The 57,671-nt window shown below is 60.6% G+C and carries 48 protein-coding genes (2 of these 48 cut by a window edge); 20 read left to right on the forward strand and 28 right to left on the reverse strand.

The window, feature by feature from the left end; translation table 11 throughout:
* The 8 genes from ftsW to lpxC form a co-directional block, all read left to right on the forward strand.
* Positions 1-668, forward strand: the 3' portion of a protein-coding gene (gene ftsW / locus KW841_RS15095) for a putative lipid II flippase FtsW (RefSeq protein WP_007972603.1). 550 nt of this gene lie to the left of the window's left edge; the window shows 668 of its 1,218 coding nt (coding positions 551-1,218); its start codon lies off the left edge, out of view; it ends in the stop codon at positions 666-668.
* The gene (gene murG / locus KW841_RS15100) at positions 658-1,728 is read left to right on the forward strand and encodes an undecaprenyldiphospho-muramoylpentapeptide beta-N-acetylglucosaminyltransferase (protein ID WP_046041926.1); all 1,071 of its coding nucleotides are present in this window, start codon (positions 658-660) and stop codon (positions 1,726-1,728) included. The genes ftsW and murG overlap by 11 nt, the downstream gene beginning before the upstream one ends.
* Positions 1,721-3,181, forward strand: a complete 1,461-nt coding sequence (murC, locus tag KW841_RS15105) for a UDP-N-acetylmuramate--L-alanine ligase (RefSeq protein ID WP_057713364.1) — start codon at positions 1,721-1,723, stop codon at positions 3,179-3,181. Before murG ends, murC begins: the two co-directional genes overlap by 8 nt.
* Positions 3,178-4,161, forward strand: a complete 984-nt coding sequence (locus KW841_RS15110) for a D-alanine--D-alanine ligase (RefSeq protein ID WP_218477475.1) — start codon at positions 3,178-3,180, stop codon at positions 4,159-4,161. The genes murC and KW841_RS15110 overlap by 4 nt, the downstream gene beginning before the upstream one ends.
* Before the next feature lie 4 nt (positions 4,162-4,165).
* Positions 4,166-5,032 carry a cell division protein FtsQ/DivIB gene (locus KW841_RS15115; protein ID WP_218477477.1) on the forward strand — a complete coding sequence of 289 codons (867 nt, stop codon included), beginning with the start codon at positions 4,166-4,168 and terminating at the stop codon, positions 5,030-5,032.
* A 15-nt stretch (positions 5,033-5,047) separates the two neighbouring features.
* A complete protein-coding gene (gene ftsA / locus KW841_RS15120) occupies positions 5,048-6,307 on the forward strand; it encodes a cell division protein FtsA (RefSeq protein ID WP_007972611.1) in 1,260 nt (419 codons plus the stop codon).
* Between the two features lie 73 nt (positions 6,308-6,380).
* Positions 6,381-7,574: a cell division protein FtsZ gene (ftsZ, locus tag KW841_RS15125; RefSeq protein ID WP_007972612.1), complete on the forward strand. Its 1,194-nt coding sequence runs from the start codon at positions 6,381-6,383 to the stop codon at positions 7,572-7,574.
* A gap of 112 nt (positions 7,575-7,686) precedes the next feature.
* The gene (lpxC, locus tag KW841_RS15130) at positions 7,687-8,598 is read left to right on the forward strand and encodes a UDP-3-O-acyl-N-acetylglucosamine deacetylase (RefSeq protein WP_007939852.1); all 912 of its coding nucleotides are present in this window, start codon (positions 7,687-7,689) and stop codon (positions 8,596-8,598) included.
* A gap of 174 nt (positions 8,599-8,772) precedes the next feature.
* Here lpxC and KW841_RS15135 read toward each other — a convergent pair whose 3' ends face one another.
* From KW841_RS15135 to KW841_RS15165, 7 genes are all read right to left on the reverse strand, one after another.
* Entirely contained in the window at positions 8,773-10,275 is a 1,503-nt protein-coding gene (locus KW841_RS15135; protein WP_218477480.1) for a sensor domain-containing diguanylate cyclase, read from the reverse strand.
* Positions 10,276-10,522: 247 nt separating this feature from the next.
* Positions 10,523-10,747: a hypothetical protein gene (locus tag KW841_RS15140; RefSeq protein WP_218478242.1), complete on the reverse strand. Its 225-nt coding sequence runs from the start codon at positions 10,745-10,747 to the stop codon at positions 10,523-10,525.
* Positions 10,748-10,996: 249 nt separating this feature from the next.
* A complete protein-coding gene (locus KW841_RS15145; protein WP_218477482.1) occupies positions 10,997-12,361 on the reverse strand; it encodes a heavy metal sensor histidine kinase in 1,365 nt (454 codons plus the stop codon).
* Positions 12,351-13,028 (reverse strand): heavy metal response regulator transcription factor, encoded by a 678-nt coding sequence (locus tag KW841_RS15150; protein ID WP_102698516.1) that lies wholly within the window; start codon positions 13,026-13,028, stop codon positions 12,351-12,353. The genes KW841_RS15145 and KW841_RS15150 overlap by 11 nt, the downstream gene beginning before the upstream one ends.
* A gap of 9 nt (positions 13,029-13,037) precedes the next feature.
* A complete protein-coding gene (locus KW841_RS15155) occupies positions 13,038-16,139 on the reverse strand; it encodes a multidrug efflux RND transporter permease subunit (protein WP_218477484.1) in 3,102 nt (1,033 codons plus the stop codon).
* Positions 16,136-17,296, reverse strand: coding sequence for an efflux RND transporter periplasmic adaptor subunit (locus KW841_RS15160; RefSeq protein ID WP_218477486.1), 1,161 nt, complete (start codon positions 17,294-17,296; stop codon positions 16,136-16,138). Before KW841_RS15160 ends, KW841_RS15155 begins: the two co-directional genes overlap by 4 nt.
* Positions 17,297-17,570: 274 nt before the next feature.
* Complete coding sequence (locus KW841_RS15165; RefSeq protein ID WP_007972623.1) at positions 17,571-18,539, reverse strand: LysR family transcriptional regulator; 969 nt, start codon at positions 18,537-18,539, stop codon at positions 17,571-17,573.
* Between the two features lie 290 nt (positions 18,540-18,829).
* Here KW841_RS15165 and KW841_RS15170 point away from each other — a divergent pair, with 290 nt between their 5' ends.
* The 4 genes from KW841_RS15170 to KW841_RS15185 all read left to right on the forward strand — a co-directional run bounded on the left by KW841_RS15170 (position 18,830) and on the right by KW841_RS15185 (position 23,740).
* Positions 18,830-20,329, forward strand: coding sequence for an efflux transporter outer membrane subunit (locus tag KW841_RS15170; protein WP_218477488.1), 1,500 nt, complete (start codon positions 18,830-18,832; stop codon positions 20,327-20,329).
* A 140-nt stretch (positions 20,330-20,469) separates the two neighbouring features.
* On the forward strand, positions 20,470-22,662 hold the full coding sequence (locus KW841_RS15175) for an FUSC family protein (protein WP_218477489.1): 2,193 nt from the start codon (positions 20,470-20,472) through the stop codon (positions 22,660-22,662).
* The gene (locus tag KW841_RS15180) at positions 22,652-22,852 is read left to right on the forward strand and encodes a DUF1656 domain-containing protein (RefSeq protein ID WP_015096751.1); all 201 of its coding nucleotides are present in this window, start codon (positions 22,652-22,654) and stop codon (positions 22,850-22,852) included. Before KW841_RS15175 ends, KW841_RS15180 begins: the two co-directional genes overlap by 11 nt.
* 24 nt (positions 22,853-22,876) lie before the next feature.
* Positions 22,877-23,740 (forward strand): HlyD family secretion protein, encoded by an 864-nt coding sequence (locus KW841_RS15185; RefSeq protein ID WP_218477491.1) that lies wholly within the window; start codon positions 22,877-22,879, stop codon positions 23,738-23,740.
* A 195-nt stretch (positions 23,741-23,935) separates the two neighbouring features.
* Here the strand turns inward: KW841_RS15185 and KW841_RS15190 are convergent, their stop codons facing one another.
* From KW841_RS15190 to yaaA, 16 genes are all read right to left on the reverse strand, one after another.
* The gene (locus tag KW841_RS15190; protein ID WP_218477492.1) at positions 23,936-24,325 is read right to left on the reverse strand and encodes a DUF4440 domain-containing protein; all 390 of its coding nucleotides are present in this window, start codon (positions 24,323-24,325) and stop codon (positions 23,936-23,938) included.
* Between the two features lie 74 nt (positions 24,326-24,399).
* Positions 24,400-25,224 (reverse strand): SDR family oxidoreductase, encoded by an 825-nt coding sequence (locus KW841_RS15195; protein ID WP_116581173.1) that lies wholly within the window; start codon positions 25,222-25,224, stop codon positions 24,400-24,402.
* A 33-nt stretch (positions 25,225-25,257) separates the two neighbouring features.
* A complete protein-coding gene (locus KW841_RS15200) occupies positions 25,258-25,722 on the reverse strand; it encodes a multidrug transporter (RefSeq protein ID WP_218477494.1) in 465 nt (154 codons plus the stop codon).
* Between the two features lie 293 nt (positions 25,723-26,015).
* On the reverse strand, positions 26,016-27,467 hold the full coding sequence (locus KW841_RS15205; protein ID WP_007972633.1) for a mannose-1-phosphate guanylyltransferase/mannose-6-phosphate isomerase: 1,452 nt from the start codon (positions 27,465-27,467) through the stop codon (positions 26,016-26,018).
* A gap of 213 nt (positions 27,468-27,680) precedes the next feature.
* On the reverse strand, positions 27,681-28,337 hold the full coding sequence (locus KW841_RS15210) for an alginate O-acetyltransferase AlgF (RefSeq protein WP_218477496.1): 657 nt from the start codon (positions 28,335-28,337) through the stop codon (positions 27,681-27,683).
* 14 nt (positions 28,338-28,351) lie between these two features.
* A complete protein-coding gene (locus KW841_RS15215) occupies positions 28,352-29,527 on the reverse strand; it encodes an alginate O-acetyltransferase (protein WP_218477502.1) in 1,176 nt (391 codons plus the stop codon).
* A gap of 11 nt (positions 29,528-29,538) precedes the next feature.
* A complete protein-coding gene (locus KW841_RS15220) occupies positions 29,539-31,104 on the reverse strand; it encodes an MBOAT family protein (RefSeq protein WP_218477504.1) in 1,566 nt (521 codons plus the stop codon).
* 213 nt (positions 31,105-31,317) lie between these two features.
* A complete protein-coding gene (locus tag KW841_RS15225) occupies positions 31,318-32,442 on the reverse strand; it encodes a mannuronate-specific alginate lyase (RefSeq protein WP_218477506.1) in 1,125 nt (374 codons plus the stop codon).
* 8 nt (positions 32,443-32,450) lie between these two features.
* Positions 32,451-33,899 (reverse strand): alginate O-acetyltransferase, encoded by a 1,449-nt coding sequence (locus KW841_RS15230; protein WP_218477513.1) that lies wholly within the window; start codon positions 33,897-33,899, stop codon positions 32,451-32,453.
* Between the two features lie 10 nt (positions 33,900-33,909).
* Positions 33,910-35,487: a mannuronan 5-epimerase AlgG gene (gene algG, locus KW841_RS15235; protein ID WP_218477520.1), complete on the reverse strand. Its 1,578-nt coding sequence runs from the start codon at positions 35,485-35,487 to the stop codon at positions 33,910-33,912.
* Between the two features lie 26 nt (positions 35,488-35,513).
* A complete protein-coding gene (locus tag KW841_RS15240) occupies positions 35,514-36,998 on the reverse strand; it encodes an alginate export family protein (RefSeq protein WP_218477528.1) in 1,485 nt (494 codons plus the stop codon).
* Entirely contained in the window at positions 36,995-38,497 is a 1,503-nt protein-coding gene (gene algK, locus KW841_RS15245; RefSeq protein ID WP_218477537.1) for an alginate biosynthesis TPR repeat lipoprotein AlgK, read from the reverse strand. Before algK ends, KW841_RS15240 begins: the two co-directional genes overlap by 4 nt.
* Positions 38,498-38,512: 15 nt before the next feature.
* Complete coding sequence (locus KW841_RS15250) at positions 38,513-39,682, reverse strand: alginate biosynthesis protein Alg44 (RefSeq protein ID WP_218477539.1); 1,170 nt, start codon at positions 39,680-39,682, stop codon at positions 38,513-38,515.
* A 36-nt stretch (positions 39,683-39,718) separates the two neighbouring features.
* A complete protein-coding gene (gene alg8, locus KW841_RS15255) occupies positions 39,719-41,200 on the reverse strand; it encodes a mannuronan synthase (RefSeq protein WP_371319511.1) in 1,482 nt (493 codons plus the stop codon).
* A gap of 151 nt (positions 41,201-41,351) precedes the next feature.
* Positions 41,352-42,668, reverse strand: coding sequence for a nucleotide sugar dehydrogenase (locus KW841_RS15260; RefSeq protein WP_007972653.1), 1,317 nt, complete (start codon positions 42,666-42,668; stop codon positions 41,352-41,354).
* A gap of 808 nt (positions 42,669-43,476) precedes the next feature.
* Positions 43,477-44,256 (reverse strand): peroxide stress protein YaaA, encoded by a 780-nt coding sequence (yaaA, locus tag KW841_RS15265; RefSeq protein WP_007972655.1) that lies wholly within the window; start codon positions 44,254-44,256, stop codon positions 43,477-43,479.
* Positions 44,257-44,525: 269 nt separating this feature from the next.
* Between yaaA and KW841_RS15270 the strand changes: the two genes are divergently transcribed.
* From KW841_RS15270 to KW841_RS15295, 6 genes are all read left to right on the forward strand, one after another.
* On the forward strand, positions 44,526-45,650 hold the full coding sequence (locus KW841_RS15270; protein ID WP_218477541.1) for a polysaccharide deacetylase family protein: 1,125 nt from the start codon (positions 44,526-44,528) through the stop codon (positions 45,648-45,650).
* Positions 45,651-45,985: 335 nt separating this feature from the next.
* Positions 45,986-47,380 (forward strand): PhoH family protein, encoded by a 1,395-nt coding sequence (locus tag KW841_RS15275; protein WP_007972659.1) that lies wholly within the window; start codon positions 45,986-45,988, stop codon positions 47,378-47,380.
* A gap of 228 nt (positions 47,381-47,608) precedes the next feature.
* Positions 47,609-48,082, forward strand: a complete 474-nt coding sequence (gene moaC / locus KW841_RS15280; RefSeq protein ID WP_007972660.1) for a cyclic pyranopterin monophosphate synthase MoaC — start codon at positions 47,609-47,611, stop codon at positions 48,080-48,082.
* A complete protein-coding gene (gene moaD, locus KW841_RS15285; RefSeq protein WP_075945584.1) occupies positions 48,079-48,321 on the forward strand; it encodes a molybdopterin converting factor subunit 1 in 243 nt (80 codons plus the stop codon). The genes moaC and moaD overlap by 4 nt, the downstream gene beginning before the upstream one ends.
* A gap of 3 nt (positions 48,322-48,324) precedes the next feature.
* Positions 48,325-48,777 carry a molybdopterin synthase catalytic subunit MoaE gene (moaE, locus tag KW841_RS15290; RefSeq protein WP_218477550.1) on the forward strand — a complete coding sequence of 151 codons (453 nt, stop codon included), beginning with the start codon at positions 48,325-48,327 and terminating at the stop codon, positions 48,775-48,777.
* A gap of 306 nt (positions 48,778-49,083) precedes the next feature.
* Positions 49,084-49,860, forward strand: coding sequence for an ABC transporter substrate-binding protein (locus tag KW841_RS15295; RefSeq protein WP_218477552.1), 777 nt, complete (start codon positions 49,084-49,086; stop codon positions 49,858-49,860).
* 123 nt (positions 49,861-49,983) lie between these two features.
* Here KW841_RS15295 and KW841_RS15300 read toward each other — a convergent pair whose 3' ends face one another.
* The 5 genes from KW841_RS15300 to KW841_RS15320 all read right to left on the reverse strand — a co-directional run bounded on the left by KW841_RS15300 (position 49,984) and on the right by KW841_RS15320 (position 55,317).
* Complete coding sequence (locus tag KW841_RS15300; RefSeq protein WP_007972668.1) at positions 49,984-50,625, reverse strand: transcriptional regulator; 642 nt, start codon at positions 50,623-50,625, stop codon at positions 49,984-49,986.
* A gap of 90 nt (positions 50,626-50,715) precedes the next feature.
* Positions 50,716-51,843: an FAD-binding oxidoreductase gene (locus KW841_RS15305; protein ID WP_218477555.1), complete on the reverse strand. Its 1,128-nt coding sequence runs from the start codon at positions 51,841-51,843 to the stop codon at positions 50,716-50,718.
* A gap of 148 nt (positions 51,844-51,991) precedes the next feature.
* The gene (locus KW841_RS15310; protein ID WP_218477557.1) at positions 51,992-52,936 is read right to left on the reverse strand and encodes an ornithine cyclodeaminase family protein; all 945 of its coding nucleotides are present in this window, start codon (positions 52,934-52,936) and stop codon (positions 51,992-51,994) included.
* Positions 52,937-53,059: 123 nt separating this feature from the next.
* Positions 53,060-54,550, reverse strand: a complete 1,491-nt coding sequence (rhlB, locus tag KW841_RS15315) for an ATP-dependent RNA helicase RhlB (RefSeq protein WP_218477559.1) — start codon at positions 54,548-54,550, stop codon at positions 53,060-53,062.
* Between the two features lie 110 nt (positions 54,551-54,660).
* On the reverse strand, positions 54,661-55,317 hold the full coding sequence (locus tag KW841_RS15320; RefSeq protein WP_218477563.1) for an alpha/beta hydrolase: 657 nt from the start codon (positions 55,315-55,317) through the stop codon (positions 54,661-54,663).
* 468 nt (positions 55,318-55,785) lie between these two features.
* On the opposite strand from KW841_RS15320, the gene KW841_RS15325 reads away from it, so the two are divergent.
* Positions 55,786-56,817 (forward strand): amino acid ABC transporter substrate-binding protein, encoded by a 1,032-nt coding sequence (locus tag KW841_RS15325; protein ID WP_217836301.1) that lies wholly within the window; start codon positions 55,786-55,788, stop codon positions 56,815-56,817.
* Positions 56,818-56,882: 65 nt separating this feature from the next.
* Positions 56,883-57,671, forward strand: partial view of an amino acid ABC transporter permease gene (locus tag KW841_RS15330; RefSeq protein WP_218477565.1) — the 5' portion only. The gene runs 393 nt beyond the window's last position; the window shows 789 of its 1,182 coding nt (coding positions 1-789); its start codon is at positions 56,883-56,885; its stop codon lies off the right edge, out of view.

Raw genomic sequence — 57,671 nt, forward strand, 5'->3', positions numbered from 1 at the left:
TGATGGGGGCCGCGGCGGCAATGCTGTTCCTTGGCGGCGTCGGGCTGTTCCGCTTTTCCCTGATGGTGGTCCTGGCCGTCGGCGCGGTGGTGCTGTTGATTCAAATGCAGCCATATCGAATGGCGCGTCTGACCAACTTCGCGGATCCGTGGGCCGACCAGTTCGGTGCCGGTTATCAGTTGTCCCAGGCATTGATCGCTTTCGGTCGCGGCGAATGGCTGGGCGTTGGCCTGGGCAACAGCGTGCAGAAACAGTTCTACCTGCCGGAAGCCCACACTGACTTCGTGTTCTCGGTCCTGGCCGAAGAGCTGGGGGCGGTGGGTTCGTTGTGCACCGTGGCACTGTTCGTCTTCGTGTGTATTCGCGGTATGTACATCGGATTGTGGGCCGAGAAGGCCAAGCAGTTCTTCGCCGCCTATGTTGCCTACGGTCTGTCGTTCCTGTGGATCGGCCAGTTCCTGATCAACATCGGCGTGAACGTCGGCCTGCTGCCGACCAAGGGCCTGACCCTGCCGTTCCTCAGTTACGGCGGCAGTTCGTTGGTGATCTGCTGCGCCTGTCTCGGCTTGTTGCTGCGCATCGAGTGGGAGAGTCGTACCCACCTGGGCAGCGAGGAGATGGAGTTCCATGAGAGCGACTTCGCCGAGGAGCCGCATCATGGGCGCTAACGTGATGATCATGGCTGGCGGCACCGGGGGCCACGTGTTCCCGGCGCTGGCCTGTGCCCGCGAATTCCAGGCGCGCGGCTATACCGTGCACTGGCTTGGCACCCCGCGTGGCATCGAGAACGATCTGGTGCCGGCAGCCGGCATCGAACTGCATCGGATCAACGCCAGCGGTCTGCGGGGCAAGGGCAAACTGTCGTTGCTCAAGGCACCGTTCATGTTGTTCAAGTCGGTCTGGCAGGCACGCGCGATCATTCGCCGTCTGCAACCGGTCTGCGTCGTGGGCTTTGGTGGCTTTGTGACCGGCCCTGGTGGTGTCGCAGCCAAACTGGCCGGCGTGCCGGTGATCGTTCATGAACAGAACGCGGTGGCCGGTACCGCCAATCGGTTGCTGGTGCCGTTGGCCGCCCGAGTCTGTGAAGCGTTCCCCGACACCTTTACCCTGTCGGACAGCCGCCGGACCACCGGTAACCCGGTGCGCACCGAGCTGTTCCTCGAGACATCGCGACCTGCCCTGGCCGGTCGCAAGGCGCGTTTGCTGATCCTGGGCGGAAGCCTGGGCGCAGAGCCGTTGAACAAGTTGCTGCCTGAAGCCCTGTCGCAAGTCGCTGCCGACTTGCGCCCGGAAGTGTTCCATCAGGCCGGCAAAAACCACGATGAAGTGACTGCAGAGCGCTATCGCGCGGCTGGCGTCGAGGCGCAGGTGCAGCCCTTCATCAAAGACATGGCCCAAGCCTACAGCTGGGCCGACCTGGTGGTCTGTCGCGCAGGCGCGCTGACCATCAGTGAACTGGCCGCCGCCGGTCTGCCCTCGATGCTGGTGCCTTTGCCCCATGCCATCGACGATCACCAGACCCGCAACGCCGAATATTTGGCCCGTGAAGGCGCAGCCTTCCTGATGCCACAAAGAACGACTGGCGCAGCGGATCTTGCCGCTCGCCTGACAGAGGTCCTGATGCAACCACAACGACTCAACGAAATGGCTACCGCGGCACGCCGCCTCGCCAAACCCGATGCCACCCGTAACGTCGTCGATAGCTGCCTGGAGGTGGCCCATGGTTGAGAGTCAGAAAGCCATGCCTCAACCGGAAATGCGCCGTATCCGTCGCATCCACTTCGTCGGTATCGGCGGTGTGGGCATGTGCGGGATCGCCGAAGTGTTGCTGAACCTGGGGTATGCCGTATCCGGTTCCGACCTGAAGGCTTCGCCGGTAACCGAACGCCTGGAGTCCTTCGGCGCGCAGATCTTCATCGGCCACCGCGCCGAGAACGCTGCCGCCGCTGACGTACTGGTGGTGTCGAGTGCCGTGAACACCTCCAACCCGGAAGTCGCCACCGCCCTGGAACGCCGTATTCCGGTGGTGCCGCGTGCCGAGATGCTGGCTGAGCTGATGCGTTATCGCCACGGCATCGCCGTTGCCGGTACCCACGGCAAAACCACCACCACCAGCCTGATCGCCTCGGTGTTCGCGGCCGGTGGCCTGGACCCGACGTTCGTGATCGGTGGCCGCCTGAATGCCGCGGGCACCAATGCCCAGCTTGGCACCAGCCGCTACCTGATCGCCGAGGCCGACGAAAGCGACGCCAGCTTCCTGCACTTGCAGCCGCTGGTGGCCGTGGTCACCAATATCGACGCCGATCACATGGCGACCTACGACGGTGACTTCAACAAGCTGAAGAAAACCTTCGTCGAGTTCCTGCACAACCTGCCGTTCTACGGTCTGGCGGTGGTGTGTCTGGACGATCCGGTGGTGCGTGAAATCCTCCCGCAGGTCAAGCGTCCGACCGTGACCTACGGCTTCGGCGAAGACTGCGACGTGCGCGCCATCAACGTGCGCCAGCAAGGCATGCAGACTTTCTTCACCGTGCTGCGCCCTGACCGCGAGCCGCTGGATGTGTCGGTGAACATGCCGGGCAACCACAACGTATTGAACTCGCTGGCAACCATCTGCATCGCCACCGACGAAGGCGTCAGCGATGAAGCCATCGTCCAGGGCCTGTCCGGCTTCCAGGGTGTCGGCCGACGCTTCCAGGTCTATGGCGAACTGCCGGTGGACGGCGGCAATGTGATGCTGGTCGACGACTACGGTCACCACCCGACCGAAGTCGCGGCCGTGATCAAGGCCGTACGTGGTGGCTGGCCGGAGCGCCGCCTGGTGATGGTCTACCAGCCGCACCGCTACAGCCGCACCCGTGACCTGTACGACGATTTCGTCAATGTACTGGCTGACGCCAACGTGCTGCTGCTGATGGAAGTCTATCCGGCCGGCGAAGAGCCGATTCCGGGAGCCGACAGCCGCAAACTGTGCAACAGCATCCGTCAGCGTGGCCAGCTCGACCCGATCTACATCGAGCGTGGTGTCGACCTCGCGCCAGTGGTCAAGCCGCTGCTGCGTGCCGGCGACATCCTGCTGTGCCAGGGCGCCGGTGATATCGGCGGTCTTGCACCGAAACTGTTGAAAAGCGAGTTGTTCGCCGGTGCCGTTGCCGCACCGGAGAAGGGGAAGTTGAAATGACTGCTGCCTACGCCAACCTGTTCTCCACGATCGCGCCGAAAGACTTCGGCCGCGTCGCCGTGCTGTTCGGCGGCAAGAGTGCCGAGCGCGAGGTGTCCCTGAAGTCGGGCAACGCGGTTCTCGACGCGTTGCTAAGCGCCGGTGTCGACGCGTTCGGTCTCGACGTGGGCGATGACCTGCTGCAGCGTCTGCAGAGCGAAAAGATCGACCGCGCCTTCATCATCCTTCACGGTCGTGGCGGTGAGGACGGCAGCATGCAGGGCCTGCTCGAATGCCTGGGCATTCCGTACACCGGCAGCGGCATCCTGGCGTCGGCCCTGGCGATGGACAAACTGCGCACCAAGCAGGTCTGGCACAGCCTGGGCATTCCGACGCCACGTCACGCAGTCCTTTGCAGCGAGGCCGATTGTATTTCGGCAGCGACGGAACTGGGCTTCCCTTTGATCGTCAAACCGGCCCATGAAGGTTCAAGTATCGGTATGGCCAAAGTGAGTTCCGCGTCCGAATTGATCGACGCATGGAGAGCGGCCAGTACCTACGATTCGCAAGTGTTGGTCGAGCAATGGATTCACGGTCCGGAGTTCACCATCGCCACCCTGCGTGACCAGGTGTTGCCTCCGATTGCCCTGGGCACGACGCACAGCTTCTACGACTACGACGCCAAGTACATCGCCAACGATACCCAGTACCGCATTCCGTGCGGTCTGGACAGCGTCAAGGAACAGGAACTCATGGAACTCACGGCGAAAGCCTGTGAAGCGCTGGGTATCGCCGGTTGGGGCAGGGCAGACGTGATGCAGGACGCCGAAGGGCAGTTCTGGTTCCTGGAAGTCAACACCGCACCGGGCATGACCGATCACAGCCTGGTGCCGATGGCGGCCCGTGCCGCCGGTCTGGATTTCCAGCAACTGGTCCTGGCCATTCTGGCCGAGAGCGTTGCCGGCAATGCTGCCGGTCACCAAGAGTCGACGAGAGGTTAAGGCCATGCAAGGCGCTCAGCTCAGACATCAGCCTCCCGCACCCGGCCGCAAGCCGGTGCCGCGGGGTGCCAGCCGAATGGTGGCCAAAGAGCCGATGTCCGCGCGCCTGCCGAAAGCCAACTTCGGTTTTCTCAAAGCGTTGTTCTGGCCGGTGCTGCTGGTGGCCTTGGGGTTCGGTACTTACGAAGGCGCGACACGCTTGTTGCCGTATGCCGACCGGCCGATCACCAAAATCAACGTGCAGGGCGACCTGAGTTACATCAGCCAGCAAGCGGTGCAGCAGCGGATCGCCCCTTACGTGGCGTCGAGCTTCTTCACCATCGACCTGGAGAGCATGCGCACCGAGCTTGAAACGATGCCATGGATTGCCCACGCCGAAGTGCGCAGGGTGTGGCCGGATCAAGTGGTGATCCGCCTGGAAGAACAACTGCCGGTGGCCCGTTGGGGTGACGAATCGCTGTTGAACAACCAGGGCCAGGCCTTCACCCCGCGCGAGCTGGCGAACTACGAACACTTGCCTCAACTGTTCGGCCCTCAGCGGGCCCAGCAGCAGGTGATGCAGCAGTACCAGGTGTTGAGTCAGATGCTCCGGCCTCTGGGCTTCTCGATTGCGCGCCTGGAGTTGCGTGAACGCGGCAGCTGGTTCCTGACCACCGGACCCGGCAGTGCCGGCCCGGGGATCGAACTGCTGCTCGGACGCGGCAACCAGGTGGAAAAGATGCGCCGCTTCATCGCCATCTATGACAAGACGCTCAAAGAACAGATTACGAACATTGCGCGCATCGATCTGCGCTACGCCAACGGCCTCGCTGTTGGCTGGCGGGAACCTGTAGCGCCCACGGCAGCCCAACCCGCTGTCGCGAAGAATTAAGAAGAGGCAGGACCCATGGCAAACGTGCAAAGCGGCAAAATGATCGTCGGTCTCGATATCGGCACCTCCAAGGTGGTGGCGCTGGTAGGCGAGGTCGCGGACGACGGCACGCTGGAAATCGTCGGGATCGGTACCCATCCGTCCCGTGGCCTGAAAAAAGGCGTGGTGGTGAATATCGAATCCACCGTGCAATCGATCCAGCGCGCCATCGAAGAAGCGCAGTTGATGGCCGGTTGCCGCATTCACTCGGCATTCGTCGGCGTGGCCGGCAATCACATCCGCAGCCTGAACTCCCACGGCATCGTGGCGATTCGTGATCGCGAAGTCAGCTCGGCCGACCTCGAGCGCGTGCTCGACGCTGCCCAGGCCGTGGCGATCCCGGCTGACCAGCGCGTGCTGCACACCTTGCCGCAAGACTACGTGATCGATAACCAGGAAGGCGTCCGCGAGCCGCTGGGCATGTCCGGCGTGCGTCTGGAAGCCAAGGTCCACGTGGTCACCTGCGCCGTCAATGCCGCACAGAACATTGAAAAATGCGTGCGTCGCTGCGGCCTGGAAATCGACGACATCATTCTCGAGCAACTGGCTTCCGCGTATTCGGTACTGACCGACGACGAGAAAGAGCTGGGCGTGTGCCTGGTGGACATCGGTGGCGGTACCACCGACATCGCGATCTTCACCGAGGGTGCGATCCGTCACACCGCGGTCATCCCGATTGCCGGCGACCAGGTGACCAACGATATCGCCATGGCGTTGCGCACTCCGACCCAGTACGCCGAAGAAATCAAGATTCGCTACGCCTGCGCCCTGGCCAAACTGGCCGGTGCCGGTGAAACCATCAAGGTGCCAAGCGTTGGCGACCGTCCGCCACGCGAACTGTCCCGCCAGGCCCTGGCCGAAGTGGTCGAGCCGCGCTACGACGAACTGTTCACGCTGATCCAGGCCGAACTGCGCCGCAGCGGCTACGAAGACCTGATCCCGGCCGGCATCGTGCTGACCGGCGGTACCGCGAAGATGGAAGGTGCCACCGAACTGGCCGAGGAAATCTTCCACATGCCGGTGCGCCTGGGCGTGCCGCATGGCGTGAAAGGTCTGGATGACGTGGTCCGCAACCCGATCTATTCCACCGGCGTCGGCCTGTTGATGTACGGCCTGCAGAAGCAGTCCGACGGCATCTCGTTCTCGGGCATCGGCAGCCGCGACAGCTACAGCAACGAAGAGCCACAGGCTCCGCTGCTGGACCGCCTGAAGAAGTGGGTCCAGGGCAATTTCTGAAGATTTACCGCAACACCGTTACACCGAAGCACGCAGTAGGCGAAAAAACTAGAGAATGTAAAGGAGAGGGAAAATGTTCGAACTCGTAGACAACATCCCCGCAAGCCCGGTAATCAAAGTTATCGGTGTCGGCGGTGGCGGCGGCAACGCTGTCAACCACATGGTCAAGAGCAACATCGAAGGCGTCGAGTTCATCTGCGCCAACACCGATGCTCAAGCGCTGAAAAACATCGGCGCGCGTACCATCCTGCAACTGGGCACCGGTGTGACCAAGGGCCTGGGCGCTGGCGCCAACCCTGAAGTCGGCCGTCAAGCCGCTCTGGAAGACCGTGAGCGCATTGCCGAAGTCCTGCAGGGCACCAACATGGTGTTCATCACCACTGGCATGGGCGGCGGTACCGGTACCGGTGCTGCGCCGATCATCGCCGAAGTGGCCAAGGAAATGGGCATCCTCACCGTTGCGGTGGTGACCCGTCCGTTCCCGTTCGAAGGCCGCAAGCGTATGCAGATCGCCGACGAAGGCATCCGCATGCTCTCCGAAAGCGTCGACTCGTTGATCACCATTCCCAACGAGAAGCTGCTGACCATACTCGGTAAAGACGCCAGCCTGCTGTCGGCTTTCGCCAAGGCTGACGATGTATTGGCCGGTGCCGTTCGCGGTATCTCCGACATCATCAAGCGTCCGGGCATGATCAACGTCGACTTCGCCGACGTGCGTACCGTGATGAGCGAAATGGGCATGGCGATGATGGGCACTGGCTGCGCCAGCGGTCCGAACCGTGCGCGCGAGGCCACCGAAGCGGCCATTCGCAACCCGCTGCTGGAAGACGTGAACCTGCAAGGCGCTCGCGGCATCCTGGTAAACATCACCGCCGGTCCGGATCTGTCCCTGGGCGAATACTCCGACGTGGGTAGCATCATCGAGGCGTTTGCTTCGGAACACGCGATGGTCAAGGTCGGTACCGTTATCGATCCGGACATGCGCGACGAGCTGCACGTGACTGTCGTTGCAACCGGTCTGGGCGCTAAAATCGAGAAGCCTGTGAAGGTCATCGACAATACCGTTCACACTTCGATGGCTGCACAGCCACAACAACAGGCCCCTGTTCGTCAGGAAGCTCCAGCGGTGAACTACCGTGACCTGGACCGTCCGACCGTCATGCGCAACCAGGCCCAGGCCGGAGCTGCGACTGCCGCGAAGATGAATCCGCAAGATGACCTGGACTACCTGGACATCCCGGCTTTCCTGCGTCGTCAGGCCGATTGATGAAATGTATCAGGGCTATGAAGGTGATTGGTGTTCAGCAAAGGCGTGGTCTGCTATCATCGCCAGCCTTTGTTGATACCAGTTCGCAATTTGCGCTGAAGCGGCCCATGCCATGATTAAACAACGCACCCTGAAGAATATTATCCGTGCCACAGGTGTCGGCCTGCACTCCGGGGAGAAGGTCTATCTGACCCTCAAGCCAGCGCCTGTCGACACTGGCATTGTGTTTTGTCGCGCCGACCTCGATCCCGTGGTGCAGATTCCTGCCCGCGCGGAAAACGTCGGTGAAACCACTATGTCGACCACGCTCGTTAATGGTGACGTCAAAGTGGACACGGTAGAGCACTTGCTCTCGGCCATGGCAGGCCTGGGCATCGATAACGCCTACGTCGAGCTCTCCGCGTCCGAAGTCCCGATCATGGATGGTAGCGCCGGACCTTTCGTATTCCTGATTCAATCGGCTGGCCTGGAAGAACAGGACGCCGCCAAGAAGTTCATCCGCATCCTGCGTGAAGTGACAGTGGAAGATGGCGACAAGCGCGCTACTTTCGTCCCTTTCGAAGGGTTCAAAGTGAGCTTCGAGATCGATTTCGATCACCCGGTTTTCCGTGACCGCACCCAAAGTGCAAGCGTGGATTTTTCCAGCACTTCGTTCGTAAAAGAAGTCAGCCGCGCCCGTACCTTTGGTTTCATGAGTGACATCGAGTACCTGCGCAAGCACAACCTCGCACTCGGCGGCAGTGTTGAAAACGCTATTGTGGTCGACGCCGATGGCGTACTGAACGAAGACGGTCTTCGTTATGAAGACGAATTCGTGAAGCACAAGATTCTCGATGCAATTGGTGACCTCTACCTGCTGGGCAATAGCCTGATTGGTGAGTTCAAGGGCTTCAAGTCCGGTCACGCACTGAACAACCAGCTGCTGCGCAAGTTGATTGAGCAGACAGATGCCTGGGAAGTCGTGACGTTCGAAGACGCCAGCACTGCACCGATCTCTTACATGCGCCCGGTTGCGGCCGTGTAAGCAAAAAACCTCTCTAGTTTTTTAAAGGCTACCTTCGGGTGGCCTTTTTTTATGTCCGAAGTTTGTAGTGCCTGGGCTGGCCTCATCGCGAGCAAGCTCGCTCCCACAGTTGATTGCATTCCCCCTGTGGGAGCGAGCTTGCTCGCGATGGCATCCTCCCATCCAATGAAAATCCTATTCGGCACAAACCACCCGGTTACGCCCCCTCTCCTTGGCCTGATACAGCGCCTTGTCCGCGCTGAACAGCAACTGTTCCAAAGTGATTTCGCTGGCCGCCGTCCAGGTGGCAATACCGATGCTCACGCTCATCGGTTGCTCACCGGCCTCGACCAGTGGCAGTTTTTGCACCGCCTCACGAATATGTTCGGCAATCTGCCGTGCACCATCACTGCCTGTTTCGGCCAGGATCACCGAAAACTCCTCGCCCCCGTAGCGCGCCACCAAATCTGTGGGGCGATGGACATTGGCACTGATGACCTCGGCCAATGCCCGTAACGCTTCGTCGCCGGCCTGATGCCCGTGCCGGTCATTGAAGGCCTTGAAGTGATCAGCATCGATCATCAGCAACGACAACGGCTTGCCACTGCGCTGCGCGCGAAACCATTCATGGCGCAGGGTCTGATCAAGGGATCGGCGGTTGGCCACGCCGGTCAAGGCATCGGTGGCCGCCAGTTGCGACAATTCCTGCTCGGCACTCTGGCGCAGGCGCAACTCGCGGCAGAGCAGCCAGGTCAACCACAGCAAACCGATGCACAAAACCCCGGTAGCACCGCTGATCACATAGGCCGTACGGTTCCAGGTGGCGAACACCTCATCCACAGAAAGCGCCACGATGACAGTCAGCGGCAGGTTGCCGACCCGGGTAAAGGTGTACAAGCGCCGTTGATGGTCGACGCTCGACACGCTTTCGAAGGTGCCATTGCGCTCCTGCAGCATGCGTACGACGTTGGGGCGGCTGGAGAAGCTTTTGCCGATGGAGTTCGGTTCCCGGTACGGCTTCTGCGCCAGGAGGATCCCGTCATTGTCGATGATGCCCAGCGTGCTGCCGGTGCCGATGTCGAGGCTGTTGAACAACTGGTCGAAGTAGCTCATGCGCATCGAGGCGACCGCGACCCCCAGAAACTCCCCTGTGGGCGAGGAAATGCGCCGGCTGAAACTGATACGCCATTGGTCGCTGTCATCGCAGTCGCAGCGCGGCTTGAACGGTCGGCTGATAAACATGCCGGTGTCACGATTGAAGACATGGGCCAGGAAATAATCGCGGTCAGCGAAGTTACCCGGTTTCGGTTCGATCAACGATGAGTCGGCCAGCACGTCGCCGTGCTTGTCCAGCAGCAGGATGTCGCCCTTGTAGCGCGCGGTGGTAGAGCGGTCGAACAGCGCCAGATGACGAATCTGCGGCGAAACCTGTTTCAGGTCGTCCCGTTGGGCGGCGGCGATCAGGCCCTGCAAGGTCAGGTCATAGAGCTCGACCGTACGCAGGACATCGGCATCGATCAGTTGCGCAATGGTGGTCGCGCTGCGTGTGGCGCTCTGCTGGGCGTTGGCGTGTTCGCGGATCAGCAGAAAAGTGACGATGCACAGGATCGAGATGACCGTCAGGGTGCTGCCGAAGATCACCATGATCTCGGGTCGCCCGGACGGGCCTTGAAAATGTGGGGTGCGGCTTGCGGTCATAGGGCTGACGTCTGCTAAAGGGACGCTGTAAGCGTAGTTGTATTAACGTAGCAGCCGGGTGAATCGTGCCTGTTGCTCTAACGATTGATCAATGATGTGGGCGTCAGCGTTTGTCGTTGCGAAAATTGCAATGAAAGTTGACTCGCCGCGATAAAAAAAGCCGCTGAAAGCAGCGGCTTTGTAGACAACTTTTCAAAGGGAAGAGCCGAGGAAAAGTGTCGAGGGAAACGGCAGTGAACGGTGCAGATCAGCTGTCCTTTTCGACCTGTGGCAGGGGCTGGGTGGTCGAGGCTTGCGGGGCTCGGGCGTCTTGCGCAGCCTTGGCCGTCATCTCGATCTGATGCTCTTCGAACGCTGCAGCGCGTGCGGCGTTATGTGCGACGAAAGTCTGCGATTCTTCCGCCATCGCTAATGGCGACAGGAACAAAGAGGACAAAACGAAAGCGCTGGCAATACCCATACTGTTGGACATCTTTAAAACCTTCTTGCTTGGCAAGTGCTGTTTGGTGCGGGCAAAGATAAGGATATGGGGCGAGGGGAAAAAGAGCGGATTCATGAAAGGACTGTTGCTGTTATGGCAACAGTTGGTTGGTCGCACACTTGTGTTCAACCCGGAACCAATGTGGGAGCGAGCTTGCTCGCGATAGCATCACCTCGGTTCAGAAGTTGCACCGAGTCGCTTGCATCGCGAGCAAGCTCGCTCCCACAAAGGAAGAGGGGGTCAGACAGGAAGATGAATCCCGAACGTATTCATCCCATGGTCACTGCACACGAACACATCGCCGCCATGCATCAACGCAATCGCCTTGACGATGGCCAGCCCAAGGCCATGGTTGTGGCCGCTGTTGCTGCGCGAGGCATCTACCCGGTAGAAACGCTCGAACAGTCGTGGCAGGTGTTCACGGGCAATCGGTGAGCCGGGGTTGGCGACGCCGATGCTGACCTGATGTTCTGCGACCTCAATGTGCACTTCAATCACCTGACCGGGCGCGGTGTGCTGCACCGCGTTGTTCAGCAGATTGATCAACGCCCGGCGCAGATGGGCGATCTCGATGCTCACTTGCGCGTCACCACTGACCTCTACCTGGACCTGGGCGTCCTCGAGAATGAAGTCCAGGTATTCCAGGGTCGTGGCCACCTCATCGGCCAGCGACGTGGACGTCAGTCTGGTTGCCTTGCTGCCCTGATCGGCACTGGCCAGGAACAGCATGTCGTTGATGATCGAACGCAGCCGCTCAAGCTCTTCGAGATTCGATTGCAGCACTTCGAAGTAATGCTCGGCGGAGCGTCCGCGGGTCAAGGCGACCTGGGTCTGGCCGATCAGGTTGGTCAATGGCGAGCGCAGTTCGTGGGCGACGTCGGCATTGAACGATTCAAGGCGTGAGTAAGCCTGCTCGACCCGTTCCAGGGTCGAGTTGAACGAGCTGACGAACTGATCGAGTTCCGGCGGCAACGGTGACAATCGCAAGCGCCCTGAGCGCAACGGGGGAGCCAGGCGCCGGGCTTCCTGGGACAGTTTGATCAGCGGCTTGAGGCCGATCCGCGCCACCCAGTAACCCAGTGCCGAAGCCAGCAGCACGCCGACAATCGCCAGGCTGATCAGCGCGATCAGCAATTGATGCTGGGTATGGAAAAACGTCTCGGTGTCGATGGCGATCATGAAGCGCAACGGTGGGCGCTGGTCCTTGGCCGGGAATTCGCTGACCAGCACTTTCAGTGGATAGGGGTGATCTGGCAGGTGCATGTCGCGCATGCCCAGTGACCCTTGGGCAAAGGTGCGGATCTGCGGGGTCAGGTTGCCGTATTCGTAATGCGGATCGCCGCTGATGATCCAGAAGCTGATGCGCTTGTCTTCTTCGCTCAGCAGGTTGAGCTTGTTGTTGATCTTCACCCAATGCTCAGGCGTGCCGTAACGGCCGACCGTGGATTCGAGCACGCTGTAGCGCGCATCCAGCTCGGCTTCGGGCAACAGGCCCAGGCCTTTGTCGACCTGCTGGTACAACGCCCCGCCGATCAACAGGAACACCAGCAGCGCCACCAGCGTGAACATCCCGCTCAGGCGCAAGGCGATGCTGTTACTGGACACCACGGCTCTCCAGCACATAACCCATGCCGCGAATGGTGTGCAGCAGTTTCTCTTCGAAGGGGCCGTCGAGCTTGGCCCGCAGGCGTTTGATCGCGACTTCGACGACGTTGGCGTCGCTGTCGAAATTGATGTCCCAGACCATCTCGGCAATGGCGGTTTTCGAGAGGATTTCACCTTGGCGGCGCGCCAATACGCTGAGCAGCGAGAACTCCTTGGCGGTCAGGTCCAGCCGTGCGCCACCCCGGGTCGCCTTGCGGCTGATCAAATCTATCCACAGGTCGGCGATGCTCACTTGCACCGGTTCATGACCACCGCTGCGCCGTGTCAGCGCTTGCAGGCGTGCCACCAGCTCAAGGAAGGAAAACGGTTTGCCCAGGTAATCATCGGCGCCGTCACGCAAGCCCCTGATGCGATCTTCCACACGTTCGCGGGCGGTGAGCATGATCACCGGGGTCTGCTTGCGCGCACGCAAGGCGCGCAACACGCCGAAGCCGTCGAGGCCCGGCAACATCACGTCGAGGACGATCACCGCGTAGTCGCTTTCCAGCGCCAGATGCAGGCCTTCGACCCCATCCCGCGCCAGGTCCACGGTGTAACCCTGTTCCGTCAGGCCGCGGTGCAGATAGTCCGCGGTTTTTTCTTCGTCTTCGATAATCAGGACGCGCATGACCCCGCCTCAGTCTGTCGTCGCCAGCGTCGGTACTGGCGAGGGTTTTGGCCGATGGAGCAGCCGCTCCAGCCACAAGTATATGACCGGCGTGGTGAACAGCGTCAGCGCCTGGCTCACCAGCAAGCCGCCGACTACCGCGATCCCCAAGGGTTGGCGCAACTCGGCACCGGTGCCGTAGCCGAGCATCAGCGGCAGGGCGCCGAGCAGGGCGGCGAGGGTGGTCATGATGATCGGCCGGAACCGCGTGATGCAGGCCTTGAAGATCGCTTCTTCAGGCGACAGTCCGCCATTGCGCTGCGCTTCGAGGGCGAAGTCGATCATCAGGATGCCGTTTTTCTTGACGATACCGATCAACAGCACCAGGCCGATCAAGGCCATGATCGAAAAGTCCTGACCGCAGATCCACAACATGATCACTGCGCCGAGGCCCGCCGAAGGCAAGGTCGAAATGATCGTCAGCGGATGCACGAAGCTCTCGTAGAGCACGCCGAGAATGATGTACACCGCCAACAGCGCCGCCAGGATCAGCCACGGCTGGCTGGCCAGTGAACTCTGGAACGCCTGGGCCGCGCCCTGGAAGTTACCGCTGATGGCGGTTGGCATGCCGATGTCGGCCTTGGCCTGGTCGAGCATGATCACCGCATCGCCCAACGCCACGCCCGGCGCCAGGTTGAACGACAGGTTGGCGGCCGGGAACATGCCGTCATGGGCGATGGACAGTGGGCCGATGGTGGGCGCATCGAACCTGGCCAGGGCCGACAGCGGTACCATTTCCCCGCTCAGGGGCGAGCGCAGGTAGAAATAGTTGAGGCTTTCGGCCTTGCCGCGTTGCTGGGTGTCCAGCTCCAGGATCACGTTGTACTGGTTGACCTGGGTCTGGAATTCATTGATCTGGCGCTGGCCGAAGGCATCGTACAGGGCTTCGTCGACGTCGCTGGCGGTCAGGCCGAAACGCGCCGCGGCGCTGCGATCGATGCTGATGTGGGTGATGCTGCCGCCCAGTTGCAAATCGTTGGAAATATCGCGAAACGCCGGGTTGGCGCGCAGTTTTTCCGTCAGGCGCTGGGTCCAGGTGCTCAGGGTCGGGCCATCGTTGCTCTTGAGCACATATTGATACTGGGCGCGGCTCGGGCCGGAACTGAGGTTGATGTCCTGGCCGGCGCGCAGGTACAGGACGATGCCCGGTACTTTCATCAGTTGCGGACGAATCCGGTCGATGAACTGACTGGCCGAGACATCGCGGTCGCTGCGTTTTTTCAGGGTGATCCAGAAACGGCCGTTGGCGATGGTCTGGTTGCTGCCGGAGACACCGACCGAGTGCGAGAACGTTTCCACGGCAGGGTCGGCGGCAACGATTTCCGCCATGGCGAGGTGTTTTTTCACCATGTCGCCGTAGGAAATGTCAGCAGCGGCTTCGGTGGTGCCGAGGACGAAGCCGGTGTCCTGGATCGGGAAGAAGCCTTTAGGAATGAAGATGTATCCGGCGACGGCCAGACCCAGTGACAGAGCGAACACGCCGATCATCGTTTTCTGATGGGCGAGGGCGCGGCGCAGGCCTTTTTCGTACCAGGCCAACAGACGCTCACCAAAGCCCGGTTTGTCGTGGGCATGATGCACCGGCGCGCGCATGAACAGCGCGGCCAGGGTTGGCGCCAGGGTCAGCGACACCACCACCGAAATCAAGATGGTCGAGGTAGCGGTCAGGGCGAATTCCTTGAACAGTCGCCCGACCACGCCCCCCATGAACAGCAATGGAATGAACGCTGCCACCAGCGAAAAGCTGATCGACACCACGGTGAAACCAATCTCGCCCGCGCCCTTGATCGCCGCTTCGCGCATGCTGTCGCCGGCCTCCAGGTGCCGGTGAATGTTTTCCACCACCACGATCGCATCGTCGACCACAAAGCCCACGGCCACCACGATCGCCACCAGCGTCAGGTTGTTCAGACTGAAGCCCATGACGTACATCAGCGCAAAACTGGCGACCAGCGAAACCCCCAGCACCGCCGACACAATCAGGGTCGCCGACAACTGGCGCAGGAACAGCGCCATTACCGCCACCACCAGCATGATCGCGATCAGCAGGGTGATTTCCACTTCATGCAGGGACGCGCGAATGGTCTGGGTCCGGTCGATCAGCACCTTGACCTGCACCGAGGCGGGGAGCATTGCTTCCAGCGCCGGCAAGGCGGCCTGGATGCGGTCCACGGTTTCGACGATGTTGGCCCCCGGTTGACGGAAAATCACCAGGTTCACCCCCGGTTGCGAACCCGCCCAAGCCTGGACGTAGGCATCTTCCGAACCGTTGACGACTTTGGCGACATCGCGCAGATGAACCGGCGCGCCGTCCTTGTAGGAAACAATCAGCTGGCTGTAGTCCTCCGGGTGGAACAACTGGTCGTTGGTGGACAGGGTCGAGATGCTCGACTCCCCGTACAGCGCACCCTTGGCCAGGTTGAGGCTGGTCTGCTGGATCGCCAGGCGGATGTCGGCGAGGGTCAGGCCGATGGCGGCAAGTTTGTCCGCCGAAACCTGGACGCGAATCGCCGGACGCTGCTGGCCGGTGATGGCGACCTGGCCTACACCGTCGACCTGACTGAGCTGACGGGACAACAGGGTTTCCGTCAGGTCGCTGAGTTCCGGGCCGGGCATCAGCGAGGAGTTGACGCTGAGGATCAGCACCGGGCTGTCGGCCGGGTTGACCTTGCGCCAGGTCGGCAGGTTCGGCATGTCCTTGGGCAGCTTGCCCGCGGCCGTATTGATCGCCGCCTGTACTTCCTGGGCGGCGGTGTCGATGCTCTTGTCGAGGGTGAATTGCAGGGTCAGGATGGTCGAGCCCAGTGCACTGCTCGAGGTCATCTGGGTCACGCCGGGAATGGCACTGAATTGCACTTCAAGGGGCGTGGCCACCGAGGACGCCATGGTTTCCGGGCTGGCGCCGGGTAATTGTGCGGCCACCTGGATGGTCGGGAATTCTGCCTCCGGCAACGGCGCTACCGGCAGGCGCGGAAACGCGATGACGCCCAGCAGCACCAGGGCGAACGTCAACAGGATCGTGGCCACCGGGTGGTCGATGCACCACGCGGATACCGAACCGTGCCCCTTCATTGTGCGGCCTCCGATTGCACCACTTGCGGCGGCTCGGTCATCACCTGCACCGTCGACCCCGGCTTGAGCCGCGACTGACCATCGCTGACCAGTACATCACCCGGTTTCACGCCCTTGATGATGTCCTGGCCGCTGCCTTGATAGACCATTTGCACCTGGACGGCTTCGACCTTGTCGCCATTGACCCGGTACACGAAGTGTTGGTCCAGACCGCGTTGTACGACTGTCGGCGGCACCACCAGCGCATCTTTATCCAGGGCTGTCTGAATCTTTACCGTTACCAACAGCCCAGGCCACAGCTTCTGCCCTGGATTGTCGAACTCGGCCTTGGCGCGGATGGTGCCAGTGTTGGCATTGATCTGGTTGTCGATCAGGGTCAGGTGACCTTCGCCGAGCAGGTTGCCGGTTTCGCCGTCGGTGTCAGCTCCGATGTAGGCCTTGACCCGGGCGTGCTGTGGGTCGTTGATCAGGCCCTGCAAGGTCGGCAGCATTTGCTGCGGCAAAGAGAACTCCACGGCGATCGGGTCGATCTGGGTCACGGTGAACAGGCCTTGGGTGTCGGTCATGCGCAGGAAGTTGCCTTCATCCACGGTGCGAATGCCGACGCGACCGGTCACTGGGGAGCGAATCTGTGTGTAGGAAAGTTGTACCTGAGCTGCGTCGATTGAAGCCTGATTGCCTTGGGCGGTGGCTTTGAGTTGGTTCACCAGCGCCTGTTGCTGGTCGTAGGTCTGCTTGGAAACGCCGTCGTCAACGCTCAGCAGTTTGTAGCGTTTAAGGTTGACCAGCGCCACTTGCAGCTGCGCCTGGCTTTCGCCCAACTGTGCCCGGGCCTGGTCGAGGCTGGCGCGGATCGAGCGGTCGTCGATGGTGGCCAGCAGGTCGTCTTTTTTCACCAGTTGGCCTTCCTTGACCATGATTTTGGTGAGGATGCCGTCGATTTGCGGGCGGACCACGACGCTGTGCAGGGACAGCACCGAACCGATGCCGCTGACGTAGCGTGGCACGTCTTTTTCGGCGACGGCGACCACGCGCACCGGGATGGCGGTGGGGGGGGCGAGTTTTGTCTTGACCGGTTGGGTGGCGTACCACAGGCCCAGCGCTGCCAGGACGATCAGAAGGGCGACGAGCAGGGCGGGTTTTTTCTGGGTTCGCATGCGAGTGGGGCGCCGGGGCTGGGTTTTTGGTCGAAGGGCAGTTTCCTTTATAAACCTGTTTGGCGGTCAGGAGGGTGACGGCTAACTGACGGCACTGTCAGTTTGGGGGGCTTGGCGGCCTGACAGCCGACCAATCTCTTGCAGATGTACTCGATTCCTGTGGGAGCGAGCCTGCTCGCGAAAGCGGTGTATCTACTCACAGTGATGTTGAAGGTGAGAACGCTATCGCGAGCAAGCTCGCTCCCACAAAGGATCAATCTGTGAACTGAGATTTTCAGTTCGCCACCCGGACCCCACCCAGACTCCCGCTCAATTCATAAGCCGCCAATTCCGCCTGATGCGCCGCCAGCAATTCCGGCAGCGATCCACGCAAATACTCGACCCAGGTCTTGATCTTCGCATCCAGGTACTGGCGCGAAGGGTAGATCGCATACAGGTTCAGTTCCTGCGAGCGGTATTTGGGCATCACCCTCACCAGCGTGCCGTTGCGCAGGCCTTCAATGGCGGCGTACAGCGGCAGGACGCCAACGCCCATGCCGCTGATGATCGCGGATTTCATCGCATCGGCGGAGTTAACCAGAAACGGTGAGCTGTTGATGGTGACCATTTCCTGGCCGTCAGGACCGTCAAAGGCCCATTTTTCCAGCGGGATCACCGGGCTGACCAGGCGCAGGCAGGCGTGGTTGAGCAGGTCGCTGGGTTTTTGTGCGCAGCCGTTGGCTTTGACGTAGGCCGGCGAGGCGCAAACGATGCTGTAGGTGATGCCCAGGCGCTGGGAGACGAAACCCGAGTCCGGCAGTTCGCGGGCGAGGACGATGGACACGTCGTAACCCTCGTCGAGCAGGTCCGGCACGCGGTTGGCCATGGTCAGGTCGAAGGTTACGTCCGGGTGGGTCTTGCGGTAGCGGGCGATGGCGTCGATCACGAAGTGCTGGCCGATGCCGGTCATGGTGTGCACTTTCAGTTGCCCGGCCGGGCGGGCGTGGGCGTCGCTGGCCTCGGCTTCGGCTTCTTCGACGTAGGCCAGGATCTGCTCGCAGCGCAACAGGTAACGCTTGCCGGCTTCGGTCAGGGCGATGCGGCGGGTCGTTCGGTTGAGCAGGCGGGTTTGCAGGTGGGCTTCCAGGTTGGAGACCGCGCGCGAGACGTTTGCCGTGGTGGTGTCCAGTTGCACGGCGGCGGCGGTGAAGCTGCCGGCTTCGGCCACGTAACTGAAGGCGCGCATGTTTTGCAAAGTGTCCATGGGGTGCTCTCTCGTCGAATGACAAATTGTGACACGAAGTTTCTGTTTATTTACAGGCGACTAAAGATCGACTTGCGGATTATCTCGTTAACGGTAACAAAGATTCACAAGAAACCCAGCTTATCGCCATTCAGGCCGCCCCATAGAATTGCGCCCACCTCTGTAGGAGCTGCCGAAGGCTGCGATCTTTTGATCTTGCTTGTAAAAGATCGCAGCCTTCGGCAGCTCCTACAGGGGACCGTGTTTACGGTCCAGACATGTGATCTCCCTCACCTCAGGAATTTTCAGCAGTGCCGCGTCGCATCAGCAGAGCGCTTCAGCCGCTCAGTGTTTTGGCTTTAACCCTGGCAATCAGCGGCTGCATCGGAACCGGAGGTATTGCCCCGCAGGGCGAGGCGCTGGAGGCCAATTCACTGGCCACCGACGAAGCAATCCAGAGCGCCGCGCAAGATGCGCACTGGCCTACCGCGCAATGGTGGCAAGCCTATGGCGACCCGCAACTGAACCGCTGGATCGACCTCGCCCTGCAAGGCAGCCCGACCCTGGCCATGGCCGCCGCCCGGGTGCGTCAGGCCAAGTCCATGGCTGGTGTGGCCGAAGCAGCCGAGTCACTGCAGATCAATGGCGAGTCCACCCTCAAGCGCCACAACTGGCCTACCGACCAGTTCTATGGCCCCGGCGAGCTGGCCAACAGCACCACCTGGGACAACAACGCCGCGTTGGGTTTCAGTTATGCCCTCGACCTCTGGGGCCGTGAAAGCAATGCCACCGAGCGCGCCGTGGACATGGCGCACATGACCGTCGCCGAAGCGCGACAGGCCCAGCTCGAGTTGCAGGACAACATCGTGCGCGTCTACATCGAACTCTCGCTGCATTACGCGCAACGGGACATCGTTGATGCAACCTTGAAGCAGCAACAGCAGATCCTTGAGCTGGCGCAGAAGCGTTTGAGGGGCGGCATCGGCACCCATTTCGAAGTCAGCCAGGCCGAGACGCCGCTGCCGGAAACTCATCGCCAGCTCGATGCCCTCGACGAAGAAATCGCCTTGAGCCGAAACCAGCTCGCCGCCCTCGCCGGCAAGGGGCCGGGTGAAGGCGCGCAGCTGCAGCGGCCAACGCTGTCGCTGGGAGCGCCACTTAAACTGCCGTCGTCGCTGCCGGCGCAATTGCTCGGCCAGCGCCCGGACGTGGTCGCCAGTCGCTGGCAAGTGGCGGCGCAAGCGCGGGGCATCGATGTCGCCCATGCCGGGTTTTATCCCAACGTCGATCTGGTCGGCAGCCTCGGCTATATGGCCACCGGCGGCGGGGCCCTGGAGTTCCTGACCGGCAAGAAGCTCAACTACAGCGTGGGGCCGGCGATTTCGTTGCCGATTTTCGATGGCGGGCGTTTGCGTGCCGAGTTGGGCGAAGCCTCGGCCGGGTATGACATCGCCGTGGCCAAGTACAACCAGACCCTGGTCAATGCCCTGAAGAACATCTCCGACCAGTTGATCCGCCGCGAGTCCATGGACAAGCAGCAGGCGTTCGCCGCCGAGTCGGTGGCCACCGCGCAGAAGACCTACGACATCGCGATGATCGCCTACCAGCGTGGCCTGACCGACTACCTCAACGTGCTCAACGCCCAGACCCTGCTGTTCAAGCAGCAGCAAGTGCAGCAACAGGTTCAGGCGGCGCGTTTGAGTGCCCATGCGCAATTGGTGACGGCGTTGGGCGGTGGTCTCGGTGCCGGCAACGACGTACCGAACGACAGCCAGACCCAGGCGCCGAAAACCCCGAGCCTTTTGCGTTGAACACAAAACCTGTGGGAGCGGGCTTGCTCGCGAAGGCGGTGTGTCTGATGACACTTTTGTTGCCTGATACTCCCTCTTCGCGAGCAAGCCCGCTCCCACAGGTTCCGAGTTTTGGCTGATTTTTCACTGAGCAGGATTTGATGACTCCCTTGCCCGCACCCTTGCGCTGGCTGTACTCCCTTGAATGGCGCCGGGGCTTCTTCGACTGGGCACGCAGCGACGGCGTGACCTGGGTCTACATCTTCAAGGTGCTGTTCGCGGCATTCCTGACGCTTTGGCTGGCCATGCGCCTGGAACTGCCGCAACCGCGCACGGCGATGATCACCGTGTTCATCGTCATGCAGCCGCAGAGCGGCCAGGTGTTCGCCAAAAGTTTCTATCGTTTTCTCGGCACCCTGGCCGGGTCGGCGGTGATGGTTGCGCTGATCGCCCTGTTTGCGCAGAACACTGAGCTGTTCCTCGGTTCGCTGGCGATCTGGGTCGGTATCTGCACGGCCGGTGCGGCGCGCTGCCGCAACTTTCGCGCCTATGGATTTGTCCTCGCCGGGTACACCGCCGCGATGGTCGGTCTACCCGCGCTGGCCCACCCGGATGGCGCGTTCATGGCGGCAGTCTGGCGGGTGCTGGAAATCTCGTTGGGCATTCTCTGTTCGACCCTGGTCAGTGCGGCGATCCTGCCGCAATCGGCCAGCGCGGCGATGCGCAATGCCTTGTACCAGCGCTTTGGCGTGTTCGCCCTGTTCGTCACCGACGGCTTGCGCGGTCGCAGTCAGCGCGAGGCGTTCGAGGCCGGCAACGTGCGTTTCATCGCCGAAGCCGTAGGCCTGGAAGGCTTGCGCAGCGTCACTGTTTTCGAAGACCCGCACATGCGTCGACGCAATGGCCGGCTCAGTCGCCTGAACAGCGAATTCATGGGCATTACCACGCGCTTCAACGCCTTGCACCAGTTGCTCGAACGCCTGCGCAGCAGCGCGGCGGACCAGGTGGTGGAGGCGATCAAACCCGGCTTGCAGGACCTCGCCGAGCTGCTCGACGGCTTCAGCGGTCGTGCCCTGACCAGCGCCGATGCAGCGCGTCTGGTCACGGTGCTGAGCGCCTACAAGGAAGGGTTGCCGGCGCGGGTGCGCTGTCTGCGGGCGACGTTCCAGCAGAGCAATCCGAGCGAGGCCGGGCAACTGGATTTCCACACCGCCTACGAACTGCTCTATCGCTTTGTCGACGACTTGCACAGTTATGCACAGACCCACGCGTCGCTGGCCGATCACAGTCACGAACGAGAGAGTTGGGACGAGCCGTTCACCCCGCAAACCAACTGGATGGCAGCGGCAGCATCGGGGATACGCGCGGCGTTCATTCTGGTGGTATTGGGCAGCTACTGGGTGGCAACCGCCTGGCCGAGCGGCGCGACCATGACCCTGATTGCCGCCGCGACCGTGGGCCTGTCCGCCGCTACTCCGAACCCCAAGCGCATGGCCTTTCAGATGGCGTGCGGGACATTGCTCGGGGCATTGATCGGCTTCGTCGAGATGTTTTTCATTTTCCCGTGGATCGATGGATTTCCGTTGCTGTGCGTGATGCTCGCGCCAGTGATCGTACTCGGCTCGTTCCTGACCTCGCGGCCGCAATACGTCGGCGTCGGCCTGGGCTTGCTGATCTTCTTCAGCACAGGTTCAGTGCCGGACAACTTCACGGTCTACAACCCCTACACCTTCATCAATGACTACATCGCCATGGTGCTGGGCATGCTGGTGTGCGCAGCGGCCGGGGCGATCATTCTGCCGCCCAACAGCCGCTGGTTGTGGCGTCGCCTGGAGCAGGACCTGCGTGGTCAGGTGGTGTACGCCATCAGCGGCAAGCTCAAGGGCCTGGCGTCGAGTTTCGAGAGCCGCACCCGCGACCTGGTGCATCAGGCCTACGGCTTCGCGGCAGGCCAACCGCAGGTGCAGCGGGACTTGCTGCGCTGGATGTTCGTGGTGCTGGAAGTCGGCCACGCGATCATCGAGTTGCGCAAGGAGCAGGCGATTCTGCCGGTGCATCCGGCCTATGCCGAATCCCAGCCGTGGCGCCAGGCGATCCGGGTGATGGGGCGTGCGCTGGTGCGGCTGTTTTTGCAACCGAACAACAGCAACCTCGAACGCGCGCTGGTCGCTGTCGATCACGCGATCAGCCGGGTGCAGTCCACCGACGAACCCTTCGCTCCGCACTTCGATACCTCGGCGTTGCGCCGGGTGAAGAGCTACCTGCACTTCATCCGCACCTCGCTGCTCGATCCGCAATCACCGCTCGCGGCCTTCACAAGCAGCCAGCCAAAAGGACTAGAACATGCCTCGTGAAATCGCCTTCCACGGCGTGTACATGCCGACCATGACCCTGATGTTTTTCATCGCGGCGGCCCTGGCCTGGGCGCTGGACCGCTTCCTGTCCGGGTTCGACCTGTACCGTTTTTTCTGGCACCCGGCGTTGCTGCGCCTGAGTCTGTTTACCTGTCTGTTCGGTGCCATGGCGCTGACTGTCTACCGTTGACTCTCTATCACTGAGAATGCCCTGATGAAAAAGTTTTTCAGCCTGCTCGCGACCTTGCTGGTGCTGGCCCTCGCGCTGTGGGTCGGCCGCACCCTGTGGGAGCACTACATGAACACGCCGTGGACCCGCGACGGCCGCGTGCGCGCCGACATCATCAACGTCGCCGCCGACGTCACCGGCGAAGTGATGGACGTGCCGGTGCGTGACAACCAGCTGGTGAAAAAAGGCGATTTGCTGATGCAGATCGACCCCGAGCACTACCGCCTGGCGGTCAAGCAAGCGCAGGGTCTGGTGGCATCGCGCAAGGCGACCTGGGAGATGCGCAAGGTCAACGCCCATCGTCGCGCCGACATGGACAACCTGGTGATCTCCAAGGAAAACCGCGACGACGCCAGTAACCTCGCCGACTCGGCCCTGGCCGATTACCAGCAGGCCCAGGCGCAACTGGAAGCCGCCGAACTCAACCTCAAGCGCACTGAAGTGCGCGCTGCGGTAGACGGCTACGTGACCAACCTCAACGTGCATCGCGGCGACTACGCGCGCATCGGCGAGGCGAAAATGGCCGTGGTCGACATGAACTCGTTCTGGGTCTACGGCTTCTTCGAAGAAACCAAGCTGCCCCGCGTGCGCGTCGGTGATAAGGCCGACATGCAGCTGATGAGCGGCGAAGTGCTCAAGGGCCATGTGGAAAGCATCTCGCGCGGCATCTACGACCGCGACAACCCGGAGAGCCGCGAGCTGATCGCCGACGTCAACCCGACCTTCAACTGGGTACGCCTGGCGCAACGGGTACCGGTACGCATTCACATCGATGAAGTGCCGGAGGGTGTGGTGTTGGCGGCGGGGATTACCTGTACGGTGGTGGTGAAGCAAGAGGGTGGGGCATAGCCGGTAGACCGAGTCGCCTGCTTCGCGAGCAAGTCGGATCGCCGCACCTCCGCTCCCACATCTTGGAATGCAATCCCCTGTAGGAGCGAGCCTGCTCGCGATGAACCAGAGCACGCCGCGTGTATTCAGAATGCACGCGTTATCGTTGACGTCCATCGCGAGCAGGCTCGCTCCTACAGTTGATCGTCGTCGTGTTCAGCAGAAGGTCTCTTGCAAATGCCGCCAAAGAATCCTGTCATCTAACTTCTCGAACACAACCGTGGAACGACGATCCGAGTGCAGCCCGGTCGCATCGGTCTGTTGCTCGCGGTAACTCACGGTGGCGCCGCCGTCGTACAACGCAATGCCACGCAACTCGCTGAGCTCGATGCGGAACCCGAGTTTCTTGCCGCCCGCCAGCGTGAACAGTTCATTCAGCGCGTCAAAGTCCAGCACCCGACCGAGCGGCGAGACCATGGAGAACTGCGGCGAAAAGCGCGTCAGCAATTTTTCGAGATCGGACGCGTCGCGTTCCTCGGCCAGCCATTGTTCAATGGCCACGTGGGCCTGGATCACTTCGTTGAAGTATTCGGTGTAGTCGGTCATGTTGCTTCCTGAAATTCTGTGGTGTCTGTTCTGACGCCTTCGCGGGCTTGCCCGCGAAGAACGATGACGCAGTCTCAGAGCTGCCCACGCAACCCGAACCGCTTCATCAGCCCGGACTCGAGCAAACCCTTGGGCAGCAAACTGGCCATCAGCGGCAACGCGCGGCTGCCATTGCCCAGGCGGATCAGTCGTGGCGGTTTGGCTTGCTGCACGGCCTTGAGCAATCCAGCGGCAAACTCACTGGCCGGGGTCGGTCTGTCCTGGGAAGCCCTGGCCCGGGCGCGTATACCTTCACGCAGCGGAAACCATGGCGATTGTTCACTGATCAGTTGCTCGGCTTCGTGCCCGGCATTCTTGGCGAAGCTGGAAGCGATGGCCCCCGGCTGAACCTCCATGACCCGCACGCCGAACGGCGCCAGTTCCATGCGCAAGGCATCGCTCAAGGCATGCACGGCGGCTTTCGAAGCGCAGTAGGCGCCGGCGAATGGCGTGACCAGTACACCGGACACGCTACCGATATTCACCACCAGCCCCTTGGCCCGACGCAGCACCGGGAACAAGGCGCGGGTAACACCGACTATGGCGAACACATTGGTCTCGAACTGGCGCTGCATGGCCGGTACGCCGCCATCGAGCAACGGCCCCATGGCGCCATAACCCGCATTGTTGATCAGCACATCGAGGCCGCCGGTTTGCTGGTTGATTCGCTCGCTCAAGGTTTCGAGTGCCACGGCATCGTTGACATCCAGTTGCACGGCGGTGAAACCCGCAGCGGTGAGTGCCGCGACATCTTCGGCCCTGCGGGCACTGGCCCAGACTTCATAGCCGGCGACCTTGAACGCATCGGCAAGGGCACGGCCAATGCCGCTGGAGCAACCGGTAATCAACGCAACGGGCATGGCGCATTCCTTGTGCAAAAAATGGGGGAGGGATCAGTCGGAAAAACTACCCTGCAATCGCTCGGCGCGAAACTCCAGGGTTTCCGGCCGGTAGCCAGGGCGCAACGGCGGCAGCGGCAAGCAATCTTCCCAGTTGCCACCGGCCTGCAATTCGCCGGGGCCGCGATAACGCGGGGCGGTGTATTGGTTGTCGGCCAGGTTCACTGTGTCGCCCGGAGCATAGGCTGCAACCCGCCAGCGCAGTTCCGTCAGCGGAACGTCATTGCCATTGTTCATCGTCAATTGCAGTGGCCGGTCGGCGGGACACTGCTGCGGCGCGTAACTGATGCGCAGCTCCAGGCGTTGCAATTGCTTGAGTTCGCGGTGGTCCATCCAGATGACCCAGGTCGCGACGATCCCCAGCCCCATGGCGGCGGCCACGGATACGGGCAAGGCCTTGGCCGGATAGCGCAGCAACAGGATCAGCCAGGTGATGACCAGCAGGACGCCGATGAACATGACGCGCAAACCTCGGGAGCAGAGAAGTGCATCCTACCTAAGCGTAGGTGCGATTGGCGATGGGAGAGATTTTCGCGGTGACTGTGGGGGCCCCTTCGCGGGCAAGCCCGCTCCCACAGGTTTTTTGGTTGTTCACGAATGTTGTGTTCCACCCGGTCCACTGTGGGAGCGGGCTTGCCCGCGAAGAGGCCAGTCGAGGCACTACAAAAAACCAGTACAAAAAAAGCCCCCGAACCAGCCGCTGCGGATAGGGAACGCAGCACGTGGATCGGGGGCTCAAGGTTTACAGAGGCTTACTGCGCGATAGTCTTCACCGCAACCCCACGCTCAACCGGCGTCGAGCGCCCATAGATATCTTCAAACCGCTCGATATCGTCCTCACCCAGATAACTCCCGGATTGCACCTCGATGATCTCCAACGGAATCTTCCCCGGGTTACGCAGGCGATGCACCGAAGCAATCGGAATGTAAGTCGACTGGTTCTCGGTCAGCAGGAACACGTTCTCGTCACAGGTCACTTCCGCCGTGCCGCTGACCACGATCCAGTGTTCAGCACGGTGGTGGTGCATCTGCAGCGACAGGCACGCGCCCGGTTTGACCGAGATGTGCTTGACCTGGAAGCGGCCGCCCATGTCCACCGAGTCGTAGGAGCCCCACGGACGGTAGACTTCTAAGTGGTTCTGGGTTTCGCTGCGGCCCTGTTCGTTGAGGGTGTTGACCATCTGTTTCACGCCTTGGACCTTGTCCTTGTGGACGATCATCATGGCGTCCTTGGTTTCGACCACGACGATGTTTTCCAGGCCGATCACTGACACCAGTTTGCCGTTGCCGTGGATCATGCAGTTTTTGCTGTCCTGGATCACCACGTCGCCTTTGGTGACGTTGCCGTTGGCGTCTTTTGCATTGACTTCCCACAGCGACGACCAGCAACCGACATCGCTCCAGCCGGCGGTCAGCGGCACGACGCAGGCGCGTTGGGTTTTTTCCATCACTGAGTAGTCGATGGAATTGTCCGGGCAGCAGGCGAAGGTGGCTTCGTCGAGGGTGATGGTGTCGGCGTCCTGGTGGCTGCGTTCCAGGGTCAGCAGGCAGGTGTCGTAGATGTCCGGATCGTGCTTTTTCAGCTCTTCGAGGAAGCGGCTGGCGCGGAACAGGAACATGCCGCTGTTCCAGAAGTAACCGCCGGACTGGACGAACTCGGTGGCACGCTTCACGTCGGGTTTTTCGACAAAGTGCGAGACGCGGCTGACGCCTTCGGGCAGCAGCGAGTCGTTGGTCGACTTGATGTAGCCATAACCGGTTTCCGGCTTGGTCGCCGGTACGCCGAACAGCACCATTTCACCGTTTTCGGCAGCGACAGTGGCCAAGGCCAGGGCGCGTTGCAGGGCTTTCTGGTCTTCCAGCACGTGGTCGGCCGGCAATACCAGCATCAGTTCGTCGCGACCTTCATTGACCAGCATCATCGCGGTCAGGGCTACGGCCGGCGCAGTGTTGCGCCCGAATGGCTCCATCAGGATGCGCTGGGATTCCAGTTTGCGCGCCGCTAATTGCTCGTTGACGATGAAGCGGTGGTCCTTGTTGCAGACCACGATCGGCGTGTCCATGCCTTCGAACACCAGGCGTTCCAGGGTTTGCTGGAACAGGGTGTGTTCGCCGGTCAGGGCCAGGAACTGTTTAGGGAATTGTTTGCGGGAAAGCGGCCAAAGACGTGAGCCACTACCACCTGACAAGATCACTGGAATCATGTTGTTACTCCTGGAATATCGATTGGTTAGAGCTACTGCGTTCTGTCGTTTCACTCTTGTTTTTGTTCCGTAGCCCGATTGACGCCTAGATACTTTGTGGGAGCGGGCTTGCTCGCGAAGGCGATGGATCAGTCGACATTGATGTTGAATGTCAGACCGCTTTCGCGAGCAAGCCCGCTCCCACAGGGGGGATGCGTCAGTCAGGCAAATTGTTTAGCGCGTCGATACCGGGCGTTTCACCCAGACCGGCGACAGGCTGCTGCCGCTGCCGGTGACGTACAGCACCGCGGCTTCACCGCGTTCCAGGGCGACCGGTTTCACGTCGCCGACTTTGGTGGTGCCGTCATAGAGCGCCAGGCTGACCTTGACCGGGTTGATTTCACGCTCGCCGCGACCCTTGGGCGCAACGTTCGGGACCACGTCGGTCTTGCCATCGGCGGTTTTCAGGGTCAGCGCCTTGTCACTGAGGTTTTGTACGCGGACCAGGGACTTCTGCTTGTTCTTGAACGGCGGCTCTTCGATCAGTTGCGGTGCGCCGCTGGCGTTGTTGACCAGGGTGTAATAGTGGTCGCCGGCCAGTTTCACCGGCAGGCTTTGGCTGCCGACCTTGGCGCTGTAGTCGCCGCCCGGCATGAAGCTGAAGTCAGTGCTCGACAGTGGCGCGACCTCGCTCAGGTTGGTGCTGCCGACGGTGGCGCTGACTTCGGCGTTGCTGGCGTTGTAGATGCGCACGAAGGTCGAACCTTTCGGTGCGGTCGGGCCATACAGGGCGGCGTCGCCAGCGGCGAAAGCCTGTACCGACAGCACGCTGATGCCGGCAACCAGGGCAAGGCGTTTGGCGAGACGACGAGGAGTAGTAGTGAAAGTCATGGTGTACCTCTCTTTCAGTTTTGCGCCCGGTCGGGCGTCTCGGATTTGTTGTTGATGGCTACGTTTTGTTGGCGGGCGCCGGCTTGTTTAAGCTCTGCGACCCACTGCGGGTCGGCGTCGCCGATTTCGTTGTTCACAGGCAGATATCGTTCAGGGAACTCCCAGATCAGCACTTGTGGCGGGCTGTTCTTGAAGGCATCGCTTTTCAGGTAGCTGAGCATCGGCAGAATCGGGCCGTGACCGTCTTCGGCGTAATTGACCACGTCGCTGTGCAACGCCTGCTTGAGCGCTCCCACAAAATTCCAGTTGGGGTTGGCGCTGTAGCTGGTGCCGATCAGGGCTACCGGCACTTCGGTGTTGGCGAACAGCGCGTCGTCGCCGGCGGACTGATCTTCAGCGGCGACCGTATTGCGCTTTTGCAATTGCTCCTGTTTAGGCATCAGGTTTTCGAACAGCGGGTCCAGTGGCAGGAACAGACGCAGGTCGCCCTTGTGGGTGACGGTTTCGGCCGGTTCGGTGACGAAGCGCTGCGGTTCGCCGCTCAGCGGGTACTTGTCGGCGATGGTCTTGGCCAGACGGTTGGCCGCGATCTCGGCGCCTTCCGGGGTCCAGTGGGTGTCGGTGCGCAGGAACACTTGCTGGCCGTTCTGCTTGGCCTGTTGCAGCGGGCCGAGCAGGTCTGGGGCCGGAATCCGGTCGGCGGCCAGGCGCTGGTGGAAGTCCTTGTAGAGGTTGGCGTGGATGCTCGCCGGTTTCACCTCACCGAGGTGTTCCGGGTACAGCCGCACCTTGGCCGGCACCACTGCCATCACCAGTTGCACGCCTTTCTCTTTCAAGGTCTGGCGCACGCCTTCGACCAGCGCGTAGTTGCCTTGCAGGTTCAGCTCTTCGTTGACCACCGGGTGGAACTCTTCATCGCTGTACAACCACTGGTCGCGGCCGAGCACCACGCCCGGACGACCTTCGTTGAACAGTTTGAAATCCAGCGCGGCCCAGAGATTGGTGCCCAGGCGCTTGATCGGGAACTCGTCGTCGTAGTGGGTTTCCACGGCCTTGGTCCAGCGGCCGTTGAGCACCGTCGCGTCGGCGTTGGTGCTGAAGCCGAAGAAGCTGCGCACCGACCACAGACCGAGCACCAGCAGGGTCACCAGGAACAGCGCGATGTAGAAGATGCGTAATGAGCGGGTCATGGTCAGATCCCTCAGAACTGGAAGTAAAGGAACGGCGAGAAGCTTTGCGCCGAGAGTTTGAGAATCGAGGCGATGAACAGCAGCAGCACCAGCGCACGCATCACGTAGCGCGACCAGTCAGCGGTCCAATAGGCCGGTTGCACCTGGGCTTCGACGCCGACGGTGTAGCCAGGCTGGTGGATACTCGCCGGGTTATCCCCAGGCACGGCCTTGATCGTTCCCGGTGTCGCAGCGGCCGGGCCGTCGGCGTCGACGTTCACTGCAGGCTTGGTCTTCACCGGAGGCTGATTGGTGTAGAAGTCGCGCAGGCCGAAGAACGCCAGGGTCACGTAGGCCACGATCAGCGTTGCCACTTGCAGGCCGGTGAGGCTGGCCTGGTTGAGTTCCGACAGCGACCAGTCGCTGAAGCTGAACATCGCGCCGTACATGCGCCCGGCGACGTGCAGGTTTTCCGCACGGAAAATCACCCAGCCCATCACCACCAGCAGGAAGGTCATTGCCCAGCGGATCGGGTTGAAGCTGCGTGGCGAAGTATTCAGGCCGATGGCTTTTTCAATCGCCAGCCACATGCCGTGCCATGCACCCCAGACGATGTATGTGATGTTCGCGCCGTGCCACAGACCACCGAGCAGCATGGTCAGGAACAGGTTGCGATAGGTCATCAGCGTGCCTTTGCGGTTGCCGCCCAGGGTGATGTACAGATAGTCACGCAGCCAGGTCGACAGGCTGATGTGCCAGCGCCGCCAGAACTCGGTGATCGACTGGCTGACATACGGCTGCTTGAAGTTTTCCATGAAACGGAAACCCATCATCAAGCCCAGGCCGATGGCCATGTCGCTGTAGCCGGAGAAGTCGAAATACAGTTGCGCGGTGTACGCCAGGGCACCGAGCCAGGCGTCGCCCGTGGTCGGGTTTTGCAGGGCGAAGCAATGGTCGGCCACCACCGCGAGGGTGTCGGCGATGAAGACTTTCTTGATGAAACCCTGCATGAACCGCGTGCAGCCCTCGGAGAACTTGTCGAGGGTGTGGGTGCGGTTGTTGAACTGGTCGGCCAGGTCGCGAAAACGCAACACGGGACCGGCGATCAAGTGCGGGAAGATCGCCACGAACGCCGCGAAGTCGATCAGGTTGCGGGTCGCCGGAGTGTCGCCACGGTAGACGTCGATGATGTAGCTGATGGACTCGAAGACGTAGAACGAGATCCCGATCGGCAGCAGCACGTGGGTCAGGATGAAAGGCTCCAGGCCCACCGACGTCATCATCGCGTTGATGCTGTCGACGCCGAAGTTGGCGTACTTGAAGTAACCGAGGATGCACAGGTCGACGGCCACGCCGAGCAGCAGCCAGCGCTGCGCCGGTTTGGTCCGGACACCTGCGGCACCGACTTTCAGGCCGATCCAGTAGTTCCACAGCGTGACGCCGGCGAACAGTGCGAGGAAGTCCACACGCCACCAGGCATAGAACACGTAACTGGCAATCAGCAGCAGCAGATTGCGATAGCGTTGCCCGCTCAGGTAGTACAAGCCGAGGAAGATCGGCAAGAACAAAAACAGGAACACGTTGGACGAAAAAACCATCCCGATCTCTCCTTGTTTGAACCAACAGTCAAGGGCCAACGGCCCCCCCAAACCCCCCAAGAAAATCTGGAGGGCAACACACAAAAACTCATGTCCTGCACTAACCCTGTGGGAGCGAGCTTGCTCGCGATGAGGGAGTGTCAGTCGACATCGATGTTGAATGTCAGACCGCTATCGCGAGCAAGCTCGCTCCCACAGGTTTTGTGTCTGTCTTCAAGAACCCTTGCTGCCCTTTTCATTGGCCGGGTCGTAGACCTTGGTCAGGTCACCGCCGAGGCGGAAGGTCTTGAACGGTTGCATCTTGTGTTTCTTGGCCAGCACCTCGGGCGAGCAGGTGTAGAGCGTGCAGAACGGTTCGAGCCAGGCAAATTTCGAGTCGACCTTAAGGTCGGTCATGTCCTGTTCCTTGCCGTTCTTTTCCTCGAACTCATCCGGGTCTTTCACCCCGGCGAGCACGCGATCACCGAGGCGTTTCAATGCACCGTTGTTTTCCTGACGCAAGTCCACACCGTTGACCTGGGCGAAACTGGCGATCATCGCCAGCGGCGGCAGTGCATAGTTGTGGTACGCCAGGGCCCGTTGTTCACGCTTGAGTTCGTTGGGCAGATAACCGTTGGCGTCGACCTGGTTGGCGCCGACCTTGAATTCCTTCACGGCCCAGTCGAACAGGTCGCGGCGGTTGGTGGCGACGGAAGTGGCCATCACCGACCAGGCGGCCCAGTACGAGTGGTTGTTGGTCTGCTCGAGCGGCAGGTTGTCCCAGTCGCTGACCACCTGGTCGGCCATCTTGCTGAACCAGGCTTCGATCAACTGCGACTCTTGCTGATGGTTGGCCAGCGGTCGGGAGTCGGAAAACTTCAGGCGAATGTATGAAGACGCCATGCTGCCCAACGCCCATTTACGCATCGACTTGCCGGTGTGGTTGAAGTCCTTGGACATCAAGGCATCGGCCTTGGCCCACGCGGTCAACCAATCGAGCGTGCATTCCAGTTGTTCCGGGCGACCGTCACGCATGAACTGCATCACGCGCTTGCTGGTGCCGCGCTCGATCTTGGTGATGTCGGCAGTACTTTCACGGAAGGCTTTTTCCGACTGCACGTTCAGGGTCGAGCGGGCCTTGTCCGAACCTTCGTACTTGCTGCGAAATTGCAACGAGCCGGTGTAAGGCGTCGGCATCGCATCGCAGCCTTCGCTCTTGTCGCCGGTTTTGACCTTCTCTATCGGTGCGAAGTAACCCTGTGGCGGACGCAATGGCGCCGCCGCTTGTGTGGCGCCAGCAAACATCGCCAGGCTCAACAGCGTCGGTGCCAACAGATGCTTCAGTTTCGGATTGCGCATAGCAGACCTCATTGCCCGACCGAAGCAGTACGCTGCTCGGCGCCCGGGAATACGTTGCGTTTGCAAATTTTCGCTTCGACTTTCTGAGGCGCGGCACCGGCTTCGGGGCCCTGGACTTCAACGGCCAGCAGGTTCTGCGAGGCCCAGTCTTCGTCCGTGCGCAACTCGAAAGCGAAACGCCCGTCAGTCTCGGAGGTTTCCGGTTTTTCGATCTTGATGTCCTCGTGGCGACCGTTCATGTACCAGAGGGTGGCTTGCAGGGTTTTCACCGACGTATCGGCGAAGCGGATGTCGACCTGGTGGCTAGCGTTACGCAGGTCCATGTTCTTGCTGTTGACCATCAACTCGTTTTTGCCCGGCTTGAGCGTGGCGCTGCCGGACATCTGTGCATCCTTGCCTTCGCAACCGTTGTCCAGCAGCGCCATCATCTGGCGGTAGATGGTTTCCTGGTCGAGGCGGTACAGCGGCGAGAATTCCCAGATGAGAATCTTCGGCGGGTTCTTCTGGAACTCGTCGCTGCCCAGGTACTGCAGCATCGAACCTTCGAGGCCGCCGCCGGGGAACGCCACGTTGAGAATGTCGGCGCCGATGGCCTCTTCGAGGAAACCGGCGAAGTTGTAGTTCTTGCCACTGTGGGAGGTACCCACGAGGGTGATTTGCGGATTGCCGGAATCACCGAACAGATCGCCATCGCCCGCTTCGCCCTTCGGCTCGGTGGTGAACTGATCCATGTACTGGATCGCGTAGCTGGTGCCACAGAGTTGACCGGCCATGTTGTGCAACGTTCCGGTCTTGCCCATGCGCCCCGACTTTTTGGTCTCGAATTCGCGCTTGGGAATGTCGGCGAATTCAGGCAATTGCTTGACCTTCTCGGCGACGATTTTCGCCGTGCGCTGGGCACCGTACGGGGTCCAGTGCTGGTCGCCACGGAAGTAGAAATCGTGGGCGGGCAGGGTGTCTGGCAACGACTCGTTGGTCAGCGGCGACAGGTCCGGAACGACATAGCCCATCTGCGCGAAACGGCCCAGCATGGTCTTGTAGTTTCTCAGCGCCTTGTCGAAGTCGAAGCTGGCTTTCTCCGCCGGGTTGAGCTTGTTGCGGTTCACCAGGCCACGGGTCGGTTGGTACACGACAACCAGTTCCACGCCTTTGCTCTTGAACGCATCGTGCAATTGCTTCATGCGTTTGTAGCCTGCGGGTGTGGTGTCGAATTCGGTGCGCAAGTCTTCCTGCGTACGGAACAGCCAGTCGCCCTGGGCCTGCACCAGCGTGGTGAAGTTCTGCTGATAACGGGTGGTGTAGTTCTTCGCGTCGTGGGCGGCCGGGCACAGGCTGCAGCACGGTTCGGCGGAGAATTTCGGTGCTTGCACCTCATCGGCGCGAACACCGCCGCTGGCCGCGAGAATGCCGGCGGTCAGGGCCGACAGGCTGAGTAATTTGATCAAGTGTGGGTGCATAAGATTATCCTCAGTCCCGCATTTCGGTCTGGCGTTCGACGGGGTCGATCAGCACGGCTTTCTGCTGGCGCACCAGCAGGTCGAGAATTTCATCCTGACGCTCGCCAAGGATGCCGGTGAAGCTAATGCCGCTGGACTTGGTCGGTGCGAGCATGGACACGCGATACAACTCGACACTCAGCGGCGAGTCGATGGACAGCGGGCCGCTGCCGTTGGCCGCCAGTTCACCGCCGACCACGATCAGCGACACCTGGGCGTCGAACGGGTCGAGCTTGATGTCACGGTCGGTGTTGCTCAGGTCCTTGATGTGGCCGTAGACGCCGGTCAGGCCGTTGGCCATGGCGACGTTTTCGTAGAGGCGAATGTTCACGCTGTTACGAATGCGGATGCCGTGCCGACGGTTGCTGATCACCTTGTTGCCCCACAGCAGGTTGTCGGCACTCTCGTAGAGGGTGATGCCGTCGGTGTGGTTCTGGTAGATCTCGTTGTGGGCAATCAGGTTGTTCACGCTGTTACGGTCGATCACCAGCCCCGAGAGGTGGTTGTCGTAGCTGCGGTTGTTGAAGATGAAGCTGTCGTTGACCTCACGGGAAATAATGATCCCGTGCTTCTTCTTGGTCCCGTACACCGTGTTGTCGGCAATGATCAGGCCGTGGGAACGGTCGTGCGGGTCGATGCCGTAGACGATGTTGTCTTTGTAGGTGTTGCCCTTGACCACGAAGTCGCGGGTTTCGTAGCAGTAGAAGCCGTACCACATGTCCGAGAATTCGGAGCCGACGATCCAGCCGGTCGGCTCAGGACGCTTGAGCACCTTGGCCATGTTCGGCGTGTACTGGGAAATACTCACGCCGTAGGACTTACTGTTGGCGTAGCCGAAGCTGGCAATCTTGCTGTTGGCGATGTAGGTCTCGGTGCCGCCCCAGGACAGCAGGAACGGACGGAATTCCTTCGGCGAATTGAACGTCGCCGGGCCGTTGTCCTTTTCGCGCCAGCCGGTGATTTTGGTATCGCGTACGAACAACTGACCGTCGTTGACCAGGAACGCACCGCCCTCCTGGGACAGGCGCAGTTCCTGGGTCTGCTTGTCGATTTCGAGGATGCCGTGACGGCCGACCACGATCGGCAGCCTGGCGAGGTACACGCCCGGTGACGTTTCGATGACGTACTTCGGCAGTTTCTTCGCCACGTCCTTGAGGTTCATGTAGCCGTCGTCGACGAAGATCGCCTGGGGGATGCCGTGCTGACGCACCACCCACTCGGCCATCTTGTTGTCGCCACCGATGAAGTCCTTCAGGGCGTCTTCCTGCATCATCCGGCGCAGGCTGACTTTGCCGACCTTGCTGCGCACGATTTTTTTCGCGATGGCCTCGGCGGTGTAGCCCGAGACGTCCGGCAGCGTCGGCTTGGCCAGTTCCAGCGGCGCGGTCGGCGCGCTGCTGACGGTGTAGGTCTTGGCTTGTTGCAGTTCCTTGGCAACAGTGGCCGGCTTGGCGGGCGCAGCGGGCTCCACAGTCGCGAAGGCAGCCGCACTTGCCAGTAGCATCGCGCCGGCCAGCAAGGTCAAGGAACCTTTCTTGGCACTGTTCATGTCGGGGACTCCCTTCGCGCTCTGCATCAGAATTTCCAGACCACGTCGATGAACGCGCGATGCATGTACGAATCGACTTCTTTGCCATAGGCGTCGCCGGGCTTGAACACACCGCCACGGAACCGCACCAGGGCCGAAGGTTCATCGATCTTCTGGCTCAACGCCGCTGGCAACAGGCCTTGCTTGAAGTACTTGGTGACGACCAGATCCATTTCCTGGCCGAGGTCTTTTTCGCCATCGTTCAGCGGCAGGGAGGTGCTGGACAACACGGCGCCGGTCACGTCGTCGGTGTTGTTCTGCACGGCGTCGATGCCGTCGCTGGTGATCGGCTTGTTGCCGTCGACGCGCCAGAATTTGTGGTAGATCAGGCTGGCGTCGTACTCGTCGTTGAGCATCCACGAACCGAACAGCGTGGCCGATTGCATGTTGTTCATTTCGCCACGGAAGGCTTCGCCGAAACGGTGCACGCGTGAACGTGTACCGGTGTAGTTCGAGCGGTTGCTTTCCAGGCCGTTCTGTTCGTAATCGGCGCTGGCCCGGGCGTAGGCCGCACCGACTTGCCATTGCGGATCGAGGCGCAGACGCACGCCCAGGTCGGTGGCCCAGCCATCGACATTGCCGCTGCTCTTGGGTTGTGCGGGAGCGGTGCCATCAGCGTTCAGCGGGTTAACCGTGTCGCGGTCGCCACTCATGCCGGTGATGCTGCCCCAGTAGTTGAAGGTATTGGTGTTGCGCCAGTTGTAGGCATCGCTGTTGGCCTGCAAGCCCAGCCAGCTGATGTCGCCATTCTGTTTTTTGTCCAGCGAATCGGAAGGTACGCCCGGTTCCGGATAGTCGAGCTTGCCGTCATCGTGAGTGTGGTGACCGCGAATGCCGGCCCAGTGACCCGGTGTCCATTGGTATTCCGCATCGGCGTAGGCGTGCAGGCGATCCTTGTCCTTGGGGGACAGTTCTTTCAGGTCAGTGCGGTACTCGCTGAAGCGCTCGGCGACACCCGCGTTGGCGCGCAACAAGGTGGTGTCGAAGGTCCAGTTCAGGGCTTCGATGTTGGTATCGCGCCATTGACCGTCGTCGTTGTGCAGACGCTGACGACCGAGTTTCAGGATCTCGCCGGGGTAGGGCGTGAAACCGCTGTAGCCGACCCAGAATTCGCGCATCGCCAGGTAGTTCTTCTTGGTCTGGCGGTCATTGTTGCTGGTGTTCTCGGTGCCTTCGGACTCTTGCAGTGTGTCGGTCTCGATGATGTCGGTGGACGTCACCGCCTGACCCATGGCGTAAGCGCTCCACGCGCCGCTTTCGCCATACACCCACGGGCGCAGGTCAAGGCCGACGCCGTTGACGTCGCCGCCGCGCTGGGTGCCGAGGTCACGGTCGTCTTCGGACTGGCCGGTGATCTTCATGTCCAGGCCGAAGTTCTTGGTTTCTTCAGTCATCGCAGCAAGCGTCGGGCAAGACCAGATCAGCGCGAATGTCAGGCCGATGCCAGCCTTCATGAATGGATTCAACTTCATTGGGATTCCTCGCTGACTTCTTCTTGCAGGGTATGCAGTTCCGGCGTGTTCGGGCTCAGGGCACCGCGCACGGCCTGTTCTTGTTTCAATAGGCGTTGGGCTTCGGCCAACCGGTCGGGCGGCAATTGCGTTTGGATTGTTTGCGCAAGCTCGGTGGCTTGCGGTGTGTTCTGGGCCAGGGCCAGTTGGCTGAAGACGTAGGCGTTCAGCGGATCAGGCTTGGTGCCCTTGCCCTGGGAAAACAGTTGGGCGATGGCGAAGTCGGCGCTGTTCTGGCCGTTGCGCGCAGCGGTCAACAGATGGTCGAGGGCCTTCTGCGGATAGACCTTGCCCAGGTAGCCACGGCGATAGATCTGGCCGAGGTAGTAATCGGCGGCGACTTCACGGCCGACGGCTTTCTGGAAATGCTCCTCGGCGACCTTGGCGTCGGCCGGGACCATCTTGCCTTCGAAGTAGAGCTTGCCCAGCAACAGTTCGGCGCGGGGCTGGTCGGCGGCGCGGCCGTTGTCCAGGTACTTCATCATCTGGTCGACGTCGCCCAGTTCGGGGAAGTCGTAGATCAACTGCGCGAGGGTGACCCACGACGCCGGGTAGCCCGGGGCGATCGGTTCGAGCAGCGATTGCGCGGTCTTCTCGTCGGTCTTGCCCAGGGTCGCATCGGCAAGCACACGGGCGACGCTGTCGACGCGCTGCGCCGAAACGCTGCCGCGAGCGTGAGCCGCTTGCATCTGCTTGATCAGCTCGGCCTGTTGTTCTGGCTTGGCCTGTTTCTGGTAAACCGTGGCCAGTTCGACGTAGCAGATGTCGCTGGTGTTGAGCGCGGCCTTGCAGATCTTTTCCACGTCATCCAGATGCTGGTCGTAGGTGCCCTGGGTGCGATAGAGCAGCACTTGCGCCAAGCCGGCTTCCGGCTTGTTCTCGGCACGCCATTGGCTGATCTGCTGCTGGGCATTCACGTTGGGAAAGCTGTGCGGGTATTGCAGGTACAGCATCGCCAGCGGAATCAGCGTGTTGCCTTCGCCCGCGGCGGCGGCTTTTTTCAACAGGGTTTCGGCTTCGTGCTGCTCGGCTTCGGTGGAACCGGGCTTGGCCACCAGCAGGCGACCGAGGCGTGCCTGGGCGCGCGGCGAAACGCTGGCCGCGGCGCGGTAAGTCGCCTCGGCCTGTTTCATCTGCGCCGGGTCACGGCTGTCGACCTGGATATCGGCCAGACCGACCTGCGCTTCGCTGTAGCCCAGGTCTGCCAGTTGCCGGTAGTTCGCCGCCGCGGTAGCGGTGTCGCCGCGCTTGAGCGCTTCGTTGGCCAGGCGCTGGTCGGGGAGACCGGCGCAACCGCTGAGGCTGACTGCCAGGGCTAGCGAACAGAACGCAAATCCCCTGTGGGAGCGAGCTTGCTCGCGATGCGGCTGGCTCGGTGCATCAGACAAACCGCGTCGATCCCATCGCGAGCAAGCTCGCTCCCACAGGGTCGGCGGCGTGTTGAGGGTTGGAGTAGTCACAGGCATGTCCTCGACTTAAAGACCGACAGCCATGGCTTTGTCGATCAGCCAGTTCAGGTTCGGGCCACGGTCGCTGCTCACTTCCACCGGGCGGCCGGCAAGGGAGCTGTCCAGGGTTTCGTCTGGCTGGATCAGCACGCGGATGTCCGACGACAGGTCGGCGCTTTTCAGGCTGGTGCTGCTGACGATCTTGCCGGTGCGGCTCTTGTCCTCGCCGGCGATCTGGAAGCGCACCGAAGTACCCGGGCGTACGTCGCTGAACTGGCGATAGGAGAAGCGCGCTTCAACATTGGCTTCGCCGCCCCGCGGGACCAGTTGGAAGATCACGTCGCCCTTGCTGGCGTACTGACCGTTGGCGACCATTTGCTGGGCCACGGTGCAATCGCAAGGCGAGGTCAGGGTGCCGGTCATCTGCTTGCCGAACAGTTCTGCAACCTTGGCCGGTTGCAGTTGATCTTCGTCCAGATGGCCCTTGAGCACGTCGAGCATGCTGGTGCTGAAGGTCGCCAGCGGTGCGCCCTTGGCGGCCACGCCGTCGGCTTTCACCAGGCTCTGTACGGTACCGTCGCGGGGCATGGTGATGTTCACGCCCGGCACGCTGACCAGACCGGCCTGGGCGTGGCTGACGAAGTACATGCCATACACCGATTTGAAAACGAAGCCGAAGGCGGCAACACCCACCACAAAGATCCCCAGGCTGAAGGTCACGGCTTTCAGGCGTCCGAACGCGGTCATGCCGTGGCCGCCGTCCTTCATCTTGCGCGCCTTGGTGAAGTTGTCGCGCTGCAGGGTCGCCAGCATTTCACCCACGCTGACGATGTCGCCAGCCAGGTGCGAAGTGATCAGGTGGCGCAGGGTCGAGATGTCCCGTGGTTCCAGGTTCTGGAACTGGCAGCCGGCGCGTCCGGTCTCGCGGTCGAAGGAGCGGACCTGCAACTCGACGTCCATGGCCAGGCCGAGGTTGTCGATGACGAACTGCAGGCGGGCCTTGTACACATCGCCAATTTTCAGCGGCAACTGACCGGCGTTGAACGCCAGACCACCGGCGGACAGGTCGATCACCCGGGCTTCGACCGGTGTCCGGTCAGGGCCGAAGAAGCGCAACTTGGCCGGGATTTTCACGCGGGCGTGTTGGCGCTGGGCTTCGGATTCGTGCACTACGTTGGCGTTGACGGCGGTATTCATAAGGGCGATTTCCTGGTTAATTCAATAAGGGGGCGGTCAGACCATCAACAGCAGCACGGCGACAAAAATGCTGCCGGCAGAGAAGGTCATGGTCCGAGACGACCAGGTGTTGAACCAACGTTGAAAGCTGGCGAGATCACGGGTCAGAGAAGTGGGTTGGCGAGTCCAGGACTGTTGGTCGAGGCGAAAGAACACATAGATCTTCACCAGCGCACCGACGATCTGGTTGTAATAGAGAATCGCCGGGTAGGCCGGGCCGATCCGGTGTCCGGAGCACGACAGCAACAAGGTCAGGATGAACCGGGTGATGCCGATCCAGAGCAGGTACACCAGGATGAACGCGGTGCCGTACTTGAAGCTGGCGATCAGCGCCACGGTCAGGCCCAGCAGCGAGGTCCACATCGACACGCGCTGGTCGAACAGCACCACCGAGGTGAACACGCCGAGGCGTTTGATCCCCAGGCCCAGGGCACGGGAGTTCTGCCGCAGGTTGTTGCCGTACCAGCGGAACATCAGTTTGCGACTGGCCTTGATGAAGCTCTTTTCCGGCGGGTGTTCAACGGTGTTGATCGCCGCGTCGGGCACGTAGAAGGTGTCGTAGCCCAGGCGCATCAGGCTGAACCAGCTCGACTTGTCGTCGCCGGTAAGGAACTTGAAGCGACCCAGGCGCCAGTGTTGCAGCGAGTCGCTTTCCACGTCGGCGATGAATTCCGGGTTGGTGACCACGGTGGCACGGAATACCGACATGCGCCCGGTCATGGTCAGCACGCGCTTGGACAGGGCCATCGAGCACATGTTGATGTGACGCTGGGCGAAACGCAGCTTGTGCCATTCGCTCATGATGTAGCCGCCGCGCACTTCGCAGAATTCGTTGGTGGTCAGGCCACCGACATTGCCGAACAACTGGAACCACGGCACGGTCTTGCGCACCACGCCTTCGCCGAGCACGGTGTCGCCATCGATCACCGCAACCACGGCGCGATCGTCCGGCAGGTGTCGGGAGATGGCGCGGAAGCCGTAGGCCAGGCCATCGCGCTTGCCGGTGCCGGGAATGCGCACGAAGTCGAGCTTGACCCGGGCCGGTGGGTTCATCCGGTTCCACAGGCTTTTGACCAGCAGCTCATCGGACATTTCCACGATGGAGCAGACCACGGTGGTCGGCAGGTCGCAGTCGATGGCTTCGCGGATCACCGAGCTGTAGACCTGCGCAGTGGTCAGCGCATCGATACGAAAGCTGGTGACCATCAGGAACACGTGGGACGGGTCAGCCGCTTTGCCCAGCTTGCGCACTTTGCGCCGCAGGTGCGGGTAGACGATGTACAGAAAAATCATGCCGCGCACAAAGTGCGTGGCACCCATCGAGTAGCGCCAGATACCCACGGCGCCAATCAGGAAAATGAAGTCCTTCGACTCGGAGTCGAACGTGGACACGGGCAACGCCATGGCGAGGCCCATCAGTAAACTCAGGTAGAACAGCCAACCGGCGGCCTGGAGTAGGCCGTGCTTTAGCCTGTGCATAATCTGCATCCGTCTAGATCTCGGGTTAACGCAGGCGTACAAACCTGTAGGAGCGAGCTTGCTCGCGATGGTCGCCAACGATGACGCTGGGTATCTGATACCCAGCGGTGTTCTCAGGTGCATCGCGAGCAAGCTCGCTCCTACAGGGGGCTTACCAGCAGATGCCTTCGGTGCGACCTTTGACGCTGGTGGCCTTGGACATGAAGCCCACCAGGTCGATCACCTGCTTGCCGTGTGGAACGTCCTGCACCAGGGCACGGAATTTCTCGTCACGGTTGCCGAGGATGATCACGTCGGAGTTGTTGATCACCGCGTCGAAGTCGGCGTTGAGCAAGGACGAGACGTGCGGGATCTTCGACTCGATGTAGTCCTTGTTGGCACCGTGAACGCGGGCGTACTCGACGTTGCTGTCGTAGATGCTCAGGTCGTAGCCCTTGCCGATCAGCATTTCCGCCAGGTCAACCAGCGGGCTTTCGCGCAGGTCGTCGGTACCGGCCTTGAAGCTCAGGCCCAGCAGGGCGACTTTGCGTTTGTCGTGGCTGGAAACGATGTCGAAAGCGTTCTGCACCTGGGATTCGTTGCTGCGCATCAGCGAGTTGAGCAACGGCGCTTCCACGTCCAGGGAGCCGGCGCGGTAGGTCAGTGCGCGCACGTCCTTTGGCAGGCACGAGCCGCCGAAGGCGAAGCCCGGACGCATGTAGTACTGGGACAGGTTCAGAGTCTTGTCCTGGCAGACCACGTCCATCACTTCGCGACCGTCGACGCCGACCGCCTTGGCGATGTTGCCGATTTCGTTGGCGAAGGTGACCTTGGTGGCGTGCCACACGTTGCAGGTGTACTTGATCATCTCGGCGACCGCGATGTCCTTGCGGATGATCGGCGCGTCGAGCTCTTCGTACAGCGATTGCAGAACGTCACCGGACGCTTTGTCGAACTCGCCGATGACGGTCATTGGCGGCTGGTCGTAGTCGGCGATGGCGGTGCTTTCGCGCAGGAACTCAGGGTTCACGGCCACACCGAAATCAACGCCGGCCTTCTTGCCGGAGCAGTCTTCGAGAATCGGGATGACCACGTTGGCCACGGTGCCCGGCAACACGGTGCTGCGCACGACGATGGTGTGGCGGGTGGTCTTGTCACGCAGGACAAAACCGATTTCGCGGCACACTGCCTCGATGTAGTTCAGTTCCAGGTCGCCGTTCTTTTTGCTCGGCGTGCCCACGCAGATCATCGACAGGTCAGTGTCGCGAATCGCCTCGGCGAAGTTGGTGGTGCCACGCAGGCGACCGGTCTGGATGCCCTGGGCCAGAAGTTCGCCCAGGCCTGGTTCAACAATCGGCGATTTGCCGGCATTGATCATATCGATCTTGTCTTTTGCCACATCGACGCCAACGACGTCATGACCCCGTGCAGACAGGCAACCGGCACATACTGCGCCAACGTAACCCAAACCAAATATGCTGATGCGCATCGCAATTACCTCTGTATTGATCAAGCCATTAGATGGCCGGAGTTAATGGTTTTCAGCGTGTTTTAGTGCACTCGCAAGTGCGCCTTGCAGGCGCAGCAATGCCGTGTGCTGGCATATAAGTTACGAGTGTCTAAATAAATGCACTCAAGGGGTGCGCAACTAGGCCTTGTTGTTATGATTTGCCCTGTTATGCAGCCGATCCTCCTTTCGGAGGATGCAGGTGCAACGGCCTTGCACGCTTGATCTCAGGCCGGAAGCCCGCAGATCAAGCGGTTGGGTGCTCGGGTGAGCACGTTTATAGGGGCGCAGCCGTGGCCTTGTAGGGGATAGTCATACTGCGTTATCTCCTGTCCGCTTGCCGTTGTTCAAATCAGTGATTAGCCAGCGCAAGTTAATATTGCAACTTCGCTACAAGAATCGCTTATCTGTGTAAGTTATCTCGTACAGGCTCGGCGAGAATCGTTGCCAGTGGTATGAACGGCGCGTTTGGACATAGTTCCAGTCCGCTCATCGTGAAATCTGAAATTTCTTGAAATATTGAGAAAGATGGCACTGCTCTCATATTGATAGCACTTGCCGTTTGGCCCTTTATATATAGGCGTATAATTGGGGCGGATAGTTTTTTGCCACTACTGTTAAAAAAAGTCAGTGCCACTACGCAAAAAAATGATTGAAGTCGAGTGAAACTAAAGTTAGGAAAACGATCAATGGTTTTTTGACGCCAATAGGTTGGCGATCAGAGGGGAATTGTCGGACGATCAATGGGCAGCGCATGAGGGGTTGTTCGCTCATGCGCCGACCGGCTGCATCACTCTGGTGCGTGATCGCGCAGAAACACCAGGTTGTCCGGTTTGGACTGTTCAGCGCTGTAGCGATAGCCTTGAACGTCGAATTGCTTGAGGGTGGCCGGATCGTTGATGCGTTCTTCGATGACGAAGCGGCTCATCAAGCCGCGAGCCTTTTTCGCGTAGAAGCTGATGATCTTGTACTGGCCGTTCTTCAGGTCCTTGAATTCGGTATTGATGATGCGTGCGTTCAAGGCGCTGCGCTTGACCGCCGAGAAGTACTCGTTGGAAGCTAGGTTCAGCAGCACGTCATCGCCTTGATCGACCAGGGCTTCGTTCAGCCATTCGCTGATGCGTGTACCCCAGAAGGCATACAGGTCCTTGCCCCGGGCGTTGGCCAGCCGGGTGCCCATTTCCAGGCGATAGGGTTGCATCAGGTCCAGTGGGCGCAGCAGGCCGTACAGGCCGGACAACATGCGCAGATGCTGCTGGGCATAGTCGAAATCGGCTTCGCTGAAGGTTTGTGCATTCAGGCCTGTGTACACATCGCCCTTGAAGGCCAGTAGCGCCTGCTTGGCGTTTTCCGGGGTGAAGGCGGGCGTCCAGCTGCCGAAACGCGCGGCGTTGAGCCCGCCGATCTTGTCGGAAACGTGCATCAGTTCGCTGATCTGTGCCGGGGACAACTCGCGCAACTGCAGGATCAGCTCCTGAGAGTGGTCGAGGTACTGCGGCTGAGTGAAACGCTGGGTCGCCGGCGGTGTTTCATAGTCGAGGGTCTTGGCGGGTGAAATCACCATCAGCATGAAGTCGTCTCCTTTAATCGTGGCCGCGATTCTAGGGGGTTGTCGGCCTTGACTCCAGCTATCGGGGTAATAGGTGATGGCCGGTGGCCTTGCACCAAACCCTGTGGGAGCGAGCTTGCTCGCGATAGCGGTCTGACATTCGGAAAAGATGTTGGCTGATGCACCGTCATCGCGAGCAAGCTCGCTCCCACAGGAGATTGGGGTTGCTGCGGGAATGAGGGCCGCGATCAGCTATAGTGCCGCGCGGGTTTTGTTATGGAGACATCCCATTGCGTATCGCTTTTCTCATCTCGATCTGGCTACTGAGCGTCGCTGCCCTCGCGGCACCCGGCGATGTGGCGACGCTTGATCGCAGCACCTGGCCAGAAAAACTCGTCAGTCCAACGCTGTTCGACGTGGCGTCGAGGGCCGAGATCCTGATGTTTTCCAGTGTGCTGTTGGCCAGTGAAGCGCTGGACGAACCCGCCCTGGCCCAGCGCCTGGGCTTGCGCACCATCAACCTGGAGTCGGTCAACCGGGTTCGCCAACGTATGTGGCAGCGGCTGCTGGCCAACTACAACTACGCCCAACAGAGTTGCGACCAGGATGCCTCGTTCTGTTTTCTGGTCGAAGACATGCCCACCCTGCGCGAACAAGCTGCCAAGTTCCAGGTCAGTGCAGACAGCTACTACATCAAGTGGGCCGAACCGAGTCGTGTGTTCCACACCCAGTACCTGGACGAACAATTGCGCAAGGCCGCCTTGTTCCCGCAAGCCAGCAGCGAAGTCGATCATTTTGGTGACTATGAGCGCTCCGGCGACGGGATGCACGACCGGCTGTTTCTGCTGACCTTCGACAGTGCTGCCAACGCCGCGCCGGACAACACCGCCAGGGTCACCGAGTACCTGCGCAAGTCGAACATGAGCGGGACGTTCTTCGTCCTCGGCAAGGACATCCAGGCCCGTTTGGCCGAGCAATCGGTGAGTCACCTGCAAGCCACCTACTCGACCCAGTGCATCGGCGTGCAAGGCTGGGAGTTTCGCTCCCACAGTCACTGGCAGGATTGGCAGGACTCGGTGCGCCGCAGCGCCGAACTGGTCAAAAGCAAGCTGCCGGAGAACTTCGTGCCACTGTTCCGTCCGCCCGATGGCCAACGCCGTTCCGATGCCGAAGGCTTCTTCAAGGCTCAGGGATTGCAGGTAGCGCTGTGGGACATCGACGCCCAGGACGGCGCCGGCAAACTCAAGGGCAACCCGAGTGCGCAACGGGTGCTGACCCTGATGCTGCTGTGGCGGCACGGGGTCATCAATTTCAATGTGAAGCAGGATGGGGTGAAAACGGCGTTGCCGTGGCTGGTCACACAAACGGCGCCGGTCGGGATCGGTTGGGAGGATTGCCAGGATGCATTTCGCTGAAACGGCCAAACCCAGTAAACATTGGGTTTTTGGCGATTTTGCAGGGGAGTTTGTTGCAGGTTGACTTCCGACTGTAAACGGGTGATGGCAGTCCGCCAAGTGTTATTGGTCACTCTGAAAAATAAACTTCAAAAAAGCGTCAAAGTACTTTTTTCTGTCACACGTTTTGGAGTATTACGAAGACAGACCGCCGAAACCTGCAACACAGGTGGCGTCTCCCAAGACCCCGCATGTATGCAGAACACTTGAGTCCCCGCAGGTGTATTCGGCAGTCACTTCGAGGCGCAGCACCGTCAAGGTATTGCGTCGAATGGCTCCCACAAAGGTGACCGAGTATGGATGATCACGGACGTAGCTCTTCTTCCAACCAGCCAATCCTTTATGTACTCGATACCAACGTATTGATTCACGATCCAAACGCGCTGCTCAACTTCGAAGAACACCACGTCGCGATCCCGATGACCGTCCTTGAGGAGCTCGACAAGCTCAAGAGCGGGCATCACAGCGTTGCCGCCGAATGCCGCCAGGCCATCCGCCTGATCGACAAGACCCTGGGCGATGCCTCACCCGAGGACGTCGAGCAGGGTGTGCCGATCCAGCGTGGCAAAAGCGGACCCAAGGGTTTGCTGTCAATTCTGATGAGCAAGCATGCCGAGCCGAACCTGATTCTGCCCGAGCACCTGAATGACAACAAAATCATCAATCAACTGATCGATCTGCACACGCGCGACCCGAAAAAGCCCGTGGTGCTGGTCACCAAAGACATCAACATGCGCCTCAAGGCGCGCGCCTGCGGGATCGCGGCCGAGGACTACAGCACCGACCAACTGGTCGATGACGTGTCCTTGCTGCCCAATGGCTACCACAACATGACCGGCTCTTTCTGGGACCGTGTAAGCAAGGTCGAAACCCGTCAGGACCACGGCCGCACCTGGCATCAGGTGCAGTTGATCGACAACCTGCCGGCGGTGCACATCAATGAGTTCATCATTGATGAACAGGGCTTTGTCGGCTGGATCAAGGAGATCGAAGAGGACCGCTTGCTGATCCTCGACCTGCACCAGGAACCGCTGCTGCACCAGGAGGCCTGGGGCCTGAAACCGCGTGATATCTATCAGAGCCTGGCGTTGTACGCCTTGCTCGATCCGGACATCCACCTGGTCAACCTGTCGGGTGCCGCGGGCTCGGGTAAAACCATCCTGGCGCTGGCCGCTGCGATCGAACAGACCATGGTCAGCAAACGTTATCGCCGCATCATCGCCACCCGCAGCGTGCAGGGCCTGGACCAGGAAATCGGCTTCCTGCCCGGCACCGAGGCGGAAAAAATGGAGCCGTGGCTGGGCGCCATCACCGACAACCTCGAAGCCTTGCACATGGATGACGAAAGCACCCATGGCAGCGTCGACTACATCCTCAGCAAAGTGCCGTTGCAGTTCAAATCCCTCAACTACATCCGGGGCCGCAGCTTCCAGCAGAGCCTGATCCTGATCGACGAATGCCAGAACCTCACACCGCACCAGATGAAAACCATCATCACCCGTGCCGGCGCCGGTTCCAAAGTGGTGTGCCTGGGCAACCTGGCACAGATCGACACCCCTTACCTGTCCGCGACCAGCTCCGGGCTGACCTACCTCACTGAACGCTTCAAGGACTTCCCGAACGGGGTGCACATCACCCTGCAAGGGGTTCCACGTTCGATCCTGGCCGAATACGCCGAATCGCACTTGTAATCGCTCCACACAAAACCGGGCGGCCTCAAAAGCCGCCCGGTTTTTTATGGCGAACAACAATCCCTGTAGGAGCTGCCGAAGGCTGCGATCTTTTGATTTTGCTTTTTAGGGCAAGATCAAAAGATCGCAGCCTTCGGCAGCTCCTACAGGGGGGCACATCCGATAATCGTGCGTGCGAAAAATTGACCCACAGGTTTACAATCGACGCTCCTGATCAGGAGTAATCCCGTGCTGACTCATCTCGATTCCCAAGGCCGCGCCAACATGGTCGACGTCACTGAAAAAGCCGTGACGTTCCGTGAGGCGACGGCCCAAGCGCTGGTGCGCATGCTGCCCGAGACCCTGCAGATGATCGTCAGCGGCGGCCACCCCAAGGGTGATGTGTTTGCCGTGGCGCGCATTGCCGGCATCCAGGCGGCGAAGAAAACCAGTGATCTGATTCCCCTGTGCCATCCGCTGATGCTGACCGGCGTCAAGGTCGAACTCAGTGCCGAAGGCGACGATTCGGTGCGTATCGTGGCGCGCTGTAAGCTGTCCGGGCAGACCGGCGTCGAGATGGAGGCCCTGACCGCTGCCAGTGTCGCCGCGCTGACCATCTACGACATGTGCAAGGCCGTGGACCGCGGCATGACCATCGAAAGTGTGCGTCTGCTGGAGAAGGTCGGCGGCAAGAGCGGACATTTCCAGGCGGAGCAGCCATGAACGTGACCGTGAAGTTTTTCGCTCGTTATCGTGAAGCGCTGGGGCTGGACTCGGTGAAGGTTGAAGGCAACTTCGCCACCGTCGACGATGTCCGCGCGTTGTTGGCCCAACGTGACGGTGCTGAGGTATTGAGCGAGCAGAACCTGATGTGCGCCCGTAACGAAGACCTCTGCCAGCTCGACGAGCCGGTCAGCGAGGGCGATGAAGTGGCGTTCTTCCCGACCGTGACCGGAGGCTGAACCATGGCCATTCGCGTGCAGTCCACGCCGTTCGATCCGGGCGCCGAGGTCAACGCCATGCACGACGCCAATGTCGGTGTGGGTGCCGTGGTGAGTTTTGTCGGTTACGTGCGCGATTTCAATGACGGCCTGGACGTCGCCGGGATGTTCCTCGAACACTATCCCGGCATGACTGAAAAGGCCCTGGGCAAGATCGCCATCGAGGCTGAACAGCGCTGGCCCTTGCTCAAGCTGGAAGTGCTGCACCGCATCGGCGCCCTGGAGCCGGGCGAGCCGATTGTCTTCGTCGGCGCGGCCAGCGCTCATCGTCAGGCGGCATTCGACGCCTGCGCCTTTGTCATGGATTACCTGAAAACCCGCGCGCCGTTCTGGAAGAAGGAAATCACCAGCGACGGGCCGCGGTGGGTGGAAGGGCGTGACAGTGATCATGCGGCGGCGGATCGCTGGAAGCAGTAGTTCCTTCTGCGTTCTTTAGTCAGTCATCGCGAGCAAGCTCGCTCCCACAGTGGATCTGGTCGAACATGAATTTTGTGTACGACGAAGAACCTGTGGGAGCGAGCTTGCTCGCGATGAGGCCTTTCGATTCAACCAATCACTCCTGGATTCACCACCCGACCATCGGCCGGCACGGGCTGCATTTGCCTGATTGACGATCAATACATAAAAGTCCAAGATGGAATTATAAGTACAAAAAAGGTTTCCACCCCGTTTCAGCTTTTTCTTCTGTCTTGCCAAACCAACAACAACCGCGAGAAAACGAACATGAAGAAGTTCCCCCTCATCACCGGTCTGGCCCTGAGCCTGTTGGCGTGCAGTTCTGTGTTCGCCGCCGAGAAAACCCTGCGCATCGGCATCGAAGCCGCGTATCCACCGTTCGCTTCGAAAACCGACAAAGGCGAGATCGTCGGTTTCGACTATGACATCGGCAATGCCCTGTGCGCCCAGATGAAGGCCAAGTGTGTGTGGGTCGAAGGCGAATTCGACGGTCTGATTCCTTCCCTGAAGGTGAAGAAAATCGACATGGCGCTGTCGTCCATGACCATCAATGAAGACCGCAAGAAGTCGGTGGACTTCACCCACAAGTACTATTTCACTTCGTCGCGCCTGGTGATGAAGGACGGCGCGTTGGTGGATGATCAGTACGCCAGCCTCAAGGGCAAGACCGTCGGCGTGCAGCGCGCCACCACCACCGACCGTTACGCCACCGAGGTGTTCGAGCCCAAGGGCATCAACGTCAAGCGCTACAGCAACAACGAAGAAATCTACATGGACCTGGCGGCCGGTCGCCTCGACGCGATTTTTGCCGACACCATTCCACTCAATGACTTCCTGTCGATGCCGCGTGGCAAGGGTTACGCCTTTGTCGGGCCGGAGCTGAAAGATCCGAAGTATGTGGGCGAGGGTGCGGGGATTGCCGTGCGCAAGGGCAACACTGAACTGGTCAGCGAGTTGAACACGGCCATTGATGGCATTCGTGCCAATGGTGAGTACCAGAAGATTTCCGAGAAGTATTTCAAGTCGGATATCTACGGCGACTGATCAATCGCTATCGCGGGCAAGCCCGCTCCCACAGTGTCCGAGTCGTACACAAAACATATGTACACCTCCGAACCTGTGGGAGCGGGCTTGCCCGCGAAGGGGCCCGATCATTCAATACAATCTTCAGCCCTTCAATTCCTTCAAATGCTTGTACACCGTCGCCCGGCCCATGTTCAGCACATTGGCCACGTAGTTCGATGCGCTTTTGCCCTTGAACGCGCCTTCGGCGTGCAGCGCCAGCACCAGCTCGCGTTTGTGGTCGCGGGTCAGCAGGTTCAGGCTCAACTGACGTTCGCGCAACCAGGCGTGAAGGAAGGTGTTGATCCGCTCCTGCCAGTCATCGCGGAACAGTGCATCCGGTTGCGGGATCAATTTGGTCGGCGACAGGAACAGGTCCAAAGCGGCCTTGGCATTCTCGAACAGCGAAATATTCAGGTTGATGCACAGCACCGCCAGCGGATGACCTTCGCTGTCGCGCAGTACCGTGCTGAGGCTGCGAATCTTCTGGCCATCCCAATTGAGCTTTTCGTACGGCCCGATGTTTCGTTCGCTGACATCGTCGCTGAGCATGTCCTCCAGAGCCGAGTCGTCGCCGATTTCCCGCTTGGACAGGTTGTTGGCGATGTAGTCGACCTTTTGCGTGCGCAGGTCGTGCAGCACCACTTCGGCGTGGGGGAAAAACAACGTGGCGATGGCGTCGGCGATCGCGTGGAAGTTATCCAGGGACGTGTCGTCCAGGGCCGAGTCTTTTTCGGGGGCGTTCATACAGTGGAACTCCAGGCAGCGTCAGCGCCCCATCAAAGGGGCGCTGAAAGTGTGCCGTAATCGTGGGGGCACGTCACCTGAGGATCAGGTTCAGCCGAGGCGGGCAGGGGAGAGCATGTCGGCATTCAGGCCGAAACGGCCGAGCGACTCGGGTAACGCTGCACCGCGCACCAGTGCCGCGCTGGCCTGGCCCATGGCCGGCGAAGTCTGGATGCCATACCCGCCTTGCGCCGCGACCCAGAACAGCCCTGGCACCTGTGGATCGAAACCGGACAGCAGATCGCCGTCGCTGACGAAGCTGCGCAGGCCGGCCCAGGTGCGGGTCGGGCGGCGAATGGTCAGGGTCGTGGCTTCTTCGATCTGGTAGATGCCCATGGCGATGTCCAGCTCTTCAGGCTGTACGTCATGGGGTTCCACCGGGTCGGCGTTGGCCGGCGAACCGAGGAACATCCCGGCGTCGGGTTTCATGTAGAAGGATTCGTCGAGGCTGACCAGCATCGGCCAATGATGGATGTCCACGCCCTCCGGGCCGGCGAAGATGAACGCGGCGCGACGTTTCGGTTGCAGGCCCAGGGGCTTGGCTCCGGCCAGTTCGCCGATCTTGTCGGCCCAGGCGCCGGCGGCGTTGATGATGACCGGGGCGCTGAACGACTGAGTGCCGGTCTGGACGTGCCATGTACCCTGGTCATCGCGGCTCAGGCTGACGACTTCGGCGTCGGTGTGGACTTCGCCCCGGTTGCGGCGGATGCCGCGCAGGTATCCCTGATGCAGGGCATCGGTGTCGATGTCGGTGGCGGTCGGGTCGTAGATCGCGCCGTGGACTTTTTCCCGGCGCAGGATAGGTACCAGCGCGCAAGCCTCGTCGGTGCTGAGCAATTGCATCTCCGGCACCGTGGCTTTCGCGCTCTGGTATTGCCTGTTCAGTTCGTCGGGGTCGCCGGTGAAATCCACGGTCATTTCGCCACGTGGCGTCAGCAGCGGGTGTTCGCAGAAGCCGCTGGGCGGATTGTCGAAAAAGTCTCGGCTGGCCAGGGTCAGTGCGCGGACTTGCGGGGTGCCGTAGGCGGCGGTGTACAGCGCCGCCGAACGTCCGGTGGAATGGTAGGCTGGATGGGATTCGCGTTCGAGCACGATCACTCGGCCATACTGCGACAGCCAGAAACCGGTGGAAGCGCCGGCGATACCGCCGCCGATGATGATGAAATCTGCCTGGCTCATGAATGTCTCCTTTAGAGCGCCAATGCCAATGAAGTCGGTGCCTTTGTGGGAGCGAGCTTGCTCGCGATGGCGGTGTATCAGTCAACATCATTTCTGAATGACAGATAGCTATCGCGAGCAAGCTCGCTCCCACAGGTGACTGTTGGTGTTAGTGCGTGAGGCGGTAGATCGCATTGGCCAGCGCAATATCTTCCAGACCCAGGCCGATGGAGCGGAAAAACACATGCCGATCGTAACCGGGGCGCTGGACTTTATCGCTGAGCAGGTCCGGCAGGTCGCCGACAATCGCGCTCTTGTCCCAGCCATGTTGTTCGCCGGCGATCAGCATTTCACCGGCCGCGCCCGGGGTGGTCAGGCGATAGTCGCAGAACACCTGCATGTCATTGAGGCTCTGCGGCGGCACTTCGTGGGCACGCGGGGCGTTGGTGCTGATGGAGGTGATCAGCGCCGGTTTGCGCAAGCTCGACGGATCGATCACTGGACCTGCGGATGAGGTGCAGAGCATGATCACGTCGGCGTCCTGCACGGCTGCTTCGCGACTCTCGACGATGTTCAGGCGTGGCTCGATGTTTTTCAGCAGGCTCATGGTCTGAGCATCATCGTTCAGGTTCGGCGCGTACAGGCTGATGCTCTGCCAGTCGCGCAGGCCTTTCACGTAATGCAGGTGCGCCTGGGCCACTTTGCCGCTGCCGATGATGGCCAGGCGATTGGCAGCCAGCGGCGCGAGGGCATCGACCGCCACGGCGGTGGTCGCGGCGGTGCGTGCGGTGGTCAGTTCAACCGCGTCGCACAGCAATAGCGGCTGACCAGTCTGCATCGACATCAGCACAGTCCACGCGGTCACCAAGGGGCCCTGCTCACGGACGATGTACGGCGAAGTCTTGATGCCGTACACGCCGTCTTCGGCCAACACCCCCAGGTAGTTGATGAAGTCGCCGGCGCCCTGGGGAAACTCCACCAGTTGTTGTGCCGGTTGCACGGCTTGCCCGGCCGCCAGGTCACGGAACATTTTGCGCAGGATCTGCGGCACGTCGACCTGTGCCAGCAACTCGCGAGCCTGGTTCTGGTTGATCACTTGGGGCGTATTGGACATGGTCGGCTCCGGGACTGAAAGTAAACTAATTTGTCTATTATGGACTTTTAGTTGTATCTCACAATATCCGGGCGAAAAAAAAGCGCAGTCCGTTTCCGGCTGCGCTTGTCTTTTCAGCGTCGTTTAGTGCGGACGCTTGCGTTCAACCGCCCGCAACAGATGCGTCGGTGGTGTTTCACAGCTGATCTTGCGCCCCAGTTTTTCCTCGATGGACGGTAACTGGTAGGAGTCGTCTTCACCGGCAAAGCTGATGGACACACCGTCGGCGCCAGCACGACCGGTCCGTCCGATGCGGTGCACGTAGTCGTCCGGCACTTCCGGCAGGGTGAAGTTGATCACGTGGCTGATGCCGTCGATGTGGATACCGCGACCGGCCACGTCTGTGGCGACCAGGACCCGGATCTTGCCTTCGCGGAAACCTTCCAGTGTCTTTATGCGCTTGTGCTGCGGCACGTCGCCGGACAGTTGCGCGGCGTTGATGCCGTCGCGCACCAGGCGTTCTTCGATGCGCCGCACTTCATCCTTGCGGTTGGCGAATACGATCACGCGCTCCCAGCCATTGTCGTTGACCAGGTTGTAGAGCAGTTTGTATTTGTCGGCAGCGGCCACCGCGTAGATGTGCTGCTCGACGTTTTCGTTGGCCACGTTGGTGACTTCGATTTCGACGATGGCAGGGTCGGTGGTCCATTGCTTGGCCAGGTTCATCACGTCTTCGGTGAAGGTCGCGGAGAACAGCAGCGTCTGGCGCTCGGCCTTCGGCGGCGTCTGGCGAATGATCTGGCGCACTTGCGGGATGAAGCCCATGTCGAGCATGCGGTCGGCTTCGTCCAGCACCATCACTTCGACCATGTCCAGATGCACGTCGCCGCGCTGGTTGAAGTCCAGCAGGCGGCCTGGCGTGGCCACCAGGATGTCACAGTGGCGGGCTTCGAGGTGCTTGAGCTGCTTGTCGAAGTCCATGCCGCCGACGAAGGTCATGACGTTGAGGCCGGTGTACTTGGTCAGGTCGGCGGCGTCCTTGGCGATCTGCACCACCAGTTCGCGGGTGGGCGCGATGATCAGCGCCCGTGGCTCACCCATGTAGCGCTCTTTCGGCGGCGGGGTTTGCAGCAACTGGGTGATGATCGAGATCAGGAACGCAGCGGTTTTGCCGGTACCGGTCTGGGCGCGGCCGATGGCGTCTTTGCCGGCGAGGGTGAAACCCAGCACCTGTGCCTGGATCGGCGTGCAATACGGGAAGCCCAGGTCCTGGATGGCATGCATCAGTTCAGGGGCCAGCTTGAAATCGTGGAAGCGGGTTTTACCTTCCTGGGGCTCAACAACGAAGTCTTCGAGTTTCCATGGGATGACCGGCGCCTTGGGCTTGGGTTCGCGGCGCGGTTTGGCGGGTTTCGGCGTTTCGCTGAGCGGCTGTTCCGGGGCTGCTATCGCCACAGGCTGGGCAGCGGGTGCGGGCTTCGGCTCATGCTTGGGTGCCGTCGTGGTGGCGGTCCGTTCAGGCTGATTACCGTCGGTGCGGTGGCTGGGAGCGTGAGACGGAGCGCTGGAGACTGGCGCGAGTTGCTCAGTCTCGCTTTTACCGAACATTTTCTTGAGTGCTTTGAGCACGGTCATCTCATCAATTGGTTAAGGAATGTACGCCGGCCAGTGTAATGCAAGAATCGGGCGCGGCGTAGTGGGATGGATCAAAGGGGCCTTTTAAACAAAGAAAGGAACCTGAAGGGTTAACGCAAGCGCTCGGAGAGCCAGGTGCCGATGTCGCGAATTTCCTCGGGTAACACTTCGTGGCCCATTGGGTATTCCTGCCATGTCACGGTGACACCACGATGCTTCAAGTGCTCGTAGGCGCTGCGTCCCATCGAGTTCTGCACCACATCGTCGTATTGGCCGTGCATCGACAGTACCGGAATGCGCTGCTGGCTGGCGGACAGTTGCAGTTCGTCACTGAAGGTCGGTGCATAAGTAGAAAGAGCAACGACGCCACCCAGCGGTCCTTGCCACTTCAGAAACGCGGTGTGGATCACCACGGCTCCGCCTTGGGAAAAGCCGGCCAGGAAAATCCGCGAGGCGTCTATTCCGCTGGCCTTCTGCGATTCGATCAGTTCGATGATCCAGTTGGCAGACGCTTCCAGTTGCTCGCGGTTGATCGCGCGCGCGGGGCTCATGGCCAATATGTCGTACCAGCTCGGCATCTCGTATCCGCCGTTGATGGTGACGGCGCGGCTCGGCGCCTGGGGCAAAACAAAGCGGGTGCTCAACAGGGATTCCTGCAGGGCTTCGGCCACTGGCAGGAAGTCGTAGCGATCGGCACCCAGGCCGTGCAGCCAGATAACGCAGGCGTCTGCGGTCTTGACGGGTTCAAGAATCAAGGGGTTGGTCATGGCTGCTCCAAAAGTGTGCATGCGCTCTCATTGAGTGCGAGGGCTGAGTGCGTGTCTGGTTGATCAGTTACGAAGATGTCGCAAGGTTACAAGTTTTGCTATTGACCTGCAGCTGAACCGCTTCGGCGAGCGGTCTGGTACGGGCTTTGCTATGGCGAACACTGTATGAAAAATCCTACGCCTGTCGGTAACACTATCAGGCCAAGGTTGTTAGTGGGATTGAAAAAAATCCGGTGATGGATGTTCGCCACAGGCCGATACGGGGCTTCGCGAACGTGAAAGGGCTACAGCCCGTTCGGCCGACTGGTGAGAGTGAGTTTTCCATGACGTGGATTTTCTCCTACTAGACTCATAGCTAACGTCTTACGTCGGTTGACCCCAAAACAAGCCAACACGGGTCGACTACGCCTCAAAAGGGTGCGACAGGACTCACGCTCCGACACAACAAGAGCAAAACTGGAGGTTTGAATGAAGATGTTGAAATCCACCCTGGCTATCGTGACTGCAGCCGCGGTACTCGGTGTCAGCGGGTTTGCCCAGGCGGGTGCAACCCTGGATGCAGTGATGAAGAAAGGTTTCGTGCAGTGTGGCGTCAGCGATGGCCTGCCAGGCTTCTCGGTTCCGGATTCCACCGGCAAGATCGTCGGTATCGATGCTGACTACTGCCGTGCAGTGGCGGCGGCTGTCTTCGGCGACGCGACCAAGGTCAAGTTCAGCCAGTTGAACGCCAAGGAGCGCTTCACCGCGCTGCAGTCCGGCGAAATCGACATTCTGTCGCGCAACACCACCATGACCAGTTCCCGTGACGCGGGCATGGGCCTGAAATTCCCGGGCTTCATCACCTACTACGACGGCATCGGCTTCCTGGTAAACAACAAGCTGGGCGTGAAAAGCGCTAAAGAGCTGGACGGTGCAACCATCTGCATCCAGGCCGGTACTACCACCGAGCTGAACGTTTCCGACTACTTCCGCGGCAACGGCCTGAAATACACCCCGATCACCTTCGACACCTCCGACGAAAGCGCCAAGTCGCTGGAATCCGGTCGTTGCGACGTACTGACCTCCGACAAATCCCAGCTGTTCGCCCAGCGCAGCAAGCTGGCTTCGCCGAAGGACTACGTGGTTCTGCCGGAAACCATTTCCAAGGAGCCTCTGGGCCCGGTCGTGCGTAATGGTGACGACGAGTGGTTGGCCATCGCGCGCTGGACTGGCTACGCCATGCTCAACGCTGAAGAAGCCGGCATCACTTCGAAAAACGTCGAAGCCGAAGCCAAGGGCACCAAGAACCCTGACGTTGCCCGTCTGCTGGGTACCGACGGTGAATACGGCAAAGACCTGAAAGTGAAGAAAGACTGGGTCGTGCAGATCGTCAAGCAAGTGGGTAACTACGGCGAAGTGTTCGAGAAAAACCTCGGCAAGAGCACTCCGCTGGAAATCGACCGCGGGCTGAACGCTCTGTGGAACGCTGGCGGCATTCAATACGCACCACCAGTGCGCTGATGGTTCTATCACCCGGTGGGCCAACCACCGGGTGATGTTCTGTTCCATTATTTCCGGGGCACTTCATGCAAAATTCAATCGGCGCACCTAAGCAGAGGCTCAGCCTCAGCGATCCACGAGTGCGTGCGTGGGTATTCCAGATCATCACGGTTATCGGGGTGGTCTCGCTGGGCTGGTATCTGTTCGATAACACCCAGACCAACCTGCAGCACCGGGGCATTACCTCCGGTTTCGACTTTCTGGAGCGCAGTGCCGGTTTCGGCATCGCTCAACACCTGATCGACTACACCGAAGCGGACACATACGCCCGGGTGTTTGTCATCGGCCTGCTCAACACGCTGCTGGTGACCTTCATCGGCGTGATCCTGGCGACGATCCTGGGTTTCATCGTGGGTGTGGCGCGGCTGTCGAAGAACTGGATCATCGCCAAAGTGGCGACGGTGTATGTGGAAGTCTTCCGCAACATTCCGCCGCTGCTGCAGATCCTGTTCTGGTACTTCGCGGTGTTCCTGACCATGCCTGGGCCGCGCAACAGCCACAACTTCGGCGATACCTTCTTTGTCAGCAGCCGTGGCCTGAACATGCCGGCGGCGTTGATGGCGGACGGTTTCTGGCCGTTTGTGATCAGCGTTGTAGTCGCCATCGTCGCCATTGTGCTGATGAGCCGCTGGGCCACCAAACGCTTTGAAGCCACCGGTGTGCCATTCCACAAGTTCTGGGTTGGCCTGGCGCTGTTCCTGGTGATCCCTGCGCTGTGCGCGCTGGTTTTCGGCGCACCGGTGCACTGGGAGATGCCGAAGCTGCAGGGCTTCAACTTCGTCGGTGGCTGGGTACTGATCCCGGAACTGCTGGCA

The organism is Pseudomonas sp. PDM28 (assembly GCF_019219115.1).
In the GTDB taxonomy this organism is placed as follows: domain Bacteria; phylum Pseudomonadota; class Gammaproteobacteria; order Pseudomonadales; family Pseudomonadaceae; genus Aquipseudomonas; species Aquipseudomonas laurylsulfatiphila.

Bases quoted from the DNA above. Each gene is read 5' to 3' on its own strand.
- murG (WP_046041926.1), top strand. From the start codon at position 658: ATGGGCGCTAACGTGATGATCATGGCTGGCGGCACCGGGGGCCACGTG.
- murC (WP_057713364.1), top strand. From the start codon at position 1,721: ATGGTTGAGAGTCAGAAAGCCATGCCTCAACCGGAAATGCGCCGTATC.
- KW841_RS15110 (WP_218477475.1), top strand. From the start codon at position 3,178: ATGACTGCTGCCTACGCCAACCTGTTCTCCACGATCGCGCCGAAAGAC.
- KW841_RS15115 (WP_218477477.1), top strand. From the start codon at position 4,166: ATGCAAGGCGCTCAGCTCAGACATCAGCCTCCCGCACCCGGCCGCAAG.
- ftsA (WP_007972611.1), top strand. From the start codon at position 5,048: ATGGCAAACGTGCAAAGCGGCAAAATGATCGTCGGTCTCGATATCGGC.
- ftsZ (WP_007972612.1), top strand. From the start codon at position 6,381: ATGTTCGAACTCGTAGACAACATCCCCGCAAGCCCGGTAATCAAAGTT.
- lpxC (WP_007939852.1), top strand. From the start codon at position 7,687: ATGATTAAACAACGCACCCTGAAGAATATTATCCGTGCCACAGGTGTC.
- KW841_RS15135 (WP_218477480.1), bottom strand. From the start codon at position 10,275: ATGACCGCAAGCCGCACCCCACATTTTCAAGGCCCGTCCGGGCGACCC.
- KW841_RS15140 (WP_218478242.1), bottom strand. From the start codon at position 10,747: ATGTCCAACAGTATGGGTATTGCCAGCGCTTTCGTTTTGTCCTCTTTG.
- KW841_RS15150 (WP_102698516.1), bottom strand. From the start codon at position 13,028: ATGCGCGTCCTGATTATCGAAGACGAAGAAAAAACCGCGGACTATCTG.
- KW841_RS15155 (WP_218477484.1), bottom strand. From the start codon at position 16,139: ATGAAGGGGCACGGTTCGGTATCCGCGTGGTGCATCGACCACCCGGTG.
- KW841_RS15160 (WP_218477486.1), bottom strand. From the start codon at position 17,296: ATGCGAACCCAGAAAAAACCCGCCCTGCTCGTCGCCCTTCTGATCGTC.
- KW841_RS15165 (WP_007972623.1), bottom strand. From the start codon at position 18,539: ATGGACACTTTGCAAAACATGCGCGCCTTCAGTTACGTGGCCGAAGCC.
- KW841_RS15175 (WP_218477489.1), top strand. From the start codon at position 20,470: ATGACTCCCTTGCCCGCACCCTTGCGCTGGCTGTACTCCCTTGAATGG.
- KW841_RS15180 (WP_015096751.1), top strand. From the start codon at position 22,652: ATGCCTCGTGAAATCGCCTTCCACGGCGTGTACATGCCGACCATGACC.
- KW841_RS15185 (WP_218477491.1), top strand. From the start codon at position 22,877: ATGAAAAAGTTTTTCAGCCTGCTCGCGACCTTGCTGGTGCTGGCCCTC.
- KW841_RS15190 (WP_218477492.1), bottom strand. From the start codon at position 24,325: ATGACCGACTACACCGAATACTTCAACGAAGTGATCCAGGCCCACGTG.
- KW841_RS15195 (WP_116581173.1), bottom strand. From the start codon at position 25,224: ATGCCCGTTGCGTTGATTACCGGTTGCTCCAGCGGCATTGGCCGTGCC.
- KW841_RS15200 (WP_218477494.1), bottom strand. From the start codon at position 25,722: ATGTTCATCGGCGTCCTGCTGGTCATCACCTGGCTGATCCTGTTGCTG.
- KW841_RS15205 (WP_007972633.1), bottom strand. From the start codon at position 27,467: ATGATTCCAGTGATCTTGTCAGGTGGTAGTGGCTCACGTCTTTGGCCG.
- KW841_RS15210 (WP_218477496.1), bottom strand. From the start codon at position 28,337: ATGACTTTCACTACTACTCCTCGTCGTCTCGCCAAACGCCTTGCCCTG.
- KW841_RS15215 (WP_218477502.1), bottom strand. From the start codon at position 29,527: ATGACCCGCTCATTACGCATCTTCTACATCGCGCTGTTCCTGGTGACC.
- KW841_RS15220 (WP_218477504.1), bottom strand. From the start codon at position 31,104: ATGGTTTTTTCGTCCAACGTGTTCCTGTTTTTGTTCTTGCCGATCTTC.
- KW841_RS15225 (WP_218477506.1), bottom strand. From the start codon at position 32,442: ATGCGCAATCCGAAACTGAAGCATCTGTTGGCACCGACGCTGTTGAGC.
- KW841_RS15230 (WP_218477513.1), bottom strand. From the start codon at position 33,899: ATGCACCCACACTTGATCAAATTACTCAGCCTGTCGGCCCTGACCGCC.
- algG (WP_218477520.1), bottom strand. From the start codon at position 35,487: ATGAACAGTGCCAAGAAAGGTTCCTTGACCTTGCTGGCCGGCGCGATG.
- KW841_RS15240 (WP_218477528.1), bottom strand. From the start codon at position 36,998: ATGAAGTTGAATCCATTCATGAAGGCTGGCATCGGCCTGACATTCGCG.
- KW841_RS15250 (WP_218477539.1), bottom strand. From the start codon at position 39,682: ATGAATACCGCCGTCAACGCCAACGTAGTGCACGAATCCGAAGCCCAG.
- alg8 (WP_371319511.1), bottom strand. From the start codon at position 41,200: ATGCACAGGCTAAAGCACGGCCTACTCCAGGCCGCCGGTTGGCTGTTC.
- KW841_RS15260 (WP_007972653.1), bottom strand. From the start codon at position 42,668: ATGCGCATCAGCATATTTGGTTTGGGTTACGTTGGCGCAGTATGTGCC.
- yaaA (WP_007972655.1), bottom strand. From the start codon at position 44,256: ATGCTGATGGTGATTTCACCCGCCAAGACCCTCGACTATGAAACACCG.
- KW841_RS15275 (WP_007972659.1), top strand. From the start codon at position 45,986: ATGGATGATCACGGACGTAGCTCTTCTTCCAACCAGCCAATCCTTTAT.
- moaD (WP_075945584.1), top strand. From the start codon at position 48,079: ATGAACGTGACCGTGAAGTTTTTCGCTCGTTATCGTGAAGCGCTGGGG.
- moaE (WP_218477550.1), top strand. From the start codon at position 48,325: ATGGCCATTCGCGTGCAGTCCACGCCGTTCGATCCGGGCGCCGAGGTC.
- KW841_RS15295 (WP_218477552.1), top strand. From the start codon at position 49,084: ATGAAGAAGTTCCCCCTCATCACCGGTCTGGCCCTGAGCCTGTTGGCG.
- KW841_RS15300 (WP_007972668.1), bottom strand. From the start codon at position 50,625: ATGAACGCCCCCGAAAAAGACTCGGCCCTGGACGACACGTCCCTGGAT.
- KW841_RS15305 (WP_218477555.1), bottom strand. From the start codon at position 51,843: ATGAGCCAGGCAGATTTCATCATCATCGGCGGCGGTATCGCCGGCGCT.
- KW841_RS15310 (WP_218477557.1), bottom strand. From the start codon at position 52,936: ATGTCCAATACGCCCCAAGTGATCAACCAGAACCAGGCTCGCGAGTTG.
- rhlB (WP_218477559.1), bottom strand. From the start codon at position 54,550: ATGACCGTGCTCAAAGCACTCAAGAAAATGTTCGGTAAAAGCGAGACT.
- KW841_RS15320 (WP_218477563.1), bottom strand. From the start codon at position 55,317: ATGACCAACCCCTTGATTCTTGAACCCGTCAAGACCGCAGACGCCTGC.
- KW841_RS15325 (WP_217836301.1), top strand. From the start codon at position 55,786: ATGAAGATGTTGAAATCCACCCTGGCTATCGTGACTGCAGCCGCGGTA.